Raw genomic sequence first — 57409 nt, forward strand, 5'->3', positions numbered from 1 at the left:
GTTTTGCGTTATTACGTTTGGTCCGGTAGGTACGTTGTCGTATTCGGTTTGTCCGGGAGTTACTTAGGCGTTATTCGTTAGTCCGGGTAGTAGTTAGTCGTATTGTGTCCGGTAAGATTGCTAGTGTTGCGAGTATTGCTATGTTGCGAGTATTGCGTATGTGCGAGTATGTAGTGTGTCGAGTATGTATGTTGCGAGTATGTATGTTGCGAGTATGTTATTGTTGTCCGGAAGTATTGCTATTGTTGCCGGAGGTATTGCTATTGTTGCCGGAAGTATTGCTATTGTTGCCGGAAGTATTGTTATTGTTGCCGGAAGTATTACCGTTATTGCCAGTAGAATCGCCGTTATTCTTCTGGATGCCATTTGATGAACTAGTGATGGATGGAATGTCATTAGGCTGGTTGTTGCTGCATGCTGCCAGGCTCAGGATGATAATAGTTGCTGTGCTTACTTTTTTGAAAGACATAGATATTTCCTTTGCAATGAGTTGATTGATAATTAAAATGTAGATGTATTATCAAATAGTCATTTAAAAATATCAAGTAAATAATTTACAAAAATAATTAATTTGTTAAATTACGAGGCATTTTGTTATTTTTGGCCATTATATAGACGGAGAATTAGGTGTTAATGACAAAAAAAGGTCGTCTGAAAACAGAAATCTCGTTTTCAGACGACCTTTTGCCTTTATCCGTCAAACTGCTGCTGCTTCAGGTTTGACCTTGCTTTTCTTAAACTTCAACACGGCTTCTTCTTTTGCTACATCCCAGTCTATCAGCACAAAGCCACCTTCGGCGAGTTTGCCGAACAGGAGTTCGTCGGCGAGCGGTTTGCGGATTTTTTCCTGAATCAGTCGGTTCATCGGGCGTGCTCCCATTTGCGGGTCGAAACCTTTTTCTGCCAGATAGTTGCGCAATGCCGGTGTGAATTCGGCTTCGACTTTTTTGTCGAGGAGTTGGTGTTCGAGCTGGAGCAGGAATTTGTCCACGACTTTGACGATAATGGGTTCGGACAAGGGTGCAAACGGGATAATTGCGTCCAAGCGGTTGCGGAACTCAGGCGTGAAGAGCTTGTTGATTGCCTGCATTTCATCGCCGCGTTCGCGTTTGGCCGTAAAGCCGAGGCTGGGTCGGCTGAGGCTTTCCGCGCCTGCGTTGGTGGTCATAATCAGGATGACGTTGCGGAAATCGGCGCTCTTGCCGTTGTTGTCGGTCAGTTTGCCTGCGTCCATGACTTGCAGGAGGACGTTGAAAATGTCGGGATGGGCTTTTTCGATTTCGTCCAAGAGCAACACGCAGTGCGGCTGTTTGTTGACGGCTTCGGTTAAAAGGCCGCCTTGTTCAAAGCCGACGTAGCCCGGCGGCGCACCGATAAGGCGCGATACAGCGTGGCGTTCCATGTATTCGGACATATCAAAGCGTTGCAGCGGTACGCCCATCGAGTAGGCAAGCTGTTTGGCGACTTCGGTTTTGCCGACGCCGGTCGGGCCGGAGAAGAGGAAACTGCCTATCGGTTTGTCGGGCAGGGCGAGGCCGGAGCGCGACATTTTGACGGCGGCAACCAGTACATCGATGGCGTTTTCCTGACCGTAAACCATGTTTTTCAAATCGCGGCCGAGGAATTGCAACACTTGTTTGTCGTCGTGCGACACGGTTTTTTCGGGAATCCGCGCGACTTTGGCGATGACGGTTTCGATTTGCGCTTTGCCGATGACTTTTTTCTGTTTGGATTTGGGCAAAATCCGTTGCGCTGCGCCTGCTTCGTCCATCACGTCGATGGCTTTGTCGGGCAGGAAACGCTCGTTGATGTAGCGGGCGGAGAGTTCGGCTGCGGCTTCAAGTGCGCCTTGCGTATAGCGGACTTGGTGGAAATCTTCAAACATCGGTTTCAAGCCGCGCAGGATTTGAACGGTTTCGGAAACGGTAGGTTCGACCACGTCGATTTTTTGGAAGCGGCGGCTTAAGGCGTGGTCTTTGTCGAAAATGGTGCGGTATTCGTCGTAGGTGGTCGCGCCGATGCAGCGCAGCGAACCTTTCGCCAGCGCGGGTTTGAGCAGGTTGGACGCGTCCATCGTGCCGCCGCTGGTGCTGCCCGCGCCGATGATGGTGTGGATTTCGTCGATGAACAAAATGGCGTGCGGGATTTTTTCGAGCTGTTTCAAGACGGATTTGACCCGCGCTTCAAAGTCGCCGCGGTATTTCGTGCCCGCCAAAAGCGAACCCATATCCAGCGCGTACACTTCGGCTTCCTTAAGCGCGTCGGGAATGTCGCCGTTGACGATTTGGTGTGCCAAGCCTTCCGCCAGCGCGGTTTTGCCCACGCCTGCTTCGCCGACTAAAAGCGGATTGTTTTTGCGGCGGCGGCACAGGATTTGCACCAGCCTTTCCATTTCGTGTTTGCGACCAATCAAAGGGTCGATACGACCGACTTTGACTTCGGCGTTGAGGTTGACGGTGTAGTCGGAAAGGGAGCCGGTTTTTTGTTCCGCTTCTTCGCCCTCACGTTCCAGGCCGTCTGAATCATTGCCGTCTTCGTCATCGGGTGAGCCATGGGCAATGCAACGCAAGACTTCAAAGCGCGTAATAGATTGCAATTTGAGGAAATAAACGGCATGGCTTTCGGATTCGCTCATCATGGCAACCAAAATATCCAAAGGCTCTACTGCGGCTTTACCAGCAGACTGGGTATGCACCATCGCCCGTTGGATGACGCGTTGGAAGCCCAATGTCGGTTGGGTTTCGACCGTATCCAGAAGATGATCGGGAATTTGCGGCGTATTTTCGGCAACACTGGCGGCCAGCTGCTCGGACAGGACTTTCAAATCCGCACCACACAGTTTCAAGACGTTCGGCACAGCCGCATCTTCTTCTATCAGCACCAAAAGCAGGTGTTCCAAGCTGATAAACTCATAACGCGCGTTGCGTGCTTCACGGTAGAGCAGTTGCAGGATGTGTTCCAATTCGGGTGAAAGCATGGTTTAAACCTCTTCGACTATACATTTGAGCGGATGCCCTTCGGCTTTGGCGCGTTCCATGACCTGATGCTGCTTGGTTTGCGCAATATCGCGCGTGTAGGTGCCGCACAGGCCTTTGCCTTCGTGGTGCACCAGCAACATGACGGCCACGGCCTGTTCTTGTGCAAGCATAAAGACTTCGGTCAGGATTTCGACGACAAATTCCATGGTGGTGTAATCGTCGTTCAATAAAAATACGCCGTAACGTTTCGGCGGCTGTGTGTTGATATCGCTGAGCAGGGTATCGGATTGGTGGTCGGTATTCGGATGGTTCATAATCTTAGGTTTCAGTTTTCAGACGGCCTGTTTTAGAGTGTAAACCGTTTTCTGTTGTATTTCGGCAATTTTTTTCTATTTTCCCACTTTTTTGAAAACATAGCTTGACGTTTTGTCTTAACAAATGTAAAAAGACGGTTAAGCAGAAGTTGGCACTCGACCGCGTATGCAATACGTGGGAGAAACGCTGAACGTTTTAGTTTGCTGTATGCCTTGTTTTGCTGATTTTGTTAATTTTTAAGTATAGGAAGTTTCTAATGGCAACCGGTATCGTAAAATGGTTTAACGACGCTAAAGGTTTTGGTTTCATCACTCCTGATGAAGGTGGCGAAGATTTGTTCGCTCACTTCTCAGCGATCAACATGGATGGTTTCAAAACCCTGAAAGAAGGTCAACGCGTATCTTTCGACGTAACCACCGGCCCTAAAGGCAAACAAGCTGCTAACATTCAAGCTGCTTAATCAAATGCGCGGCGTAAGCCGTAAAATCATGGCGGGGTTTCCCGCCATTTTTTATGGGCGTTCGGGTCAAAAATTATGAATCAAAATTCATCTTATCAAAATGCTTTAAACCAGTTAGACGAGCTTATCCGTCATTTTCGCAGCGAAGGCGAAGTCAGCTGCGTCGTTGCCGAGCGTGAAGATCAAATCTTGATCCGCCTTGCCGATTTGAAACTGGATTTGCACCCTGAAGATGAAAAAGCCATTGCCGATATAGACCGCTTTTACCGTCGCCATGTTTTAAGCGAATAAACGTTTCAAAACCGTTTGCCGTTTTATTTTTTAAGCATGCCTGATAAAATAGGCCGTCTGAAAAGTTTGTAAAGAATCAGCACAATGAGTATTGCCAATAATAAAAAAGCCTTTCACGATTTCTTTATCGAGGACCAAATCGAAGCCGGTATAGTATTGGAGGGATGGGAAGTTAAAGCCATCCGCGCTGCACGCGTGCAATTAAAAGAAAGCTATATCTACTGGAAAAAAGACGCATTCTATTTGGTGGGCTGCCACATTACCGCATTGCCCACTGCCTCGACACACGTCAAACCCGACCCTGTCCGTCCGCGTAAGTTGTTGTTGAAACAATCGGAAATCAATAAGTTAATCGGCAAAACCGAACGTGCAGGTTATACGATTGTGCCCTTAAACCTGCATTACACCCGCGGTAGAATCAAAGTGGAAATCGGTTTGGCCAAGGGTAAGAAACAGCATGACAAACGCCAAAGCCTGAAAGAAGCGGATTGGAAGCGTGAGAAACAGCGTTTGATGAAAAACGTACGTTGATTTTTTCAGACGGCCTTTGCAGAAAGGCCGTCTGAATATTTATTGTTTGAAATTTTAAAAGGAAAACAGATGAAAACCATGATTTTAGCGGCGGCTTCAGCCGTATTGTTGCTGGGCGCGTGTTCCACTACTGAACAAAGAGTATTGAAACCTGAAGAGCTGACCAGCATCAAACATGTCTGCATCATTCAAAATGCAAAAGTAAGACCGCATGATTTGGATCGTGCTTTGTCTAAAGCTTTGGCAAAACGCGGTATTGGCAGCACTATTGTGACAGCGGACAACCGTGGCAAACTGTATGATTCTTCTTGCCCGTATAACCTGCGTTACAAAACCAAAGGCAATAATGAAATCTTGCGTAAAGGCGTATTTGTGTTGAGAAGCACGAAGTATGCGGTTTCTACTGTCAGCTACTCTTTAAATGATGAAAACCACTTCCGAACCAATCCTGATTTGGTGAAACAGGCTGAAGGTGTTGTGGCCAAATTGTTGGAAAAAAACAGCAAATAAAAGCCAGAATAAAAAACCGGCTTGCCGCGATATGGAGAATATCGGGCAAGCCGGTTTTATTTTCAGACGGCCTTAAATGGATTTGATTTTTTCCCAAAGGGTTTTGACCGTACCTTGATAGTAGGTTTCGGAAGTGCAATAGACTGTTTCTAAAGCGCATTGTCCTTGTGAACCGTATTTTTTGATGCACTGGTTCAAGGCAATTTGATGCACGGTTTTGAAACGTGGGGAGGTAATGGCCACCACGTTTTGAGCAGTCAATTTGCCCATGGCTTTAGGATAGGCAACAGCGATACAGGTGTTGTGCAGAGGGACAACCGTTTTGCAGCCTGTTGCTTGGCCTGCGCTGATACCGGCTAAGGCATCTTGGCCTTTACAGAATGTTTCGAGTTCGGCTGTCGCATCCAGTTGGGTTGCATTTTCTTTAGTGGTTTTGATTTGCAGTGCTTCATTGCTGTCGGCAGGGTTTTGCCACATGGCCAGGTAGCCGTAAGTATCGGCAGCCAGGGCGGCAGGAGTCAATGCGCAAAGGATAAGTGTCATTAGTGTTTTTTTCATGTTCGTTCCCTGTTTGTTGGGTATTTGTCGTTATTATAAAGCAAAAGTATTTATTTGATATAAATTTGCTTTTAAAATGAATATTTAGTGTGGCAGATAGATTATAGGCCGTCTGAAATTTCAGACGGCCTTTTGATTATGTTTTAAAGAATAGGGCGTAGCTTAGAGGTTTATACGCCGTGGCGATCGAGCCAACGTTCGGCATCAAGCGCGGCTTGGCAGCCGGAAGCGGCGCTGGTGATGGCTTGACGGTAGGTATGGTCTTTGACGTCGCCTGCCGCCCATACGCCTTCGATATTGGTTGCGCCGACATTGTCACCGGTACCGCCTTTGGTTTTCAGGTAGCCGGTTTCATCCATATCAAGTTGACCTTTGAAGATGTCGGTGTTGGGTTTGTGGCCGATGGCGATGAAAACGCCTTTGACGGCGATTTCTTCAGTGCTGCTGTCATTGTGTTTCAGGCGTGCACCGGTAACGCCGCTTTCGTCGCCCAAGATTTCATCAACCGAGCTGTTGAGCTTGAGGATGATTTTGCCTTCTTCGACGCGTTGCATCAGTTTGTCCACCATGATTTTCTCGGCGCGGAAGCTGTCTCGGCGGTGAATCAGGGTAACGGTGTTGGCGATATTGGCAAGGTAGAGTGCTTCTCCCACAGCGGTATTGCCACCGCCGACTACGGCAACATCTTGTTTTTTGTAGAAGAAACCATCGCAAGTTGCACAGGCGGAAACGCCTTTGCCGGCAAAGGTTTCTTCGCTTGGCAAACCTAAATATTTGGCGGATGCGCCGGTGGCAACGATGAGCGCATCGCAGGTGTATTCGCCCATATCGCCTTTGAGGGTAAACGGACGGTTTTGCAAATCAACGGTGTGGATTTGGTCGAAAATCATTTCAGTGCCGAAGCGTTCGGCATGGGCTTGGAAACGGGCCATCAGTTCCGGACCTTGTACGCCTTCTGCATCGGCAGGCCAGTTGTCCACTTCGGTGGTGGTCATCAATTGTCCGCCTTGCTCAACGCCGGTAATGATCACAGGGTTGAGGTTGGCGCGGGCGGCATAGACAGCGGCAGTATAGCCGGCAGGGCCGGAGCCGAGGATGATGAGTTTGTGATGGTTGCTCATAATGGTTTCCTTGCTGATGAATGATTGAATTTTGTCGTATCTAAGCTTTCAGACGGCCTGAATTTTACTTGAATCTGTCGCCGTCTGAAATATGTTTCTTGCTTGGGTTTAGTGGCTGTCTTTCCATTGGTAGTATTTTGAGCCGAGGAAAGAGCCGAGTTTGCGTAGGAAAGGCTGGGTAATGATGTTGCTGTGGCGCAGTTGCTCAAAAGGTTTCAGACGGCCGTCATCGCCCATGATGGCTTCAGCAATTGCCAAACCGGCAATGCCGGTAATTGCCATACCGTGTCCGGAATAGCCTTGGGCGTAGAAAACGGTAGGGGCGAGGCGGCCGAAATGTGGGGCGAGGTTGCGTGTGATGTCGCATTCGCCGCCCCAGGAATGCTCGATTCTGACGTCGGCAAGTTGTGGGAAAACTTTCAGCATGTCTTGGCGGACGAGTTCGGTCATGCGGTCAGGATCATCGATAAATTCGTTGTCTTTGCCGCCGAAGAGCAGGCGGCCGTCAGCGCTGAGGCGGTAGTAGTCAAGGACGTGGCGGTTGTCGCAGATGGCCATATTGTTGCGGATCAGGTCTTTGGCACGCTCGCCCAGAGGCTCGGTGGCGATGATAAAGGTGCTGACTGCAATGGCTTTTTGTTCCAATACTTTGAATTTCGGGTGTAAACCGGCATAAGTATTAACGGCATAAACGAGGTTTTTGCACTCAATGCTGCCATTGGGCGTGTGTACCAGCCAGCCGTTATCGCATGGCTCGATACGCGTCATCGGGGATTGCTCAAAAAGTTGTGCGCCTGCATCAGCTGCCGCTTTGGCAATGCCTAGGGTGTAATTGAGCGGGTGTAAGTGGCCGGATAAAGGATCAAATTGCGCACCTTGATACATATCGCTGGCAAGTTGCTGCTTCAGCGTGGCTTTATCCCAAAGCTGGTAATGGCTTGCGCCATAATGTTTTTGAGCGTGTTCGTGCCATTGTTGCAATTCTTCCCAATGCTGAGGACGGACGGCGACGGTAGCGTAGCCGCGTTGCCAATCGCATTGGATGTTGTGTTTTTGAATGCGCGAGTCAACCAGTTCAACGGCTTGCAGGGATTGCTGCCAGAACCATTGGGCCTGTTCCAAACCGACTTGGTTCTCGATTTCTTCCATGCCGCAGGCAAAGTCGCTGATGACTTGTCCGCCGCTTCGGCCTGATGCGCCGAAACCGATACGGGCGGCTTCAAGTACGATGACATCATGGCCGTTTTCGGCAAGCGGTAGGGCGGTGCATAAACCAGACAGGCCGCCGCCGATAACGCAGGTTTCAGTTTTCAGACGGCCTTCAAGCGTCGGATAAGACGGATGGGGATTGGCCGTGCTGACATAGTAGGAAGGAAGGTATTCTTTGAAGCTTGGATTGATCATGATTTGAGCTTTAGGTTGGTTTTCACTTCATTGAAATTGGTTTTCAGACGGCCTGGAATGTGGGTTGGGTTCAGGCCGTCTGAAAGGATAAGATGCAGTTAATAAAACAGGCTGTTCCGATGCTTTATCGGACAGCCTGTCTGCATATTAGGCGGCTTTCTCGGCTGCCAATTTTTCTTGGCGGTAGGCTTCGGCAGCCTCACGTTCCCGTTTGGTTGCCTGACGCATCATCCAGTAGTTAACGACAATAACCAGCGTACCGATGATACCGATCAGGATGGTTGCCAAAACGTTCATCTGAGGGTCAAGGCCGAGTTTGATTTTGGAGAAAATCACTTGCGGCAATGTCGATGAACCCGGGCCTGACAGGAAGGAGGTAATCACCAAGTCGTCCAAAGACAGGGTGATGCCCAAGAGGAAGCCGGAAGCAATCGCAGGGGCAATCAGCGGCAGGGTAATCACGAAGAAAATCTTCAGCGGACGGGCACCCAAGTCCATTGCAGCTTCTTCCAAGGATTGATCCAATTCCACCAAGCGCGAGCGGATAACGACGGTAATGTATGCCATGCAAAGCGTGGTGTGGCCGAGGAAGATGGTGAAGAAACCGCGATCGAAGTAGAGCGATTGCAGCAATTCACTGCCTTGCAGGAACATTTGTACCTGAATAATCAACAGCAGCATGGACAAACCGGTAATCACGTCAGGCATTACCATAGGCGCGGAAATCATACCGGCAAATAGGGTGCTGCCGCGGAAGCGCTTGATACGCGCCATGGCGTAACCTGCCAGTGTGCCGAGTGCCACGGCGGCAAGCGACGAAACGATGGCGATACGCAATGACAGCCAGGCCGCTTCTAAGATGGTGTCGTTTTCCATCAATGCGCCGTACCATTTGGTTGAGAAACCGCCCCAAACGGTAACCAGCTTGGATTCATTGAAAGAATAGATGACCAAAACCACCAGCGGAATATAGAGGAATGCCAGCGAGAGCAGGAGCATCAGTTTCAAGAACCAGGATAATTTGGTTTTCTGCATTATTTGCCTCCTTCTTCCAATTCGCGGTTTTCATAGTGCTGGAATAGGGCAATCGGTATAACCAGCAGGGCAACCATGACGACGGCGACGGCAGAAGCCAGCGGCCAGTTGTTTTGGTCGAAGAATGCCTGCCACAATACTTTACCGATCATCAGGTTTTCAGAGCCGCCCACCAATTCAGGAATCACAAATTCACCGACGGCCGGAACGAAGACCAGCATAGAGCCTGCGATGATGCCTGTTTTGGATAAAGGCAGGGTAATGGTAAAGAACGATTTGATCGGACCTGCGCCCAAGTCGGAAGCGGCTTCGAGCAGGCGGTTGTCCAGTTTTACCAATTGTGTGTACAGCGGCAAAATCATAAACGGCAAATAGGCGTAAACCATCACCAAATTCAGCGAAAAAGCATTGTAGAACAGGTCTAAAGGCTCGCTGATGATTCCGTATTTGATTAAGAAATTGTTGATGATACCGTTGTGTCCCAATAAGCCCATCCATGCGTAAACACGCAAAAGGAAAGAGGTCCAGAAAGGCAGCATGATTGCCAACAGCAGGCCGTTGCGCGCAGCCGGATTAGCGCGTGAAATGGCATAAGCGGTCGGGTAACCAATCAACAGGCAGATGATGGTCGTCGTCAGCGCGGTCTTAATCGAAGACCAGTAGGTCATCAGATAGATATTGCTGTTTTCACTGTCGCCAAACGGATTGAGCGTATTCCAAAAGTTTTGGAAGATGTCGGCGTAGTTCTGATAGCTGATGGCAATGTTCAGACGGCCTAAGTCTTCATCAATCGTTGTCAGCGGCGTAAATGGCGGAATGGCGATTTCTTGTTCGGCAAAGCTGATTTTCAATACGATGGCGAACGGAATCAGAAACAACACCAAGAGCCAGATATACGGCACGGCAATCACTGCACGCTGTCCAGGACGGCGAAACAGTTTCTTTTTCAGTTTTTTAAGGTCCATTGCATTTCCCTCAAATTAACTGTACAGAGGTGTCGGTTGGTTTTCAGGCCAGCTGATATAGACGGTTTCGTCCCAAGTCGGCGGCGTAATGTTGCGCACATACCAATAAGGTGCGGGAACTTGGCTCTTAACAACACGGCCGTTGGCGAGTTTGATATGGTAAATCGCGAAGCTGCCCAAGTAGGCAATTTCTTTGACTGTACCTTGAGCCCAGTTGTGCGCGCCTAAGTGTTCCGGTTTTTCTTTGTGCAAATCAATGTCTTCAGGGCGGATGCTGATCCAGATTTCATGCTCGTTCGGAACGCCCAGGCCGTGGTCGATGCGGACGTGGTTTTCCAAGCCGTCACATTTGACGATAGAGAAATCGGCGCGGTCGTCAATAACGACGCCGTCAAAAATATTGGTTTCGCCGATAAATTCAGCGGTAAAGCGACTGTTAGGGTAGTCGTACACGTCGCTAGGTGTGCCGACTTGGCGCAATTGTCCGTCGGACATAATGGCGATACGGGTAGCCATCGTCATCGCTTCTTCTTGGTCGTGGGTAACCATAATGCAGGTTACGCCGACTTGTTCCAGCGTGTTGACCAATTCCAGTTGGGTTTGTTGGCGCAGTTTTTTATCGAGTGCGCCCAAAGGTTCGTCAAGCAGCAGGATTTTAGGACGTTTCGCCAGGCTGCGCGCCAAAGCGATACGTTGTTGCTGACCGCCGGAGAGTTGGTGCGGCTTGCGTTTGGCAAATTTGGTCATTTGCACCAGGCGTAGCATTTCTTCCACACGGGCGTCAATTTCGCCTTTAGGCATTTTGTCTTGTTTCAGACCGAAAGCGATGTTTTGCTCAACGCTCATGTGCGGGAACAGGGCATAGCTTTGGAACATCATGTTGATTGGGCGCTCGTACGGAGCAAGCTTGGTAATGTCTTGGCCGTCGAGAATGATTTTGCCCTGATTGGGGCTTTCCATGCCTGCCAACATGCGCAGCAGCGTGGATTTGCCACTGCCTGAGCTGCCCAAAAGGGCAAAGATTTCATGTTGATAAATGTCCAAGTCGATGTTATCGACAGCGTAATTGTCACCAAACTTTTTCACCAAGCCTTGGATTTGCAGATAAGGTTTGGCTGAAGACGCAGTGGTTGCGGTCATAATGGCAATACTCCAAAAAGAAAGACGAGTACCGGCAAAACGGATTTTCGAATGGGTGATAAAAAGCTGTTTGATTGCTGGCGGGAGTCGGACGGAGGCCGTCTGAAACTCTTGTAAAGCGCACGGGCAGCGTGGATAGAAAGCAGTTTAAGCCTAAGCTTTTGCTTTCGGCAAACTCAATATTATATTAGCCTAAGCCTCATAGGGGCAATATGAAATTGCTTGTATCGGCTGATTTGAAACAAATATGAAAGGAAAGGCAGGCAGGGGAACAAGATAGTAAAAATGGGTAACGTTGTTTTTCTGCACAAAGGGGTTTAATTATTATTTATATGTCTTAAATAATTATTCAAAATAGAATAAAATACGCAAATTGCATTTATTTGCTAAACCATAATGGATTATGTTTTATATTGGGCGAGGCGGTTTTGCTCAAAATTGAAACTAAATCCGCTATATAAATAAAAGGGAAAACATGAGTATCAAAGAATGGCCCGAAGGGGAGCGGCCGCGCGAGAAGCTCTTGGCGCACGGTGCGGCGGCGTTGAGTGATGCGGAGTTGCTGGCGATTTTGCTGCGTGTCGGAACGCGCGGTATGAGCGCGGTTGATTTAGCGCGTTATTTGTTGAGTGAGTTTGGCAGCTTGGGGAAGCTGATGAGTGCGGATGCCAAAACACTCGCTGCTTATAAGGGCATGGGCTTGGCGAGTTATACTCAATTTGCCGTGGTCAAAGAAATCGGACGGCGGATTTTGGGTGAGGATTTGCAGGAGCAGATTGTTTTGTCAAACCCGAAATCGGTTGCGGATTATCTGCGCCTGCATCTTGGGCATGAAAAAATCGAGGTCAGCGTTGCTTTGCTGCTCAACCGTCAAAATCAATTGATTGCGGTACGGGAATTGTCGCGCGGTACGGTGGCGGAAAATACGGTTTATATTCGTGAAATCGTCAAATTGGCATTGGATGAATATGCCGACAGTTTGATTTTGGCACACAATCATCCGGGCGGTTCGGCAAGGCCGTCTGAATCTGATGTGCAGTTTACAGAGCGTTTGAAACAGGCTTTAAGTTTGGTCGATATTACGCTGTTGGACCATTTTATCGTGACGGCAAAAGAAACCTGTTCTTTGCGCCAACAGGGTATATGTAAGGATGAATGTTCAGACGGCCTCAGTAGGATTAGGTTACCTTACTGAGGCCGTCTGAAGGATTATTGCGTTACTTCGTCGGAGGACTCTTCTTTATAGATGATTTCTTCCGATTTTGGCTTTTCTTTGCTCTTTTCCTTTTCCTTCTCTTTTTCTTTATCCTTGTCTTTTTTACCGTCAGGAATGGCGGCATCAATCACTGCCCCCGTTCCTTTGACAACCAATTTTCCGGCAGTCAGGACGGTTGTAGCAGCCAAATCAACAGCCGCACCTACAACGCAGCAGTTAAGCGTCAAGCAAAGGGCAAGTGCCGGAAGTAGACGTTTTGTGCATCTCAATGATTGCATCCGCAGTGTCCTTCATGATGATGGTCGCATCCGAGTGCTTCTTGCCAAGCATCATCATCGCCGTCAAATTCTTCGACTTCGTCAAATTCACCGTTTTCTACCATGCTTACCAGCTCTTCCAAGCTTTCTGCGCCTTCTACCCAAAAGCAGGGAATATCGGGCGGCGTGTCGGGGGCAAGCAGGGCGGCTTGTTGATCGTGCCAAGCAATCCAATAGCCGTTTTGCGTTTTTACGAATACGGCATCGGGGTGGATGGTTTCATTTTCGGTATTGACCAGCATTCTGTCAGCGATATCTGTTTGAAAAGGTAAGGTTTGCATGATGGTTTGAGAATGTGAGAAAAGAAAGTATTGTAACATGGCAAAAACAAACGCACCGTCTGAGTCAGGCGGTGCGTTTGTGTCTCGGCAACTTGGGTGCGGTCAGTTTAGAAGTGTCAGCCGCACCGGGAATGTCATTCCGTCAAGATTATTTGTCGTCGTTAGCCAAAACGAAGCGGTAAATAGCCGCGCCCACTGCTGCGCCGGCAATAGGAGCCAACCAGAACAACCACAGTTGTTCAACAGCCCAGCCGCCTTGGAACAAGGCAACACCGGTAGAGCGTGCAGGGTTAACGGAAGTATTGGTCACAGGAATGCTGATCAAGTGAATCAGGGTCAGACCCAGGCCGATAGCAATAGGGGCAAAACCGGCCGGAGCCAGTTTGTCGGTAGAACCCATGATGATGATCAGGAAGAATGCGGTCAGTACGAATTCGATCAGCAAAGCAGCCATCATGTCGTAACCGTTAGGAGAGTGTTCGCCGAAACCGTTGCTGGCAAAGCCGGAAGCAACAGCATCAAAACCGGTTTTACCGGAAGCAATCAGATACAGAACGCCTGCTGCGGCAATCGCACCGATGACTTGGGATACGATGTAAGGCAACAAGTCTTTACCGTTGAAACGGCCGCCGATGAAAAGGCCGACGGAAACGGCAGGGTTGAAGTGACCACCGGAAATATGGCCGACGGCGTAAGCCATGGTCAGTACGGTCAAGCCGAATGCCAAGGCGACACCGGCAAAGCCAATGCCGAGTTCAGGGTAGGCTGCTGCCAATACTGCGCTGCCGCAGCCGCCGAATACCAGCCAGAAAGTGCCGAAAAATTCTGCAAAATATTTTTTCATTTGTTTTTCCTCGTAAAGGGTGGGGGTGTTGCCGAAGGCATGAATCATAATAATATTGTTTCTAATCGAAAAATGGATTTACCTGTTTTTTCCGGTCTTGACAAAAGGCCGTCTGAAAATGGTGACAAACGGGTAGAAATATGCATTTTGCAGGTAGAGTTTGGTTGATTGAACTTTGTTTATTTATGAAGCAAATACCGTCAATGTAAAAGCATTTAGATTTGTAAGAAATGTTGTTTATAGATTACTTATTTGCTTGTTTATTTGATTGGAATTGCTGAACCATATCTGATTTAAAAAGGCCGTCTGAAAAGTTTTCAGACGGCCTTAATTTTAAGCAAGGATAAATTAATCCAGATGGTCGCTGCTTTGCGCCAAGATGGTGCGGTTGCCGTTGTTTTCCGCCGGGGAAACAATACCATCGGCTTCCATTTGTTCAATCAGGCGGGCGGCGCGGTTGTAGCCGATGCGCAGTTGGCGTTGGATATTGGAAATGCTGGCCTTACGCGATTTCAAGACAACGGAAACGGCTTCGTCATACATGGGGTCGAGGTCGCTGTCGTTGCTGCGGCTGGTGCCGGTAAAGTCTTCGGTGGAACCGTTGCTCAAAATATCGTCGATATAGTCGGGTGCGCCAAATTGTTTCAGGTATTCCACTACGCGGTGAACTTCATTGTCGGAGGCGAATGCGCCGTGTACACGTTGCGGATAGTTGGTACCGGGTAGCTGGAACAGCATATCGCCTTGGCCGAGCAGGTTTTCCGCGCCCATTTGGTCAAGAATCGTGCGGCTGTCGATTTTGCTGGACACTTGGAAGGCAATGCGTGTCGGAATATTAGCTTTAATCAGGCCGGTAATGACATCCACGCTTGGGCGTTGGGTGGCAAGAATCAAATGGATGCCGGCTGCGCGTGCTTTTTGGGCGAGGCGGGCAATCAGTTCTTCAATTTTCTTACCGGCGGTCATCATCAGGTCGGCAAATTCATCTACGATGACTACGATAAACGGCAGTTTTTCCAATGGCTCAGGGTCTTCAGGCGTGAGGCTGAACGGGCTGCCGATTTTTTCGCCACGAGCGGCGGCTTCGGCAATTTTTTGGTTGAAACCGGCAAGGTTGCGCACGCCCATAAAGCTCATCAGGCGGTAGCGTTTTTCCATTTCGTTGACGCACCAGTTCAGTGCGTTTGCGGCCAGCTTCATATCGGTCACGACGGGGGCGAGCAGGTGCGGAATGCCTTCGTAAATGCTCAACTCCAGCATTTTCGGGTCAATCATAATCATGCGCACGTCTTCAGGCGTTGCTTTGAAGAGCATGGACAGAATCATGGCGTTCACGCCTACGGATTTACCCGAACCTGTCGTACCGGCAACCAGCAGATGCGGCGCTTTGGCCAAGTCGGTAACAACAGGCTGGCCGGTGATGTCTTGTCCGAGCGCAAGGGTCAGTTTGGATTTTGATTCGGTAAACGCAGGCGAATTGAAGATTTCGCTCAGGCGGATCATTTGGCGTTTCGGATTAGGCAATTCCAAGCCCATGCAGGTTTTGCCGGGGATGGTTTCCACCACGCGGATGGAAGCCACGCCAAGCGAGCGCGCCAAGTCTTTTTCAAGGTTCAAAACAGCACTGCCGCGCACGCCGACATCAGGCTCAATCTCGTAGCGCGTAATGACCGGGCCGGAATAGGAGTCCATCACTTTGACTTTAACTTTGAACTCGGCCAGTTTTTCTTCGATGGTAATGCTGTTTTCCAGCAGCTGTTCTTCAGTTTGCGAGGCGCTTGGGTCAAACTGCGGCGGCAGGAGCAGGGCAGTGGTCGGTAGAAGCGCATCGGTCAGGGTTGCCGAAGTTGGAATAGCTATGCTTGGCGTACTCTCTTGAACGCTTGGTTCTACGGTTTGAACAGGCGTTTCAACGACTGTCTGTGTATATTCAGAAGGCCTTGCGATCGTTTCAATAGATTCAATGGGTTCAATGGTTTCAACCGCTTGAATAGCTTCTGCTTCCGCTTGTATAGGCGCTTCCGGCTCAGCATCGAATTCTGTTTCTTCGACGACAGATTCGCTGATTAAATAATCGCGGATACTGCGTTCAGGTTGGTTGCTGACGTGCGCATTGACTTGCGAATCAAAAATCGGCACTTGGATTTTATGTTCAAAAGCAGGTGGCACGGGGATGTCAATCGGCGCAATCGAGTTTTGGAAAACGGGCGGCTCGGGAATATCGGTTTTAGCCATAGGGACAACCGGTACGGCAGGCGGCTCGACTACGGTTGTGTTTGGTGCGGCAGGTCGGGAGATATAAGGGGATTTTTTCACAGGCGCAGTCGGTTTTTGACGGGACGGTGTTGCCGGTGTTGCCGGTTGTGGTGCAACAGCTTCCGTGGCAGCTTGTTTACGCGCCCATCTTTCGGCGGCCGCTTCGGTATGGCGAACTTGACGGCGCAGGCTGGCAGGACGGCTGATTTGTCCTAAGTTGGCCAGAATTTCGTCATTTTCGATGGTGCGCGGAGAGTAGTCGCGCAATGGGGCAACGGCTGCGGCCAGTTTGTGGCGTGCGGCGGTACGGCGGGCAAGGTTGTCGTGAATATCTTCTGCTTGGATTTCAGATGGGAATGCCTGCATGGAAGTATAGGGGAGGATGGCTTCCTTTTCGGCAGTTCTTAAGGCCGTCTGAACGGTTTCGATATGCGGCGCATTGGCTTCTGCCACGCGGACATTATTGGCACGCGCCAAGGCACGTTCGCGTGTGCGGCGCAAGATAGGGTCGTTGTAGTCGATGATTTCCATGCCGGTCATCGGCAGGGATGAAGCACGTAACAATGGGGTTTCAACTTCGTCTTTGTAAATCGGCGCATTTTTTTCGGCCAAATGCTCGTTCCATTCTTCAACCGCAGCTTCATGCAGGGAACGAGTGGCTTCTTCTAATGTTATTTCTTCAAAATTGCTGTTTTGCACCAAAGACGGGCTGTATTCGGGCGTTTCCATTTGTGCAAACGGCGTGATTTTAGGAATACGTTCCGGTTTGGCAGATTTGCGGGTTTTAGGCGCAACTTTGATTTCTTCTTCGGTCGTTGCGATGTGTTCCAGCTCTTCGGCAACTGGCTCTGCTGCGTGCTCTTTGTCTGTTTCAGCGCGTTGCGTTTTATTGTGTTCGAGCGCGGAAAGCAGGCGGATGCGGGCGATTTTATGATTGTCGGCAGTGCGCTTGTTCATGCTGAACAAACGTTTCAGACTGTCAAGTTGGTCGGAAAAACCGACCGATCTGTCTTCTTCGTTTATTTCTTGTTCGTCGCCACTGAGTCGGGCCAATTCTTGGCGCCACTTTTGCTCTTGTTTCTGGCGCCACCAGAACAAGCCGGCTATGACAGCCAGCAGAATTAAAGCCAATATTGTCCAAAGCATGCGTCCATCCCCTTAATTAAACGGCAAAGTCCGTTATTCTAACGCTTTTTTCGGGTAAACAAAACCAGCCGAAACAAGCTTTAACGGCAAAGGCAGACAGGATTGTCAAAGCTGTGGCTTGAGACGCGTATAATAGGCCGTCTGAACATTTTGCGGATGAGATGATGATTTTTCAAAACGGATGGTTTCCCGTTGGTGTCGTGATGGCGGCATGGCCTGTGTTGCTGGTGATTTTTGCTTTGTGTGCAAAGCAGGCATGGGTGTCGGTATCGCAGCATCGTTCCGCATTCTTGGTGGCTGCCGTGATGTTGCCGCTGGCTTGGAGTTTGAATGCCTCCCCGGAAAGCGGACAACTGGCCGGCATGAGCTATCATTTGCTCGCCTTGAACCTGACGGCTTTAATGCTGGGCACCTCTGCCGCATTCTGCCTTGGCGTTTTACTGTTTTTTCCGTATTTGTGGCTTTGGGGCGATTGGCATATGTTCCCCATCAATGCCTTGTCCGTATTGCTTCCGCCTTTGTTGGTGAACTTGGGTTTCCGCCATTGGGTATCGCGATTGCCTGCCAATATCTTTATCTTTATTTTTCTGAATGGTTTTTGGGCTGCGGCGGTCGGTATGGTGTTTACCGGCGTAATTTTGGTCGGTTTGTTGGACTGGGCGGATGTATTTGATACGTCGGTATTGTGGAAAACCGCTTTTCCTGTTTTCTTCTTAATCGCTTGGGCAGAGGCATTTTTGAGCGGTATTTCAACAGCCATTTTTATCGCGCTCAAGCCGCAATGGATTTGTACTTTCGATGACGACAGGTATTTGAAATCCGCGCCTAAGATTTGGCAATAAGATATGAAGGCATCCTTGCTTGGTTTTCAGACGGCCTCATAACCGGATGGCCTGTTTTTTGAATTGAATATTTAACGTGTTATGTTTGCGTATATTTTTCCCATTGTTTGCGGTGCCGCTGTCGGGGCTGTATTGCGTTGGCTGTTTGGCTTGGTGCTGGTGTCTTCTGCGCCTTTTTCTATCGGTACATTGGCGGCAAACTGGTTGGGCGCGCTGCTGATTGGTGTGTTGGCGGAACTTTTAACCGATCCGCAATGGCGTTTGCTTTGGATTACCGGCTTTCTCGGCAGCTTGACCACATTTTCAGGTTTTTCAGTGGAAATGGTGGGTTTGATGCAGGCGCAACGTTGGAGTATGGCTTTGATGGCGACCTGTCTGCATGTTTTCGGTTCGTTTAGTTTGACGGCACTGGGGATTAAATTGGCACAGATTTGGAAGTAAGTTGCTATTTTATCTGAAAAATAAACCGAAGGCCGTCTGAAAATCTGTTTTCAGACGGCCTTCGCCTTTATCAATTAGGGTTGTACATAGCTTTTTGTACGCGCTAAATCGGTAATCAACAGCGGATTGTCTTTGCGCATCATATCGATCAGCTCTTGGCAACGTTTGGTTGTTGGATCTTGCCAGAGCCAGTCAAGCTCGGGCTGGGTAAGGCCGACCATCTGCAGAAATTGAACTTCGCCGTTTGGTGTTTTGATAGCAGGCAGCTTGGGGTCTGGTGCGAAGGCTACGCCGACGATGGCGGTTTCTGTATCCATTCGGATAGGGTCGTTAGTTGAAGTAAAGTGGTAGGCTTCAAACCAGTTACCACTTTCAAAAACGTAACGGCCAAGATTATTCATTAGATTAATTGCCCAGTAAGGCTCGTGTTTGGTGTTGTAGCCAGAATTCGGATCCTGATCGTAAGGGGGAGTACGGAAGGTAAATTCAAATCCCCATTTACTGTAATCTGCACCGGCAAGTTCTGGATTAAAGTAAAGTTCGCTCATGCCGTAGGAAACAATGTGGCGATGGAAGGTTTGCTTTTCGCAATCATAAATACTACTACCGTCTAATGGGTCATCACCACCTAGAATGTATTTGATAATAGAGCCGTAATGACGAGGTTTGATATCACCATAAAGTGCTTTAAGCGCAGTATCGATGGCTTCCCAGCCGACAGCCTGATCTTCTTTAAAAGTTTGGCGGTATTCTTGTTCGTTCATTGTCTGTTTCCGTGTCGTTGATGATTGGCTTGTAAATTAATTCGCGTGTTTTTTTTAGAATGTGTTGTTTCTAAAAATAAAGCGATTTAAATATGACATATTATTTGCTTTTTTAATCAATGCCAATAGGCAAACAGACGGTTTCTTGACAATAGATTTTGCCGGACTCGCTTAAGTGTGCCGGTTTGTAGGCGGCAAAGGTGTAGGTCAGGTCTGCGCGGAATGTGTCGGGATCGGCTTCGGCGGTGTCGCAGTTGAGGCCGGTGGGAATATCGAGGGCGACTTTCAGGCCGTCTGAATGATTGAGTTGGCGGCAGAGAGCGGCGATTTCGGTTGGAAGGGCGCCGCTGAAGCCTGTGCCGAATATGCCTTCGATAATGATGTCGTAACCTTTTTTCAGACGGCCTTCCAGTTCTTGTGCGGATATCAATTCAATATGGGGCAAACCGTTAAGGCGTTCTCGATTGGTTTGAGCCAAGGGGGAGAGGTTTTCCCCGAGTGAAAACAGAATGTCGATGTGCCAACCTTGCGCCTGCATATATCTTGCCATGACTAGGCCGTCACCACCGTTGTTGCCTTTGCCGCAAACGATCAGGGCGCGTCCGGCTTGAGAGTGACGCTGCATGAGGTCTCGGGCGGCTGAGCTGCCGGCATTTTCCATCAGTTGGTCGAAGCTTGTGCCTTTATCGACGGCTGCTTGTTCGCGTTCGCGTATCTGGGCGGCGGTATAGACTTTCATGATCGGCTCTCTTTGCAGGAAGTTATTTTTCGGCGGTATTCATCAGGCGCAAGGCTTTCAGACGGCCTATTTCTTTTTGATATTCCACCAGTCCGATAAATGTGCCGTCTCGGCTGTACACACGGATGGGCTGCTCGGCGGAAATGTCTTCGGTAAACTGGGGGCGCTGGCCGTGTTTGAGCATGGTAACGGCGTAGTCGTTTAACTCAAGTTTGGGGAAATGCTGTACCAAGACATCGCAAGGCAGCAGCAGGGCATCGCGTTCGGCTTCGTCCAATTCTGCCAAGGCTTCGAGCGTGTGGCTTTGGGCAATGGTAAAACCGGCGGTTTCAGTACGGCGCAGGGAGGTCAGGTGGGCGAATGTGCCGATGTGTTTGGCGATGTCTTCGCTGAGGGTGCGGATGTAAGTGCCTTTGCTGCAACGTACGTCTATCACGGCTTTGGGTGCATCAAACTCAGTAATATCAATGGAGTAAATTGTAATATCGCGCGCTTTGCGTTCAATAACAATGCCTTTGCGTGCGTATTCGTACAGCGGTTTGCCTTCGTGTTTGAGGGCGGAAAACATAGGCGGCACTTGGCGGATATCGCCCGTTAAAGCTTGGCAGGCCGTCTGAAATTCGGACAATGAAATATCGGCGCGTGCAGTGGCAACGATTTCTCCTTCTGCATCACCTGTGCTGCTGGCTTCGCCCAGTTTCAGCGTGGCGGTGTAGGCTTTGTCGGCATCAATCAGATATTGGGCGAACTTGGTCGCTTCGCCGAAGCAAACAGGCAAAAGCCCTGTGGCCAAAGGATCGAGTACTCCGGTATGCCCGGCTTTTTCGGCACGGAACAAGCGCCGCGCTTTTTGCAGGGCGGTGTTGCTGGAAAGGCCTTCGGATTTGTCGAGGAGAAGAACGCCGTTGACCGGGCGTTTGGTGGGTTTGGCTGTCATATTAAGTTGGGGGAGTGTTAATGTTTAGGCCGTCTGAAAAGGTTCAGACGGCCTGTGTGTTTTAATCAATCAGTCTTCAACCGGTTTTTCCGCCGCTACTTGGTCGATCAGGCTGGAAATGCTCATGCCGCGTTCGAGCGATTCGTCGTATTTGAAGTGCAGCTCGGGCGTTTTGAAGAGTTTGATGCGTTTGGCCAATTCGCTGCGCAAATGGCCTTTGGCGTGTTCCAAAGCTTCTTCGGTAATGTCGCGCGTGCTGTCGTCGAGGACAGTGTAGAACACGGTTGCGTGGCTGTAATCGCGGGTTACTTCGACTTCGTTAATGGTGATGAAGCCTGCGCGCGGGTCTTTCAGGCCGGTGCGGACGAGTTCGGCAAGCTCGCGCATGATTTGTTCTTTGACACGGTCTTGGCGGGCGTAGCCGCGTTGGGGTTTTCTCATGGTTTTCCTTGATGTATGGCAGGCTGTCGTTTTCAGACGGCCTGCGGTTTAGATTTTGAACAGCTGCCTATTATAACGGAGCAAGGTTTATTGTGCTTGAACCGAGAAAGGCATATCGATTTTTTGCCATTGTGCGCTTTCATAGTCTAACGCATCGGCGATGAGGGGGTGTTGCTCCAGCCATTGGGCGTTGATGCGCAAGATGAAGCTGTGGTTGTTTTCATCGACGCGAAGCTGGGTTTGCGGTGGCAAATCAAGAGGCAGGCGCGAGCGACAGAAGAGGGCGGCCAGGCGCAGGGACAACACGGCACACCACATGATTTCGTTGTTGCCGATAATGTCCGCCATTTTCTTGAGGTCGCCGCGATGGCCGATAACCAGTTGCGCCAAAATGGTTTGCTCTTTGCGTGAGAAGCCCGGCATATCGGCGTTTTCGAGAATGTAGGCGGAGTGTTTGTGATAACCGGTATGGGCAATATCCAAGCCGATTTCATGCAGACGGCCTGCGCGGCTGAGGTATTGGTTCCATAAGGCAAGCTCTTGAACGGTTACGTTTTTGGCGTGGCACAGGCTGTTCATGAAGGCTTGCGCGGTATCGGCAACGCGTTTGGCTTGGTTGAGGCTGACGTGGTAGCGTTTTTGGAACTCGGCCGTTGTCTGTTCGCGCATATCGACATTGAGGCTGCGGCCGATTAAGTCGTAGAACACGCCGTCGCGGAGGGCGGCTTCGGTAACGGTCATTTTAGTTAGCGAGAGTTCTTCAAAAGCCGCCATCATCACGGCCAATCCGCCTGCAAAAACTTCGATGCGTTCGGGTTTGAGGTTTTCAAATTTGGCTTTTTTAACCGAACCGGCTTCGATAATCCTATCGGCAAGATAACGCATGCCTTGGGCAGTAATGTCGGCTTCTTGTGGCAATTCGGCCGCCAAAACGTCGCGTATGGATTTTGCCGAACCGGACGTGCCGATGGCGAAATCCCAACCGGTACGCTTCATCAGTTTGCTGATGCGCTGGATTTCGATACGCGCGGCGGAAACGGCGGCTTGGAAATCTTTTGCAGTCACTTTGTTTTGGAAGAAGCGCATGCTGTACGTTACGCAGCCCAAAGGCAGGCTTTCTGTGGTCAGCGGTTGCAAATCCGAGCCGATGACAAATTCGGTCGAGCCGCCGCCAATGTCGATAACCAGCATTTTGTCGCCTTTGGGCGGCAGGGTATGCACTACGCCGGTGTAAATCAGACGCGCTTCTTCACGGCCGGCGATCACTTCGATGGGGAAACCCAACGCCGCTTCGGCACGAGGCAGGAATTGGGCGATGTTTTTGGCGACGCGGAAAGTATTGGTAGCCACCACGCGCACGTTTTCAGGTTGGAATCCGCGCAGGCGTTCGCCAAATTTTGCCAAGCATTCCAATGCTTGTTCTTGAGAGGCTTCGCTCAGGTTTTTTTGTTCGTCCAAGCCGGCGGCAAAGCGAACCATTTGTTTGAACGAGTCGATGACTTTCAGCTGGCCGTTGTTGTTTTCACAAATTTGCAGGCGGAAACTGTTGGAACCCAAGTCGACGGAGGCTAAAACGTTGGCGGGAGTGGTGGTCATAAAAAATACCGGTTGATTAGAAAAACCTAAATGTTACTTGAGGCGGTATCACTTGACAATAAAAGGTATACAGCTCTTTGATTCTGCTCATAGATGTATTTTATAATGCTGAATTTAAGCAAGTATATCAAAGGCCGTCTGAACTTTTCAGACGGCCTAAAAAGAGAAAACACATGAAATCGGAAAACCAAGATTCCTTATTTTTATCGCGCCGCCGTCTGTTGCAAGTCGGCGGAGCCATGCTTTTGACGCCTGCGACCGCATGGGCGGGGGCGCAACGTGAAGAAACACTGGCCGATGATGTGGCTTCCGTAATGCGCAGTTCGATTAATAGCGCCAGCCCAGCGCGGCTGGTGTTTGCCGATTCGAGGGAAGGGGAGCGTTGGTTGGCGGCGATGTCTTCCCGATTGGCACGTTTCATTCCCGATGAGGGCGAGCGCCGCCGTTTGTTGGTTAATATTCAATACGAAAGCAGTCGTGCTGGACTCAATACTCAAGTGATTCTGGGTTTGATTGAAGTGGAAAGCGCGTTTCGCCAATATGCCATCAGCGGCGTGGGCGCGCGCGGTTTGATGCAGGTGATGCCGTTTTGGAAAAACTATATCGGCAATCCGTCGCACAATCTTTTCGATATCCGCACCAATCTGCGCTATGGCTGCACCATTCTGCGCCATTACAACAATATCGAAAAAGGCAATATTGTCCGCGCTTTGGCAAGGTTTAACGGCAGCTTGGGTAGTAACAAATATCCGAACGCCGTATTAGGCGCGTGGCGAAATAGATGGCAGTGGGGCTGATTCGGGATAAATGGGATAGGGCAGATCTTGCGTGATGTTGGTTTCTGTTAAAACCGTTTTATACCAATGAAGCAGGTTTACGATAAACGGCTTGCGATTTGACCCCATGCAATTCCTTTGAATCCTGTATAATCAGAAAATCTGTTAATTCACACTTTCAGACGGCCTTTCGCAAACTTAAGGCCGTCTGAAACATTATTTATGGCAAGAGATAACCGCATTCAAATGTTTCCGCACGAATGGCGTGCCAGTACCACACTTTCCGGCGTTTATGCACTGCGTATGTTGGGGATGTTTTTGGTGTTGCCTGTTTTGGCGATGTATGCCGCTTCGTTGCCCGGCGCAGAAAACAATAAAGCGCTGGTCGGTATGGCGATGGGTATTTACGGGCTGACACAGGCTTTGCTGCAGCTGCCTTTGGGCATGGCTTCTGATAAGTTCGGCCGTAAAAAAGTGATTTATGCCGGCTTGATTGTGTTTGCGGCAGGTAGTTTTTTGGCCGCAGTTGCCGACAGCCTGCAGATGTTGGTTGCCGCGCGTGCCATTCAAGGCGCGGGTGCCGTCAGCGCAGCGGTAACAGCTTTGCTTGCGGATTTGACCCGTAACGAAGTGCGGACGCGTGCGATGGCGATGATCGGCCTGAGTATCGGCTTGACCTTCTCCGTCAGCCTAGTGCTTGCCCCGATGATTGCCAGCTTTATCGGCGTATCCGGCCTGTTTGCGCTGACCGGTATTCTGACTGTAATTAGTATCGGCGTGGTTGCCTGGATGACGCCTGATCCGGAAGTGTCAAAAATGCACGAAGACACGCAAGCGCAGCCTTCGCGTATGGGCGAGGTATTGAAAAACCGCCAACTGCTCAATCTCGACTTCGGTATTTTTGCCTTGCATGCGGCGCAAATGGCTTTATTTACCGCATTGCCGTTTGCCATGACGCAGCTGGGTTTGGAAAAAATCCATCACTGGCAAGTCTATCTGCCTTCAACCATTACCGGCCTGATTATTATGGTGCCGCTGATTATCGTCGGCGAAACGCGCAACAAACTCAAACAAGTGTTTATCCTTGGTATCGTCTGCATTACCGCGGCGCAAATCGGTTTGCTGTTTGGAATGCACTCGGTATGGTTGATTACCGCTTATCTGATTGTTTACTTTATTGGTTTCAATGTATTGGAAGCCAGCCTGCCGTCTATGGTGTCGAAAATTGCTCCGTCCGATTTGAAAGGCACGGCGATGGGCGTATATAACACCATGCAGTCGGTCGGCTTGTTTGTCGGCGGCGCAACCGGTGGTTTATTGTTCCAAAAATACGGTTTTGCAGGCGTATTTGCCTTTTGTAGCGTATTGATGTTGCTGTGGCTGGTATTGGCAGTTATTTCACCGGCACCGAAACCCGTCAAAAACCTCAGCTATCCGCTTAACGCCGAATGGCAACAAAATCCGGATTTGCTCTACCAAAAATTGACCGAAATTGAAGGCGTTGAAAGCATCAGCTTTAGCGCAGACAAACAAACCATTTATATCAAGGCCTTGCAAAAAGGATTCGACCAAGAGGCCGCCAAAAAAATTATCACAGGAGTGTAAAATGTCATTGAATAAAGTTATCCTCATCGGCCGTCTCGGCCGCGACCCGGAAGTCCGCTATATGCCCAACGGCGAGGCCGTCTGTAACTTCAGCGTTGCCACCAGCGAAACGTGGAACGACCGTAACGGCCAACGCGTAGAACGTACCGAATGGCACAACATCACCATGTACCGCAAACTCGCCGAAATCGCCGGTCAATACCTGCGTAAAGGCAGCCAAGTGTATCTGGAAGGCCGTATCCAAAGCCGTAAATACCAAGGCAAAGACGGCATCGAGCGCACCGCTTACGACATCATCGCCAACGAAATGAAAATGCTTGGCGGCCGCAACGACAACAGCGGCGGCGCACCATATGATGACGGCTACAACCAAGGCGGCCATTCAAGCCAAGGCAGTTACCAACAAGCGCCACAGCAGCAATACCAATCTGCTCCGGCTCAAGAACTCCCAGCAGCCCCAGCCCGTCGTCCCGCTCCGGCACAACCGACCGCTCCGGTTGATGATATCGACGATGATATTCCCTTCTAATTATTGAGTAATATAGAAGGCCGTCTGAAAAATATATTTTCAGACGGCCTTTTATTTGAATATGTCTACGTTTTTAAGATTTTTCGGCTTTATCTCCGATTTTACTTTCTTTGCCTTGAATCAGGTTTTGAATATTGCTTTTATGGCGGTACAACACCAATGCGGCAATGAATACGGTTGCCCATGCCCAAGAGGCGTGTGGCATCATGAAGAAGGCGAAGATGGGGGCGCAGACGGTGGCGACCAGTGCGGCGAGGGAAGATACTTTGAAACCGAATGCCATGATCAGCCAAATCAAGGCGCAGAGCAGGGCGGTTGCGGGGGAGAGGGCGAGCAAGACGCCTAATGCGGTGGCTACGCCTTTGCCGCCTTTAAAATTGAAAAATATTGGCCACATATGGCCGACCAATGCGGCGATGGCGACCAGGGCGATCGTTGCATCAGACAAATTTAAAGCATCTTGCAGACAGCGTGCTAAGATGACGGCAACCAAGCCTTTTACTGCATCGCCGAGCAGGGTCAGTGCGGCTGCTTTTTTCTTACCGCTGCGCAAGACGTTGGTGGCACCGGGGTTGCCGGAGCCGTAAGTACGCGGATCGTCCATGCCGTAATATTTTGATACGATGACGGCAAAAGACAGGGAGCCGATAAGATAGGCGGCAATAATGGCGAGTACATTGAACATTTTGGGTGCTTTACTTAAAATGGGAACGGTTATTTTATCAAAAAAAACGGACAGGCAAATGGATAAAATCTTTTTATACGGCATGAAGGCCGATACTTTAATCGGCGTATATGATTGGGAACGCGAGCGTAAACAGACTTTGATTTTGGATTTGGAAATCAGTGTTCCCGAGCGTACTGGCACGAGCGACGATATCGGCGACACCATCCATTATGGCGAAGTATGCGAAGTCGTACGCCGCAGCCTTGCCGAACAGGATTTTTTACTGCTGGAAACTTTGGCGGAACATATCGCCCAATTGATTTTAAATGATTTTGGTGCGGCCAAAGTGCGCGTCCGTATTGTGAAACCGGGTATCTTGCCCGATGTGGCGCAGGTCGGTATTGAAATTGAACGCGCTCGGGAATAAGGCTTATCTATGCCGTCTGAAAAAGGATTTCAGACGGCCTTTAATATTTTAATAATTTGGAAATGAGGTAAAAAATGGATTTGAAAGAAACTAAATTAAGCAGTGAGCCAATCTACGAAGGTTCTTTTGTTACCATCAGCCGCGATCGGGTGCGCCTGCCCAACGGCAACGAAAGCCAACGGGTTGTGATCCGCCATCCGGGTGCTGCGTGTGTATTGGCGGAAACGGAAGACGGCAAAGTTGTTTTGGTGCGCCAATGGCGTTATGCAGCCGATCAGGCGACGTTGGAATTGCCGGCGGGTAAATTGGATGTGGCGGACGAAGATCCTGCCGAATGCGCTTTGCGTGAGTTGGCGGAAGAAACGCCATATGTCGCCGACAGCGTCAAACTGCTGTACTCCTTTTATACTGCAGTCGGTTTTTGTGATGAAAAAATGTATCTCTACCAAGCGCAAGGCGTGCGTTTGGGCAGCGAGTTGAGCAATGATGAGGATGAAATTACAGAAACCGTCTTGATGAGTAAGGACGAGGTGCGCGCTGCATTGGCAAACGATGAAATCAAAGATGGTAAGACTTTGATTGGTTTGCAGTATTGGTTGACTCAGAATTGAGATGTTAAGTAGAAAATCCTTGATGGTTTTTCAATACTTGAGCCTGATATTTAGATAATAAGGTTTCATACAAACAAGGCCGTCTGAAAAAGCTTTCAGACGGCCTTGTTTTATTTTGTAGCCGGATTTTAACCTAATAAAGCCGGTGCGAACCGTGTGATCGTATCGCGCAAAACGATGAGTTTGCCGTGGAAGAAGTGGGACGAACCGGCAATGGTTACAACAGGCAGGCCTTGGGGTTCTGCCCATGTCAGGGCTTTGTTGATTTCGACGACTTCGTCTTCCGCGCCATGAATCATCAATGTTTTGGCGACATCAGGAACGTTGGATGGTTCCGGGCGGTCGGTGTAGTGATGGACGGCGGCACCCATCAACAGCAGCAAATCAGGTGTACGCGCTTGTGCGGCAAAGGTGGAAACGTAGCCGCCGAATGAGAAACCTGCCAGGACGAATTGCGGTGCGTCTGGATGTTGCGCACGGGCGTAATCGATAACAGCAATGCAGTCTTGCGTTTCGCCACGGCCGTAGTCGTGTTCGCCTTCGCTATTGCCTACGCCGCGCAAATTGGGCAGGTAGCAATGGAAGCCGAGTTGGCTGAGGGCTTTGGCGGCGGTTTGGATGACTTTGTTGGTGTTGGTGCCGCCTTGCAGGGGATTGGGGTGGTTGATGACGGCAACGCCGCGGGCGGATTCTTGTGTGCTTGGCAGGTAGATGGTTTCCAGCAAACCGGCCGGACCGGGGATTTGAATGATGTCGGGTTTGAGCATGAGTGTGTCCTTGTTTGTTTTTTCAGACGGCCTGAAACGGTTTACAGATAAAAATTCTTGCCGTTGTTTTGATTGTTGGCTTTCAAATCAGCAAGCATCCGTTTGAAGTCCAAGCCGTATTTTTCGCTTAATTTTTCGGCGCGTTTTTTTAAGTTGTCAATATTTTGTTCTTTAGGGCTGCTTTGGAACGCCATGACGGCTACGTTGCCGTGGCTTTCGGCAGGCAGCTCGAGCACGCGGCCGTCAAAGACGTTGAGCAGGCGTTCGACAAAGCGTTGGTAACGCTGGTCGCCGCTCCACCAGTTGGTGACAAATACGCCGTCTGGAGAGAGGGCGTTGCGGCAGTCTTGGAAGAAGGGCTCTTCCACCAAAGCATCGATAATCTGTTCGCCGTCAAAACCATCTACTAAAATCACGTCGGTATTGTGGCGGAACACTTTAATATATTCCGCACCATCCGCCTCGATAATTTCAAAATTTTCGCCTTCGTGCGGCAATTCAAACAGGCTGCGCGCTACGGCGATGACTTGCGGATTGATGTCAATGGCGGTTTGCTTGGTATCGGGCAGGTAGCTGTCTATCCAACGGGCAAACGAGCCGCCGCCCAAGCCAATTTGGGTGATGTGTTTGGGCGGGGTTTCTGCAAACAGCAGCCAACCCATCATGGCGCGGCTGTACGACAACACAAGCTCGGACGGATGATCGACATTCATGGAGCTTTGAATGGTGTCGCTGCCCAAGTGCAGGGAACGGATATTGCCTTCTTCGGAAATGCCGACTTCGGGCAGATGGGATTTGGCAGGACGTAGGCGGCGGTAAGGATGGCGGGGCGGCATGTGTGCAGACGAAAGATGTAAAAGGCGTTATTTTAACAGAAACCATGATGTTTTGCGCTGGGGCGGTTTTCAGACGGCCTTTGAGCGTGTTGAATTGAAAGGTAAGGTATTTATTTAATTTTCTTTAAAATCATTGGTTTTTATAATTTCGTGAGTAACTTTGTTTTAAAATGCTTGCCAAGATGGGAACTTATCGGCATAATGCCGACTTCCTTGCCGGTATAGCTCAGTTGGTAGAGCACCTGACTTGTAATCAGGGGGTCCCGAGTTCGACTCTTGGTGCCGGCACCAGTTAAAGACTGATGGTGCCGCAAGGCATTTCAGTAAGCCGGTATAGCTCAGTTGGTAGAGCACCTGACTTGTAATCAGGGGGTCCCGAGTTCGACTCTTGGTGCCGGCACCAATTAAAAGCCCGATTGTGAAAGCAGTCGGGCTTTTTGCTTATGCTTTGATATTTTAAAAGCAGACCTTATAATACCGCGTTTCCATTACAACAAAGGGCTGCCCGTCGGGCGGAACACACAAAACACCATGATTACCGTAAACACTTTGCAAAAAATGAAAGCAGAGGGCGAGAAAATCGCCATGCTGACCGCTTATGAATCCAGCTTTGCCGCGCTGATGGACAATGCCGGCGTGGATGTATTGCTGGTCGGCGATTCTTTGGGTATGGCGGTGCAAGGTCGTCAGTCCACTTTGCCGGTGAGCTTGCAGGATATGTGCTACCACACTGAATGTGTGGCTCGCGGCACTAAAAATGCCATGATTGTCAGCGATTTGCCGTTTGGCGCATATCAGCAGAGCAAAGAGCAGGCATTTGCGGCGGCGGCTGAGTTGATGGCGGCCGGCGCGCATATGGTCAAGCTCGAAGGCGGTGTCTGGATGGCGGAGACCACTGAATTTCTGCAAATGCGCGGTATCCCTGTTTGCGCCCACATCGGCCTGACCCCGCAATCCGTGTTTGCATTCGGCGGCTATAAAGTTCAAGGCCGAGGCGACAAGGCGGAAGCGTTGCTCAACGACGCTAAAGCGCATGATGCGGCAGGTGCGGCAATCGTATTGATGGAATGCGTTCCTGCGGAATTGGCGAAAAAAGTGACCGAAACCGTTACTTGCCCGACCATCGGTATTGGCGCAGGCGTGGATTGCGACGGTCAGGTTTTGGTGATGCACGATATGCTCGGCATTTTCCCCGGTAAAACGCCAAATTCGTGAAGAACTTTATGCAGGGTAAAGACAGCGTTCAAGCTGCGGTCAAAGCCTATGTGGACGAAGTCAAAGCAAAAACGTTCCCATCTGTCGAACATACATTTGCCGGATAAAATAAAAACCAGGCCGTCTGAAACTTATTTCAGACGGCCTTTTTAATGAATAAAAGCGTATAATCTGCGCGTGATTTCCGTTGATAAAACGGCGGAAAAGATAAAGGATTTTTCAAACCATGCAAATCATTCATACGATTAAAGAATTGCGCGAGTGGCGCAAAACTGCCGGAAAAGTGGCATTTGTACCGACTATGGGCAATCTGCACGAGGGCCATCTTGCGCTGGTGCGCGAAGCAAAAAAACGTGCCGATAACGTTGTAGTCAGTATTTTTGTCAACCGCCTGCAATTCGGACAAGGCGAAGATTTCGACAAATATCCGCGCACTTTGCAACAAGATGCCGACAAATTGACAGGCGAGGGCGTTGCCGTCGTGTTCGCGCCTGATGAAAAAGAGCTGTATCCGAATGTGGAACAGCGTTTCAATGTCGAGCCTCCGCACCTGCAAAACGAATTGTGCGGCAAATTCCGTCCGGGCCATTTCCGCGGCGTTGCGACCGTTGTGACTAAGTTGTTCAACATTGTTCAACCCGATACCGCCTGTTTCGGCAAAAAAGACTATCAGCAGTTGGCGATTATCAAAGGCTTTGTCGAAGACTTGAACTTCAATATCGAAATCGTCCCGGTCGACACCGGCCGCGCTTCAGACGGCCTGGCGCTTTCCAGCCGCAACCAATATTTGAGCGAAGCAGAACGCGCAGCAGCGCCCAGCCTCTATCAAGAATTGCAAAACATTGCCGCTGCCCTGAAAAACGGCAATCTGGATTACGCCCAGCTTGAGGCCGAATGTATCCGCCGTTTGACCGATGCCGGCTGGGTGGTTGATTATGTTGAAATCCGCCATGCACACAGCTTGGCAGTGGCTCATGTCGGCGATAAAGAATTGGTGGTGCTTGCCGCCGCCCGTTTGGGTACCACGCGCCTGATTGATAATTTGGAAGTGGCTTTGGCTTAAAACCAAGCTGCTGTTAAAGGCCGTCTGAAACCTGTTTTTCAGACGGCCTGTTTCAAAGGGGTTAAATCATGAAACAAAAAGCTTTAATCTTACTCCTTCTGCTGACTGGGGCTGCTCATGCCAATGACAGTATGGGTACGGTCAGCACAAGCGGCATCAAATATCTGAAAAATCCGCATATCGATATGCAGAGCGAAGATTTGCACATCAGCGAAAAGCAAATCCGCGTACATTACAAGTTTAAAAATACTACAGCGCAAGACATTACCGAGACGGTTCTTTTTCCTTTGCCCATCGTTCCTGCGTTCACAGTTTCCGACTTTGCCGACACCAAGGGCTTGGTGGACAGCTTCCGCATTTACGTCAACGGCAAATCTGTCCGCCCGCAAGCCCACGTCCGCGCCTATTTTGAACGGCGTAACGGCTCGCTGGTGGACGTGACCGCCGATTTGAAAAAATGTGGTTTGAGCGATCAGGAGTTGATGCACCCGTGGACACAAAACAAAGATGCCGAAAAGCTTAATAAGAAAATTCGTACTTGCAGCTCGCCTAAAATCAAATCCTTGCTTCCAGCCAGCGAATCAAACATAGTGGGCTGGACATCTTGGTCGTCGCAGATTATTTACAGCTGGAAGCAAACCTTTAAAGCCAACGCTGTAACCGAAATCAAACACCAATACACCCCGCTGGTCGGCGGCAGCTTCCTACCTTCGCTCAAAGCCAAAGACAGCAAAGCATTCATAGATGAGTACTGCATGGATGAAAACTTCCTTAAAAACTTTAAAACTGTGGAAGGAGGTTCAAAGGTTTATCACTATTTGGGCTATGTCTTGACCACAGGTGCCAACTGGGCAAAACCCATCGGTAAATTCACGTTGACCATAGACCGCGAGCCTAATACCGTGATTTCGCTTTGTTGGGACAAATCCTTACGCAAAGTAGGGCCGAACCGCTTCCAAGCAGTCAAAGAAAATTTCCTGCCGAAGAAAGACTTGGACATTATTTTCGTTTATGACTAATCTTATTCGGCATATATAAAAGGTCGTCTGAAAGCTTATTTAGGTTTTCAGACGGCCTTTTGTTACAATAAGGCTTTTGCGTTTCTAAGGTTTTTCCATGTCCAAACCCACTGTTTCCCCGATGATGCAGCAGTATCTCGACATCAAATCGCAACACGCCGACAAGCTGGTGTTTTACCGCATGGGTGATTTTTACGAGCTGTTTTTGGATGACGCGGTGGAAGCGGCGAAGCTGTTGGACATCACCCTGACCACGCGCGGGCAGATGGACGGCGTGCCGATTAAGATGGCGGGCGTGCCGTTTCACGCGGCGGAGCAGTATCTGGCGCGACTGGTGAAGATGGGCAAAAGCGTGGCGGTGTGCGAGCAGGTGGGCGAAGTCGGTGCGGGCAAAGGGCCGGTGGAGCGCAAAGTCGTGCGCATTGTGACGCCCGGCACGCTGACCGACGCGGCGTTTTTGGAAGACAAGGAAACCAACCGCATCGCGGCGGTGAACGCAGACAAGAAAAACGTTGCCATCGCATGGGCTTCTTTGCAAAGCGGCGAATTCAAAACCAAGCTGACGACGGTGGACAAACTCGCTGACGAGCTGGCGCGTTTGCAGGCGGCGGAAATTCTGTTGCCCGAAGGCAAAAGCCTGTCTGATGGTTTTCAGGCAACCTCTGCCAACATCACGCGCCTGAACTCATGGCAGTTTGCCGCCGACGCGGGCGCGAAATTGTTGACCGAATACTTCGGCTGCCAAGACCTGCACGGCTTCGGTTTGGACGGCAAAGAACACGAAGCCGCCGTCGGCGCGGCAGGCGCGCTGTTGAACTACATCCGCCTGACGCAAAACCTGATGCCGCAACACCTCGACGGCATTTCGCTCGAAACCGACAGCCAATATATCGGCATGGACGCCGCCACGCGCCGCAATCTCGAAATCACGCAAACCCTCTCCGGCAAAAAATCGCCGACCCTGTTTTCCATACTCGACGGCTGTGCTACCCACATGGGCAGCCGCCTCCTGGCACTCTGGCTGCACCACCCCTTACGCAGCCGCGCCCACATCCGCGCCCGCCAAGAAGCCGTTGCCGCGTTGGGTTCGCAATACGAAACCCTGCAAGGTCGTCTGAAAAACATCGCAGACATCGAACGCATCGCCGCCCGTATCGCCGTCGGCAACGCCCGCCCGCGCGACCTCGCCGCCCTGCGAGACAGCCTGTTTGCCCTGTCTGAAATCGAATTGTCCGCTTCAGGCAGCAGCCTTTTGGAAACCCTCAAAGCCGTTTTCCCCGAAACCCTGCCCGTCGCCGAAACCCTCAAAGCCGCTGTGATGCCCGAACCTGCCGTTTGGCTCAAAGACGGCGGCGTCATCAACCAAGGCTATTCGGCAGAACTCGACGAGTTGCGCCACATCCAAAACCACGGCGACGAATTCCTGCTCGAGCTTGAAGCGCGCGAACGTGAACGCACCGGTCTTTCCACCCTCAAAGTCGAGTTCAACCGCGTCCACGGCTTCTACATCGAGTTATCCAAAGTCCAAGCCGAACAAGCCCCCGCCGACTACCAACGCCGCCAGACCCTCAAAAACGCCGAACGCTTCATCACCCCCGAACTCAAAACCTTCGAAGATAAAGTCCTGACCGCGCAAGAGCAGGCATTGGCATTGGAAAAACGTCTGTTTGAAACCCTCCTCAGAGACATTCAGACGACCCTACCCCAGCTTCAAAAAGCCGCCAAAGCCGCCGCTGCGCTGGACGTACTCTCCACCTTCGCCGCCACCGCCGCCGAACGCGGCTTCGTCTGCCCAAAGTTCGCCGATTACCCAGTTATTAATATCGAAAACGGCCGCCATCCCGTCGTCGAGCAACAAGTGCGCCACTTCACCGCCAACCACACCCGCCTCGACCACAAACACCGCCTCATGCTCCTGACCGGCCCCAATATGGGCGGCAAATCCACCTACATGCGCCAAGTTGCCCACATCGTTCTCATGGCGCACACCGGCAGCTTCGTCCCCGCCGATACCGCCCAAATCGGACCCATCGACCAAATCTTCACCCGCATCGGCGCATCGGATGATTTAGCCTCCAACCGCTCTACCTTCATGGTCGAAATGAGCGAAACCGCCTACATCCTCCACCACGCCACCGACCAATCCCTCGTCCTCATGGACGAAGTCGGACGCGGCACCTCCACCTTTGACGGCCTCGCCCTCGCGCACGCCATCGCCGAACACCTGCTGCAAAAAACAAATCCTTCAGCCTTTTCGCCACCCACTATTTCGAGCTGACCAAACTGCCTGAAGCCCATGCAACCGCAGTCAATATGCACCTCTCCGCGCTTGAGCAAGGCCAAGACATCGTCTTCCTCCACCACATCGAGCCAGGCCCTGCCAGCAAAAGCTACGGTATCGCCGTCGCCAAACTCGCCGGCCTGCCCAACCGAGCTTTGAAGGCGGCTCAAAAGCATTTAAACGATTTGGAAAACCAAGCCGCCGCCAACCGTCCGCAGTTGGATATTTTCAGCGCCATGCCGTCTGAAAATAGGGAAGATGAGGAAGGGAAAACACAAGAAATTGAACCTGTTGATAATTTGCAGACCAATGAATTGGCTGAGGCGTTAGCGCAAATTCAGCCCGACAACCTCACGCCGCGCGAAGCCTTGGATGCCTTGTATCGTTTGAAAGAAATGTGTACCAAGGTTTAAAGAGCGTGAGTTTTAGGCCGTCTGAAAACATCAAGGAAATACATCATTAAGACGTTTGATGAACAGAAAACGTGAATAGGATTTGCAAGAGCAGGCCTATTCGTTTGCGTGATGAAACGGAATAAAAAGGCCGTCTGAACTTTCAGACGGCCTTTTTTAATGGCTGTTAATGTTGATGATGGTGGGCATGGCGTGCAGCCGCGCGTTTGGTGCCGACAGGCACAATCAGCGTTGCGTAAGTATTGTCTTTCTGACATACGCTTTTATCGCCGTAATCGGTCTCGTTCACGACTTTGATTTTCCACAAACCGTCAATCAGCGTAATCACATTGACCACGCCGTTTTTATCGGTTTTACCGGAGAAGCCTTGAGGTTCGCGGTGGTCATGGGTTGATTCCAAGTCCATTTCCGCCAAAGTGTCCGAGCTGGCGGTAACGGTGGCTTTAACCAAAGGCTCGCCTTTGTACAGGACTTTGACCGGTAAAATGCCGCCGGCTTTGACTTCGTTCGGATTTTTCAGCGGAACCAGTTCCAGCTCTTGGCCGATAGGGCGGGTCAATACCGCTTCATCGACTGCGCCGTTGCCCACTTGGACAAAGCTCTTTCCGAACATTTGCGATTGTTCACAATAGGTGGCTCCGGCCAGCTGTTTCAAGGTTTGCTGTTTCCAGCCGTCTTGGTTTTTCGACCAGAAAGTCGGTTGGTAGGTCGCGCTGACCCAGTAGGAGCCTGCGGGCAGGGCGGCTTTGGAAACGTATTGATAGTTTTCGCCTTTATTTACCAAATCAACGGTTTTCTTTGAGCTACCGGTCAATTGCAGCGGTTTGAAAATATGTATGCGGTCGTCGGCGATTTTTTCGACATTGGGGAAGTCATGGCTGTAACCCAAATCCGCATGCAGGATTTGGCCGGCAGGCTGATGTGTCGGTGCGGCCACCCAAACATCGTGCGCCTGTGCCACTGCGCCCAATCCCAGCAATCCTAAAAGCATCCATTGTTTCATCGTTTCTACACTCCATTTTTCGATTATTGAACAAAACGCCTAATGATTCGGCGAATACGAACGGTACTCTTTTTTATTAACTTTGTAAATAATATGGTTTAGATTTTATAGTTATAAATAATTATTTTTTGATTTCTAGACGGCCTCGGTTTATATAACCAAAACTGATAAACCCAAAAGCAAACATTATTTCCCGTTTGCCTCCGATCCCGATAAAGTATCGCCATACTTTTAATAGGAGCCGACCATGAATATCCGTACCCTTTCTTTTGCCGCATTGACCGCCGCGCTGGCGTTGAGTGCCTGCTCTCCCAAAAACGAACAATCTGCCGACAATGCAGCTTCCGCAGGCAAGGGCGGTAATGTGAAGCTGTTGAACGTCTCTTATGATGTCGCACGAGATTTTTATAAAGAATACAATCCTTTGTTTGTCAAAGAATATGCTGCGAAAAACGGCGGTGCAACGGTTGAAGTCCAACAGTCGCACGGAGGCTCCAGCAAGCAGGCTTTGGCTGTCGCCAACGGTTTGGCTGCCGATGTGGTGACCATGAACCAGACTTCCGATATCGAGCTTTTGGTGAAAAAAGGTTTGGTCAAAGCCGATTGGAACACCCGTCTACCGGACAATGCCGTGCCTTATACCAGCAACGTCGTTTTCTTGGTACGCAAAGGCAATCCAAAACACATTCAGGACTGGGGCGATTTGGCCAAAGACGGCGTGCAAATCGTTTTGGCCAACCCGAAAACCACCGGCAACGGCCGCTACGCCTTTTTGGGTGCGTATGGTTATGGTTTGAAAGTCAATAACGGCGATGAAGGCAAAACCAAAGATTTTGTGGCTGCATTGCTGAAAAACACGCCTGTGTTTGAAAACGGCGGCCGCGCGGCAACGACGACCTTCAGCCAACGCCATATCGGTGATGTTTTGGTTACCTTTGAAAATGAGGCCAACTACGTCAGCAAAAAGCTGACTCAAGACCAATTTGAAATCGTCTATCCGAGCTACACTATTCTTTCCGAAGCGCCGGTTGCCGTCGTGGACAGCGTAGTCGATAAAAAAGGCACACGCGCCGCTGCCGAAGCCTATCTGCAAAACCTCTGGAGCGAACCGGCTCAAGAGTTGGCCGCCAATCTTTACCTGCGTCCGCGCAATGCCGAAGTATTGGCGAAACACAAAGCCGATTTCCCTGAGATTGAAACGTTTAATCCGAATGAGAAATTTGGCCCGTGGGAAGAAATCATGAAAAAATTCTTTGCCGACGGCGGATTGTTTGACCAGCTTTCCAGTAAAAAATAAGGCTTAAACATAGAGGCCGTCTGAAACTTCAGACGGCCTTTTGTTACAATAAGCCTTTTTCTTATCCATCTTTTCCCATGTCTCAACGCAAAATCATCCATATCGATATGGACGCATTCTACGCTTCGGTAGAACTGCGCGAGCAGCCGCACCTGAAAGGGCTGCCTGTCGTTGTGGCGTGGGACGGTACGCGGTCGGTCATTTGTGCCGCTTCTTATGAGGCGCGCAAATTCGGTTTGCACTCGGCCATGTCGGTGGCGACGGCGAAAAGGCTGTGTCCGCAGGCGGTGTTTGTGCCGCCGCATTTTGATTTGTACCGCCAGGTATCGGCGCAGATTCATGCCGTGTTTCGGCGTTATACCGATTTGATCGAGCCTTTGTCTTTGGACGAGGCCTATTTGGATGTTACCCGAAATTTTGAAAATATTCCGTACGCCAGCGAGGTGGCTAAACGCATTCGTGCCGAAATTTTTGAAGAAACCGGTTTGACCGCCTCCGCAGGCATCGCGCCCAATAAGTTTTTGGCCAAAATCGCGTCCGACTGGCGCAAACCGAACGGGCAGTTTGTGCTGCCGCCACAAAAAATCATGGCGTTTTTGGAGAGCCTGCCGTTGGGTAAGATTCCCGGTGTCGGCAAAGTCACGCTGAAAAAGATGAATGCCCTCGGTATGCAGACTGCCGGCGATTTGCGCCGTTTTGAGCGCGGCGAACTTTTAAACCATTTCGGCCGCTACGGCTACCGTCTTTATGATTTGGCACGCGGTATCGATGAGCGGCCGGTCAAAGCCGAACGCGAACGCCTGCAAATCTCAACCGAAATCACTTTGCCAGAAGATTTATCTTTGGCGCAGGCTTCAAGCCATTTGCCGCACCTCGCCGAAGACCTCTGGCGGCAGATCGAACGCAAAAACGTCGAAGCCAAAGGCGTTACCCTCAAACTCAAAACCCACGATTTTCGCATTATCACGCGTTCGCTGACGTATTCTTCCGTCCTTCCCGACAGCGCCTCGCTGCTTCAGGCGGCGCATACTTTGCTGCAACGCATACCGCCGCAACGCGAAGACGCCTTCCGCCTGATCGGTATCGGCGTGAGCCATTTGCTGCCGAAAAACCAGCAGCAGACGCTTTGGTTATAAAGAAATAGAAAAGCATTCTTTCCGTTTGAAGATAGGGCGCAGGACAATATCGTTCCATAACCATATCGACAGCCGTTTCAACAGGCCGTCTGAAAATTATTAGGAACAACCAGCCATGTCTTTATTCCGCCCACAATTCTGGAAAATCCCCGAAATCAGCGATGACGAACGCCGCCGCCTGCCTGAGTTGACGGCCGCTTTGGAGCGCCGTTTGAAAGACATTGCCGCTCGTTATCCGCAAGCCGTGTTCGCATCCAGCCTTGCGGTTGAAGATATGGTCATTACCGATGCCGTGTGCCGTCTGAAACTGCCCATACGCATCATCACGCTCAATACGGGCAAACTCAATCCCGAAACCGCCGCGCTAATTGCCGAAACCAATGCGCGTTATCAAACCGAATTGGAAGTATTTTATCCCAACCAGCAAACCACCGATGAATTTGAAGCGGAGTTTGGTACAACCGCGATGTACGACAGCGTCGAGTTGCGCCGCCGTTGCTGCTATATCCGCAAAATCGAACCGCTCAACCGCGCTTTGCACAACGCCCCCGCATGGCTGACCGGACAACGCCGTAGCCAGTCTGAAACACGCAGCGAATTGAATTTTGAAGAGCTGGATACGGGTCGCAACATCGCCAAATTCAATCCTATTTTTGATTGGGAAGAGCAGGATGTTTGGGCATATGCACACGAGCACCAAGTTCCGCTCAATGCGCTGTATCATCAGGGCTATCCCAGCATTGGGTGCGAACCCTGTACGCGTCCGGTCAAGCTGGGCGAAAATATCCGCGCCGGGCGATGGTGGTGGGAAAGCAAAGACAGTAAGGAATGCGGTTTGCACAAATAATCAAAGGCCGTCTGAAAACGTTTCAGACGGCCTTTTTGACTGCTTAATAAAATGATTTATCAAGAATATGTTTTCCGCTCAACGAAAGTAGAGAGCAGGGCAGTATCGATGTCCCATTTCCAAATGCCTTGATCCGAGCCGTCCATGCCGCGCAGGAAGAGGTAGCGGATGGCGATTTTAGGCAAGGGCTTGCCGCGCAGGGCATAGTAGCGCGCGATGGCAACGGCGTAGATCAGGGCTTGCAGGTAGTAGTGATGATGCGCCACGGCTTCGTTCATCGCCTGTTGCGTGTACGCGCTTGCATCGTTGCCCAAATGGTTGGATTTATAGTCGATTAAAACGACATGGCCGTCTGAATCTTGGCAAACCATATCGATAAAGCCGTTTAAATAGCCTTGCAGATCATGGAAATCAAGTAGTTGCGCGGCTTGGACGCATTCGGGCGGCAGGTTTGCTTCGCTTGAGGCAAACCAACGGCGCAAGTCGTCCAGTTTGAAATCGTCCATGTACAGGGTGAATCCCATTTCGGGCAGGCGTCGGGTCGGCGGAATCTGCGACAGGCTCTCGCCGATTAAAGGCGTCAGGCGGCAGGTATCGAGCATGGTGCTTACCGTCGGCAGCCATTTGTCTTCAAAGCTGTGGCGTTGCAGAACTTCGGCAATCATTTCGGATTGGCTCTCGGCAGAGGCGGCGAAGTCGAGTTTTTCCAACATTTCATGCAAACATACGCCGGCATTGGTACCGCGGGGGAAATGGTGGATATCGAGGCCGTCTGAAAGTGGGGACGGCAGGTTTTCAGACGGCATGGCACGGTCTGCGCTTTCTGCCGGGTCGATGGCAGGTTGCAAAGGCTCGTGTTGTTCGTCGGTTGACTTGGTGTGCCTGCTCAAACCGGTAAAGCTGGTGTGGCGGATAAAGTCAAAATCGCGGCGTTTAATGCTATGAGCGCTAAAAGCTTGGTCTTGCTGGCGGCTGTATCGATAGACGGTTTCCAGCGGGGCTTCTTCCGTGAAGGTAAACTCCGTATTTTCAGGCGTGTTTGTGATAAAGCGTTGCCAGTTGGTTTTGAGCATTTCTACAACATCTGTCGCGCTTTTATAGCTTTGGCTGACGCTTTCGCGGCCGGTATCCGGCAAACCTTCGAGCAGATAGGCAAAAGGATTGTTTGGCGTACAGTTTTTGTTGGCGGCGGCGTAGATGTTGAGCTGTTCTTCGGCGCGGGTAAGGGCAACATAGAGCAGACGCAAATCTTCTGCCGTCTTTTCGTCGGCAAGATGGCTTAGTTCTGCTTCCGAGGTTTGAGATTTGGCCAGCAGCTCGGTTTCGTGGTTTTCAGTATGCAGGATTTTCCAGTTTTCTTTGGAATTGTCTTTGGTGTCCCACGCGAAGGGGCAGTAAACCAAAGGATATTGCAAACCTTTCGAGGCGTGCATGGTAACGATTTTGACCAATTTTTCGTCGCTTTCAAGACGGATGGTTTGCGCGTCTGACGGGAAATGGCCGCTGCGCGCACGGCTGATTTGTTCGTTCAGCCATTTATGCAGGGCGGCAGGGTTGCGGCTTTGGCTGTCTTCTTCGGCCAAAAGCTCCAGAATTTGATAGTAGTTGGTCAGGCTGCGTTCGTTGCCGCCTTTGAGCAGGCGTGTTTCGATGTCATGTAGGGCGGCAAACTGCTGCACGGCGGCAAAAATGCCGCCTTTCCGCCATTTTTCCATGGCTTGGGCAGATGACTCCAGCCATTTCAGCAGCTGGTGTTCGTTATGGTTGAGTTCGTAAATCTCTTTGGCGGTATAGCCGAATAAAACGCCGGTCAAGACAAAGCGCAGCCAGTCGGTTTGCCTTGGGTTGAGCCAAAAGCCGATCAGCGCGGACAGTGAGTCGGCCTCGGCGGAATCGAAAACGGACTGGCGCGACAGCAACACGCTTTGGATACGGCGCTGTTTCAGTTTCCCTGCAATCATCGCCGCTTCGTTGTTGGTGCGCACCAAGACGGCAATATCGCCGGATTCCAACGCGCGGCCTTTGAAATTCAGACGGCCTTCGGCTGCTTCATTGAGCGCAAAGGCAATTTCATCGGCGCAATATTCGGCGGCACGGCCTCGCAAAATTTCTTTGCCGGTTTGGTCGTCCGTATTGAGCCAGCGCACTTGGATGGCGGGGCGGTGTGGCGACAGCCGGCTTTCGGCGCGGCTAGCGGAGACATCGCTGTAATCAATGTTTTCCAACACGAAGGGGTGTTTTTTTTGTTTGAACAAGGCGCTGATGCCGTTAATCAGCTTGGCATGGCTGCGGTAGTTGACAGCGAGGGTGTAATGCCTGTCCGCATCTTGCGCCGCTTGCAGATAGGCGTAAATGTCCGCACCGCGAAAGCTGTAAATCGCCTGCTTGGGGTCGCCAACGAGAAACAGCGGGCAGCCTTGTTCGATAAAAATTTGGCGGAAAATTTCGTATTGCAGCGGGTCGGTATCTTGGAATTCGTCAATCAGCGCGATTTCCCAGTTTGCCGCCGCAGCTTTTGCCAACGTATTGCCGTGTTCATTGGTGGTCAATGCCTGATGGACATCCAGCAGCAAATCGTCAAACACGCGCTCGCGGCGTGATTTTTTTGTTCGGCAATGGACTGATTGATGTGGGAAAGGAGGTCGAGTTGCAGGCAGATGAAGACTGCTTCTTCCGCGCTTTCCATTGCCTGTAAATCACGACCGAGATTGGCTAAGGCTTGCAGCTGAATAATTTCCGGTGCATCGGCATCGGCTTTATATTCTTTTTTCAGTTTGCTGTTGAGTGTGTCGATACTGAAGAGGCTTAATTTTTCTAGCGTTTGTTTGCTCAGGCGGGGCAGACGGTTGGATTCGGCGTTTGTTTTTAAATCAGTAAAAACATTTTCAAAGGTATTTCTTCTGTAGGTCTGGCCGTTAAGTTTGGGAAAGATTACCAAAAACGCTTTTTCCAAGTCTTCCAACTGGCCGCAAACTTTTTGCCATGTTTCTTGAAGGTTGGCTTGAGCTTCTTTCAAATCGCCTTCAGGCCGTCTGAATTTCAGATAGGGACGGCCGGTATAGCTTTTGATTTCGGCAAGCATTTCTTCGGGCGTGCATTTCCGGTCAAAAACCAATTGTGCCAATGTGGCATCGGTTGCCACTCTCTGCCGCCAAAAGTCTTGCGCAGGAATCAGCAGCCTCTCGCGCGAGTCGTCCGACAGCTCGACATCCAAAGGCGCGCCGCACAAAAACGCGTAATCGCGCAAGACGCGCTGACAGAAGCCGTGGATGGTGTAAATCGATGCGTTGTCAAACTGGCTCAGGGCGGCTTTTAGGCGGAGAATCAGGCGATGGCAGCTTTCTTGTCCGTCTTGCTCGCCTAAAGCCAAAGGAATCAAGCGATTGAGAAAGTCATCGGGAGATTTTTTCTCTTTTTCGTAATATTTGTTCAGGCCGTCTGAAATATGTTCCGGCTCGCCGCCCAAAGTTTGGATTTCGTTCAAAACCTGCAACACTTCGTCCAAACGCGCGCGCAAACGGGTTTTCAGTTCTGCCGTCGCCGCCTTGGTAAAGGTAACGACCAGAATTTTCTCGATGTCTTTTTTTCTAAAACAATCAGTTGGGTAAAGAGCGCGGCGATGCCGTAGGTTTTACCCGTACCGGCAGAAGCTTCGATGAGGTTGGTGCCGTCGATGGAAAGTGTGAGCGCGTCAAAAGGAAGGGCGGAAGACATGGTTGGAACGGAATAATATTAGCGAGGCATTATCATAACAGAGATAGTGTGTCGTTTTGCATTGATGATAAAAATGCCGTCTGAAAACTTTCTGTTTTCAGACGGCATGTCTTAATGGCTATTAAATGACTTCAATAGTGCATCTTAGTAGCGCAAACGGCGTTTGGCGTAGCTTGGTTGGCGAGGACGGTAGGTATAACGGTTCGCCGCAGGAGCTTTACTGTCGTCATAGTAGTACGCAACATTATTACCGTTGATGGTCGTATTGTTAACGCTCAAACCGGTTGGAGAGCCGGTAGTAATAACAACATTGTCGCTTTGGATGACGTTTGCCGTATTGGTTACGCTGGCGTCGTTTTTACCTTTGGCGTTGATGCCGCCGTTTGGTTTGCCTGAAGCGTAGCTACCGTTGACATTGACGGTCAGATTTTTTTCGTTAACGCTGCTGATTGCGCCGGAAGTATTGACTTTGTTGCCTTCTACTTCAACGGAGTTGTTGGATACCAGGTTGGTACCGTGCAGGTTGACGTCGCCGTTGTTGGCATTGATTTTAATATCGTTGCCGGCCGCTACATTCGCGCCTGCGGCGGTAGAAGAAGCGTTATCGGTTTTGTTGACGCCGACAGAGCCATTGACGTGAGGAACGGCAACACCGGTTTCAACATTGATTGTCGCACCAGCGCCGATACCGACATTAACGGCTGTACCTTGGTTGGAGGCAGTATTGGCTGACTCGGTGAAGGTTACGCCGTTTCCTGCGGTAATGTTGACGTTGTTGTTGGCAGTAATGTTGGATGCGATTTCAGCAGAGTCTTTGGCGTTGATGACAACATTGGTAGCATTCATATCGCCTTTGACAGCGGTAGATTCTTTTTGTTTTCATCAGCGTAGTTGACGTTCAGGTTGGCATTCACATCAACGTTTGAACCGTCTTTGGTGTATGCGCCGACAGTCAAAGAAACACCGCCTTGTTTGCTGCTGCTGTTGCTGGTGTTGTGGGCAGCAGTGTTGTGGTATGAACCTGCATCAATGTTGATCGCACCGGTCACATCGTATTTTGTACCTTCATCAGACACTTTGTCATTTGCCAAAACGATGGCATTGCCTGCGTTGATGGTGGTGACGGTTGCAGTGGATTCATTGTGGGTCGAAGAGTTGCCTTGACCTTGCGCAGTGATTTCACCGCCGATGCCTTTGTTGGTGCTGATGCCGGCAGAAACGACCAAACCGCCGCCGTTTTGTTTCACATCGGATTTCGCGCCGCTGTGTGCCGCCGCATGGGTAACGTTTTTGGCAGACTCAATCACATTGCCGGTCGCATTAATCACGGTACCTTCTTGATTAATATTGCCGTTGGCAGTGATGGTAGTATTGCCGCCGGTGTTGATGTTGGATACATGGGATGTATTCGTTACGGTAGTTGCATCTGTTTTGGTGCTGGTAATGCCGACAGACACGCCGACGCCTGCAACGTTATTTTTTTCGTATGCAGTAGCAGATACGCCCAAATCAGTTACGCGTCCGGATTCGGTTACAGTGTTGCTGCCTTTGGATGCAACAACATTGACGTCATTGGCTGCGGAAATGTTGACGGATTCTTCGCCGTTGACTTGGCTACCGCTGACGGTAACGTTTGAGTTGGAAGACAACTGGGTGTTTTTACCGGTCAAAATGCTGCCGTTCAGGCCGACAGAATGGGTGTCGGTGTGTGTATCGGTGAATTTGATACCGGCTTTGGCAGTCATGCTGCCGTTTTCTTTATTGGTTTCGGTGCCAGAGTAGCCTTTGATGGAATACTCGTTGACCTGTTTGTTTTCTACCGCTTTGGCAGCATCAATGGTCAAATCGCCTGCGGAAGACAGTTGCAGTTTTTGTGCCGCAAACAATGCAGAGCCGATCACATTAATGTCTTTGTTGGAAACAACGGTCAGGTCGGCATTGGAAACCAGGGTAGAACCGGTTACTTTTTCAATGCTGCTATTGCTGCTGGTTTTAGAGGTCGTGATATTGAAAATCGTACCTTTACGCGCGCTTTGTGCGGAAGTATCGGTGCTGGTGGCGTTTTTAATATCAACATTGCCTGCTTTGGAGCTGACGAATGTACCGGCTTGGCCTTCAACGGTACTGCCGTAAACGTTGACGCCGGTTTTTGCACCCAAAACTACGTTTGAGTTGGCAGTAATGCTGCTGCCGTGCAGGTTTTCGGTACGGTTGTTTTGAACTTGGCTTTCACCGCCGAACAGGCCACCCCAGTATTTTTTCTGGTCGTCGAGGCTGTTGGTGTTGATGGTGGTTTGAGTACCCAAGTTGATGTTGTTGACATCGGTAACCACATTACCGTTTGCCGCGATGCTTGCGCCGTAAGTGCTCAAATCGCCTTCGGAAATCAAACCGATATCACCGGCTGCGGAGATTTTGGTTTGATGGGCGGTAGAGTTTTTGGAAGATTTTGTAGCGATACCGGTTTTCAGAGCGGCAGTTTCATTTTTGAAGCTGACATAAGTCGAGCTGCTGTCGGTTTCGCTGTTGCTGCTCAATACGATTCCTTGTTGGGCGGCAATGCGAGCATCAGCAGCCGAGTTCAGTTCGGTCGCATCCAATTGGACTTTGCCTGTGGTGGCAATATTGACAGAACCGGCATTGATTTTGGTTTGATGCAGGCTTTCGTCAGTAGAGGAGCTCAGGTTGTTGTTGTACCACAGGCCTTTGCTTTGAGTGTGGTCGGATTCTGTACGGTTGGTTGTTTTTACCGCGTTAGAATTGATGTTGCCCGTGGCAGAAGCAGTCAGCGCGCCGGCATTGATGTTGGCCGCGCTCAGGTTGAGGCTGCCGCTATTGTTCAAAGTCAATGACTCGGATGCATTGATATTGCTGGCGGTAAAGGTTTCCGTTTTGTTGCGGTCTGAACGGAAGTGCTGAACATTTTGCGCTTCTTTGCCGCTGGAAGATTTATTGGCGGAATGGCTGGTAACCGTGCCTTTGATATCGGTATCACGGGCAAACAATTCCATTTGTGCGCCGGTCAGATTGGCTGACTGGATGCTCAGGTTGCCTTTGCTGTCGATATTCAGGTAGCGGGTGCCGGTAATGGCGGCATTTTGAATGTTTTGTTTGGCGCGTTTATCGGTCGCGTGGATGCGGATGGTACCGGCACGCATACTGCCGAAGATATGACCGTCAAGCACCGGCACATTTGAAGCAGCGTCCAATGCTTCGATTTGTGCGGTTTTGTAGTCGAAGTTGCTTTTGCCTGAAGAAACGTTGATGGCATCGGCGGCATTAACGTTGGCTGATTTGCCGACTACAACTTGCGGCGCGAGCAGGTCAACCACGCGGTTGCCGCTCAAATTGCCGTTTACTTGCAGTTGTTTGCCATTGTCGCTGATGTTGAAAGATTTCAACGCGCCGTCTGAAACGGTTGGCGTACCGACAACCAAGGATGCGCGGTTGGCATTCAGGATGCTGCCGCCGTTGTGGGTAATGCCGTTAGGGTTTGCCAAAACATAGTCTGCGGCAATACCGAAGATCTCTTGCTGACCCAAGATCAGGGAAGGGTTTTTGCTGACCACTTCATTCAAGATCACAGATGCGGCCTGACCTTGGAAGTTTTTATTGGCAGACAGGTTTCCAGCCAGTTGGGATTTACCGGCAGACAGGGCGTTATTCAAAACGGCACCGTGTTGGGAAACGTTGTACTTGTTGTATTGGTTGTGAGAAAGACCTTGGGCCGTCGGTGCGGCAATGTTGACGACGTCAACATTGTGCTGCTGCTGTACCGAAGTTTGGCCGATGGCTTCGATATTGGCCGCTACCGCTGCATTTCCCAGGAATGCAAAGCACACGGCGACAGTTACTTTGCCGGAAGCTGAGAGCTTAGGCTGATATAAAGTGTCGATTTTCATGGATTTTAATCCTTATTTATCGTGATGGAGATTGAATCAGAAATCCCATATCGAGTATTGGATTTCTGTTGAGGAAATTTTTGAATGTATTAACATTGTTATGAAATTTTTTACAATCATACCACCAGTATGGCCTTGTGTGCACTATTTCAAATGCAAATAAAAACCGCTCATCTTATTGATATTAATAGAAAATTAATAACGTTAAGATGGGCGGTTTATATATTGGATAAAAGGATATATATTTACATAACTTTAAAATGGAATGCGCAAAGAAACAGTCACATGATCCTGTATTTCGCTGTTTGATTGGTTGGGTATGCGTGCAAAACCTTTGCCATAGTCGGCAGAAAGTTGCCATTTGTCCGCCTTGCCCAAATTCAAACCTGCAACCACACCCATGGCGCGTTGCGAACCTTCGTTATTGTTTTTGGCAACGCCGATGTCCGCACCTAGATAAGGCTCGATATAGATGCCGTGAGGCGTATTGCGGCGGAAATAAACGGTATTGCTTAACAGGACTGCGCTGTTTGCGCTCAAAGAAGTCGAACGGAAACCGCGTACATTTTGATAGCCGACGATGTCCATTTCTTTGGCGGCAAACAAATCATGAGGGCTATATTGGGCATCGATTTGGTGATGGTTGCGCACGATCCATTTGCCCAATGGACGGTTTTGAATCAAATTGCTTTGCAAGGATACAGAGGTATAGCGCTTGTCGAATGGTGTATGTTCGGTATTTTTCGCAAATCCTTGTTCCACGCCGATATTGTTGAGCCAAATACCGTTTGGCAGGATGGCTGTATGCGACAGGCCGACTTGTGCCGAATAGATTTCCGGGCTTTGCAATTCCAGTTTGCTGTCGGCAAATTTTGCAGTCTGTTTTACATAATCGATGCCGGCATAGGCGGAGGTAATGTGTTTTTGACTGCGTGAGAATACGCGGTCTGCTTTGATTCCTGCCGCTTTGGATTGGGAGCGGTAGGCGTAGCGCGTTACGCTGGGCGTTAAGATGCTTTGCGATTGCGACGCGGCAGCGTAAGTGCTGAATGTCCATGTGCCATAAGGAACTTGGTAGAACAGGCTGCCGCCGCGACTGTAATAGCTGTCGTGGTTGTTTAGATTGGTATAGCCGTTTAGATAGAGGGAGTCGCTCAATCCCAACGGGCTGCCGATATTCAGGCTGCCGCGCAGCGTCGTGGTATTGGGTTTGCTGCCTTTATTGTCGATGGTAATGCTGCCGCCCCAATGTTTTTGGGCATCGTTGTTGAGTTGGATGGAGGCAGTGCCGTCATCATGTGGATAAACATCGATGCTGACGTTGTTGCCGGCAACATGGTTTGCCTGTTCGATACCTTGGTCGAGGTATTGGATGTTTAGCGGTTTGCCTTGATGATTGGGGAAGAGGGTATCGACGTTGACCGTACGGGAGCCGCCAGTAATCTCACGGATTTTGCCTTCGATGACGGCCAATTTCAAAATACGCTCGGGCGTGGTTTCAAATTTGATTTGCGTGTGCGGATAGCCTTGAGCGATATATTCGGCAACGATATCCCGGTTCAGTTGGTTGATGCTGTTTTGATTGATGCATTTGGGTAACTTGGCTTCAATCTTTTTGGAATCGATGAGGGTAATACCGGAAAGCTCGATACCGGTGTAATCCAAGCATTTGGTATTGTTTTCAGACGGCACCTCTTGTGCAACCGCGTCATTATCTTGCTTTTTCTGCAAATCCCATGCTGACTGCTCGCGTTTTTGGATTTCGACCGAATGAATCTGGTCGAGATTGTCGCGGAAGTCTTTGTCGAATTGGTTGGGTACGTTTTTATCGATTTGATCAAGCGAATTCGGCGTATTGGCCGCATGGGCGTTTAGCGCGGAGAGAATCAATACGGGCAGGGGAAGAAGGCGGGATTTATACATGGTGTCGTAATTTTATAAGGATAATTATTGGGTTTATTTTATCGAAAATAGCTGCTTGGGCGTATCGGTTTTTATCGTTGTCTGTAATATTGGTTTATTAAGCAATGATAGGATAAATTTCTATGATGATACCATAGAAAGATTAAGGGAATTTAAATAACAAAAACCTGCCTTTGAAAAGGCAGGTTTTTTCAGACGGCCTTTGAGCCGTTAAAGATTTTGCAAACGCTCGACAGAAGGCGCGTAGTAGTAGGCGCCTGATACGGCTTTAGACAAATATTTCAGCAGTAAGTCGGTTTTGCCGTCTGCATCGCCGAACATATTGAGCAGTTGAACTTCGATATTGTGCAGCGTGTTGCAATAGGAAGTGAACATCAAACCATGTTCGCCGCTAATTTTGCCGAAGGGCAGGCTGCGGCGGACGATTTTCAAACCAACGCCGTTTTCTTTGACATTGACGCGGCCGAGATGTGAGTCGGGCAGGCGCACGTCTTTGCTGAATTCGTCATTGGCTTCTTTGCTGCGGCCAACGCTGGCTTCTTGTTCGGCAGTAGGAACGGCATCCCATTTTTTCAAATCATGCAGGTATTTTTGCAGCAAAACATAGCTGCCGCCGGCATCCGGCTTGCCTTCGGGAATAATGGCGACATTGCGTACATTGTCATCGCCCTGCGGATTTTCCGTACCGTCGACAAAACCGTCCAAGCCGCGGTCTTCATACAGGCGCAGGCCGTGTTCTTCAGTGGCTACGCGGATGCTGTCGCCGAATGCGCTTAATACGGATTGAGCTAAGGCATAGGCGGCTTTTTGCTCGGTGGCTTGGATGTGGATATAGAGGTCGTGTTGGGTGGAAGGAGCGAGGCCGTTGCCCAATTCTGGGAAAGGTTTGATTTCACTGCCTTCGTCAGTATGGCCGAACGATTGCCATGCGCGGCTGCCGAAGGCAATGGTCAAACCTAAAATATCATTTGGAAAACGGGTTTTCAGTTTGGCCAAGGATTCCAAAGAAAGGCGGCAGGCAGATTTGATGTCTTCGTTGCGGCCGTCTGAAATATCTGCTTCGATAAAAATACCGGCTTGTGCGTGATCAGGAATAATAGCTGATTGAGGGTGGCTCATGATGATTCCTTTCAAAATATTATGGGTTTTTACGCGGGGGATTATACACTGAAAGTTTCAGACGGCCTAAAATCTGCCTTTTGATTTTTTTAGGGCAGAAAGGCATGTTTGGCAAGATGTTTTTTGTGAGCGTCATTCTGTTGCAAGTGTTTACATTCGGGCTTGGGCGTTCGCTGCAATGGCTGTTTGCGCCTTGGATCGGCAAAGTCGGCAGGCGTTGGCTGATGGGTATTTCCTATTTCATTACAAACGGCTTATTGGTTGGCTTGCTGCTGGAGTTGGGGCATATGATGTTCCGCGTGGTGGCGTTTTGGATGGTAATCTTGCTGTTTGTGATGTATGCCGCGCTGGCGACCTTTATCCTGTATCTTTTGCTGCGCCGTTTTGTGGCACGCCAACCGCTTTCTCGAAGCCTGAGGCTGTTTGCGCCTTTGTTTGTGATCGGTTTGCTCGGTTTGGGGATGTATAACGCCTATACGCCCGTGGTCCGCCATCAGACTGTATTCATCAATAAGAAAATGGATAAGCCGCTGCGTATCGGTGTGGCCAGCGATTTGCACTTGGGGATTTTGTTCGGCGCGCGTCAATTGGACAAGCTGACGGACATCATGAAGCGGGAACAAGTCGACATGGTGTTGCTGCCAGGGGATTTGATGGACGATACCGTCGATGCCTACCTTAAAGAAAACATGAAACCGCATTTGCAGAAACTGACTGCGCCAATGGGCGTTTACGCCACTTTGGGCAATCATGATTGGTTCCGTGATCAGAAGCGCATCAAACATGAATTGGAAGCGGCAGGTTTGACGGTTTTGGCCAATCAGGTTTTGGAAGTGAATGGTGTGTTGCTGGTAGGGCGGAGCGATGATTTGGATCACAAACGCCCCAGTGCGGAGCAGCTCTTAGAAGGTCAAAATACCCAATTACCGGTTTTACTGATGGACCACCGTCCTACTTCAATCGAAACCCATGCCCGGCTGCCGATTGATGTGCAGGTTTCCGGCCATGTCCACAACGGCCAAGTCGCACCCGCCAACCTTATCGTCCGTACGCTTTATCGTCTTGCTTACGGCTATGAGGCAATCGGCAACGGCCATTTCTTCACCACTTCGGGTTATGGCTTCTGGGGCATTCCCCTTCGTTTGGGTTCGCAATCAGAAGTGTGGGTGATTGACATCAAGTCAAAGCGTTGAAATATAAATATAAACTTCAGGCCGTCTGAATTTCAGACGGCCTTTTTTATGAAAATTGGGAAAAAATATTGAAATTGGATTATAATCGATGTTAATAAAATCAGCCACCGATATGAGTGGCATCATAACTAGGGAACTCACTATGGGCATTATCAGTCTTGCACTTATCTTCGTATCAATCGCCGCCGTCTTATTGTATTTCAAACAACAGTTGAAAGACCGCAAAAAAGACTGTCGCGAATCCTTTGTCTCTTTGCGCATTGCGCTCGACTGCCGACATCATGCCGTCCGTCATGTATTGGATGCATACAGCAAACACCTGCAAGAGCAGGGCATTGCATCGGATCAAAACGTTCAGCAGATGTGTGCCGAAGTTGAAACCGCATTGGCACAAACTGCCAAAACATTTTCCGAATCCAAGATCAAACATCTGTGCGAAACCGAAACAGCATTGAATCATGCGCTGAAAAAATTACAAACCGCCGTCAACAGCCTTTTGAAACAACATCCTGATGAAAAATTGGCCGGTTTGATGGAAATGCTGGGTGCCGCAGAAGCAGAAGTCGCATCGGCACGCCGCACTTACAACCGTAGAGCCGGAAGCTACAACCACCATTTAAACAAATTGCCCAACCGCCTTGTCGCCAAGCCATTAGGCTTTGACAAGCAGGCAAGTTTGGTTCGTTTTACGGAAAACCAAACGCAACGAATGAGCAGCAATATGTTGGCTTAAAAATAAAGCAGTTTATTGAATAAGCCATAAACAAAAGGCCGTCTGAAATATGAATTTCAGGCGGCCTTTTGTGTGCTGTTAATGAAAAGCACTTAGGCTTTTGTCAATTTATTGGGCAAAGCGGATCAGGCTATCGGCAAGCTTATCGGCTGCAGTTTCATAGCCTTGTGCAGAAAAGTGAACGCCGTCTTTGGCTGCCAAGCCTTGCGCCATCCAGCTTTTCATGCTGCATGCCCCGCCCATCGCATCCTGCCAAGACCAGAACATGATTTTTTCATCACGGGCAACGCGTTGCTGCATTTGTTGTACTTCGCTGAGCAAGACAGGACGGTTGCCGCAGCTGCCGTAGGCGGTTTTCAAAGATTCTGGAGCGCCGAGGATCAGGATACCTGCGTTGGGCAGAGTATTTTTGATTTGACGGATGTAATTGCGCCATGTCCGCTCGGTAGAGGAAATATCGAGATTGCCGGAAAAGGCTTCATTGGTACCGTAGGCAAGGATGATTAAATCGGCTTTGGTTTGTGCCAAATCTTCCCACATGCCCGGCCGCCATTTTGACCATTGGGATAACTGCGCGCCGTTGATGCCCATGGCGGAAACGGTTACGCCGCGTCCGGGGCGTTCGATATTAATGAAACCGATTTGCCAAGGCATGCTGCTGCTGAGGGTCATCGGCAGGGAGGCATTGGTATGCATCAGTTGCCAACCGTTTTGTGTGGCAGGGATTTCGCGGCCGTTGACGGTCAGGGTTTGCTCTGACCAAACCGGTTTGCCGAAAATGGAGATTTGTTGCATATCCATGCTGCCGTCGGCTGCGCTTAAGGTAACGCTGCCGCCATCGGCGCGTGCTTCAATCCCGCCGAAAGAAAAATCGCTGTGTGATTTGCGGCTGCTGATGGTGTTCCAACCGCTGCCGTTGTAACGGACGGCTGCCATGCGCTGGCCTTTGACAGTGTTGGGATAAACCCAACCAATGCCGCCGTTGCCCCATTGTTGTTGCAAACGGCGACGCAGGCGGTCGGTGAAATAGTCGCCGGCGGTGTGGGAGTCGCCGACTTGGATAATGCGGAACTTACCGTCTGAAGTGTTGTTGAGCTGTTGGAGTTTGTTCAGCCAGGCAGGGCGGTTGGAGTCGTAGTTGCTTAATAGGCCGTCATTGGTTGCGCAGGCGGTAATAGGGAGTGCGAGAAGCGTGAGGAGTAAGGTTTTATTAAATTTCATGGTTGTGTATCGTGTGTAAAATTAATTTTTCCATAATTTTTCCGGCCAATAGCTTTTGGCCTTCTGCGGAAAAGTGAATGCCGTCCTTGCTGCGGTAACGGATGATTTTTCCATCTACTTTGACAGAGTCGGCATATTCTTCTGCGCCGTTGCTCAACAGTTTGTCGGTCGGCAGCCAAATGGCTTGAGGCGACACCGTACCCGACAGGATTTTGTCGAGGTAGCGCATCTGTTCGTTGAGCTTGGCTTTTTTCATGTAAGGAATGCCCAACCAAATGACTTGGACATCATGTGCGGAGGCTGCATTAAGAATACGGCGGACGCGGTTGAGGTATTCTGCCTCCCATTCAGGGGAGGCGAACTTCAGGTATTTTTTACCCATCGGGAAATCCCAAGGGTCGTTAGGGCCTAAGAATACAACCAAAACGCGGATGTCGGGTTCTTTTTGCAAAGTTTGTTCGATGGTTTTTGGCCAGTCGAAGAAGTTGGGGTAGGACAAACCGGTGCTTTGCTTGCTAAGGTTGACCGATTGTACGCCATATTCTTGCTTGAGGTGTTTTTGTACGAAAGGTGCAACGCCCTGCATCAGCGAGTCGCCGGCAAAGAAAACTTTATTGCCTTTTTTCAACACGACCTGTGTTGCCGACTGATCATCCTGATTGCTTGGCTCGCTGGCTGTAGTATCTGTATTGTTAGCCACATCAGAAGCAGCAGAGTCTTTTTGATTGTCGGATACTTCAATGTTTTCCGTATTTTCAGACGGCCTTGTTGTTTCAATGCCAGAGTCTTCCGAAACCAAAGCGTCTTCTGCTTCCAGCGAAGCTTTCAGGCCGTCTGAAAATTCGTAGGCATTTTGTTGCCAATCCGCACCGATACGCCACCAAGCGTATTCGGATAAAGGCTCAAGCGGACTGTTCTCATGATAGGTCTGCTGCCAATAGGCATTGATGGAGTTTTGGGCAAACCACGTCAGCGCAACTGCACTGAGCAGAATCGAAACAAACAGGGAGATAAAGCGTTTCATGTTCTGCTCCTTAGAAGTTGGCGTAAATAAAGCCGGGAATGCCGGACGGGGCGAAGACGATAATCAGGGCGAGGATAAGCGTGATGGGGATAAACCACAGCCATGCAGGCAGTTTGTCCAAGCCTTTTACCGATGCTTCAAATAAGCGAAGCAAATACGGGTACAGCAAAAGCATCATCGCAAATGCACCCAGCAACATGAGGTCGGTCGGCAGAGGCGCGTTCCAACCTTTGTCATTGGCAAATAATGCGCTGAACAGCATTTTCGTATCGGCAAGCGTTGCGCTGTTGAACACGACAAAAGCGAAACAAACGAAATGGAAGGTAAACAGCCAGGCAAGCGGTTTACCGATTTTCAGACGGCCTAAGGCATTGCGGCCAACGATTTTGTCGCCGCAGTTAAGGAGCACCAAAGCCGCACCGTGCAGCGCGCCCCAAATCAAAAAGCTCCAGCCGTAGCCATGCCAAATGCCGGAAAGCAACATGGCAATCATCAGATTGAGCTGGGTGCGTCCGAAGCCTTTTTTGCTGCCGCCCAAAGGGATATAGATATAGTCGCGAATCCAAGTGGACAGGCTGATATGCCATCTGTCCCAGAAGTCGCGGATATTGATGGCGCGAAGCGGCGCGGCAAAGTTTTTCGGCAGCTGGAAGCCGAGCAGCATGGCCAAGCCGATGACCAAATCCGAGTAGCCGGAAAAGTCGAAAAAGAGTTGGAAGGTGTAGCCATAAATCGCAGACAACACGCCCCAGCCGTCGAACTGGGCCGGATTTTCAAAAACAGGCGATACCCAGCCTTCCGCCAATACGCCGGCAAGCCACCACTTTTTGGCAATACCCAACACAATCAGGCCGACCGCCAAAGCCGGATAAATCAGCTGTCGTGCCTGTTTGGTGCGGATTTGCACCAATGCCCCTGCTTGTTCGCCGTCTATGCTTTTAAAAGCGGCCGCACGGATAATCGGGCCGGATGTGATGGTGGGGAAGAAGCTCAGATGAAGCAGGAGCTCGTGCCATTCAAAACGGTCTCCTTTAGGCTCGCGGTAGCAATACACCAAGTAAGCCAGCGATTGAAAGGTATAATAAGACAAACCCAAAGGCAAAAGGATGTCGATGACAGTGCTTTGCCCCGTATATTGCTGAATAATCGGGCGGAAAAAGTCGAAATATTTGAAGAAACACAAAACAGTCAATGCCGCCGAAATACCGCAACCCAGCCAAAATTTGCGGATATTCTCGTTTTCAGAAAACATCAGCACGCTGACCAGGTAAACCACAGACGAGTAAACCAAAATCAGCGCGGAAAAGATAGGGTCGATACGGTAAAGCCAGCCCAGTCCGGCAACCAAAGTAAAACATTTTGAACTTGCGGCAAACGTGCAAATGCCCAGTACAACGGCAAAAATATGATAAAAAATACCGCAAATTCAATAGACAGCAACGGCATGACAATTCCTTGATGTGTTTAAACTTTCAAACTTTTCGATTGATTGTTATTTTTTGGCGTTAAGTTTGGCACGGATGACTTCGACTACCGCGGGTAAAATCGAAATCACGATGATTGCCGCCATGACTAAGCCCAAATTGTTTTTGACGACGGGGATATTGGCAAAGAAGTAGCCTGCATAGGAAAACGACAATACCCACAACACCGCGCCGATAATGTTGTAACGGATAAATGTTCCGTAGTGCATATCGCCCATGCCTGCGACAAATGGCGCAAACGTCCGCACAATCGGCACAAAGCGGGCAATGATGATGGTTTTCCCGCCGTGTTTTTCATAAAACGCATGGGTTTTTTCTAAATACGAACGGCGGAAAATTTTGGAATCCGGATTGGCAAACAGTTTTTGTCCAAAATACTTGCCGATCATGAAATTGGCCGCATCGCCTAAAATGGCGGCCGCTAAGAGCAGCAATACCATGACGTGGATGTTCATGCCGCCGATGGCCGCAATACCGCCGGCAGCAAACAGCAGCGAGTCGCCGGGCAAAAATGGCGTTACGACCAAACCGGTTTCGCAGAAAATCACAACAAACAAAATCGCGTAAATCCACGGGCCGTATTGGGCGGAAAGGTGGACAAGGTGTTGGTCGATATGGAGGATGAAATCAATAAGGGTAGAAATCACTAAGGTTCCCCAAATAAAAAGGCCGTCTGAAAAAGAACAGACAAATGTTTCGGCGAGAAGTTCGACATTGTAAAACCAAAGCGGAATAAAACCAATGCCGTAAGCGCGTCAAGATATGTTTAGAAGTGCAGATATGTTGCAGGTATAGGCTTCAGACGGCCTTTATCCTTGATGGTGGACGGCAAAACAACGTAAAATAAAGCCGATTTCAACCTAACCGGTGCGCCTTTGTGAACCAGCTCATCTTCGATTTTGCCAGCCATGATTATCCCGGCTTCGACAAATTTCTGGGAACAGAAAATGCCGAGCTGGTGTATGTGTTGCAGCACAAACATGGGCAATTTATCTATGTTTGGGGCGAAGAGGGCGCAGGCAAAAGCCATCTTTTGCAGGCATGGGTCGCACAGGCGCTCGATGCCGGACGAAATGCCCTCTATATTGATGCCGCCGCCACGCCGCTGACAGAAGCCGCGCTGGATGCGGAATATCTTGCCATTGACCAAATCGAAAAGCTTAATAATGAAGAACAGGCTTTACTGTTTGCCATCTTCAACCGCTTCCGCAACAGCGGCAAAGGCTTTTTGCTTTTGAGTTCCGAATATACGCCGCAGCAGCTCGTTATCCGTGAAGACCTGCGTACACGCATGGCGTATTGCTTGGTTTACGAAGTCAAACCGCTGACCGACCGGGAAAAAATCGATGCGCTCGTCAGCATGGCGGCCGCCCGTCAGGTAACCATCGATCCGGAAATCTTTGAATACCTGATGAACCATTGGCGGCGCGATATGGACAGCCTGATGCAAATGCTCGATACCCTCGACAACTACGC

At 50.0% G+C, this 57409-nt stretch carries 49 protein-coding genes, 2 tRNA genes and 4 pseudogenes (1 of these 55 cut by a window edge); 24 read left to right on the forward strand and 31 right to left on the reverse strand.

The window, feature by feature from the left end:
• Positions 1–217: 217 nt before the first annotated feature.
• The 3 genes from TW89_RS05100 to clpS form a co-directional block, all read right to left on the reverse strand.
• Positions 218–469: a hypothetical protein gene (locus TW89_RS05100; RefSeq protein WP_128580748.1), complete on the reverse strand. Its 252-nt coding sequence runs from the start codon at positions 467–469 to the stop codon at positions 218–220.
• 228 nt (positions 470–697) lie between these two features.
• Entirely contained in the window at positions 698–2977 is a 2280-nt protein-coding gene (gene clpA / locus TW89_RS05105) for an ATP-dependent Clp protease ATP-binding subunit ClpA (protein WP_128580749.1), read from the reverse strand.
• Positions 2978–2980: 3 nt separating this feature from the next.
• On the reverse strand, positions 2981–3292 hold the full coding sequence (clpS, locus tag TW89_RS05110) for an ATP-dependent Clp protease adapter ClpS (RefSeq protein WP_003679561.1): 312 nt from the start codon (positions 3290–3292) through the stop codon (positions 2981–2983).
• Positions 3293–3549: 257 nt separating this feature from the next.
• Between clpS and TW89_RS05115 the strand changes: the two genes are divergently transcribed.
• The 4 genes from TW89_RS05115 to TW89_RS05130 all read left to right on the forward strand — a co-directional run bounded on the left by TW89_RS05115 (position 3550) and on the right by TW89_RS05130 (position 5085).
• Positions 3550–3753 carry a cold-shock protein gene (locus TW89_RS05115; protein ID WP_003682902.1) on the forward strand — a complete coding sequence of 68 codons (204 nt, stop codon included), beginning with the start codon at positions 3550–3552 and terminating at the stop codon, positions 3751–3753.
• 75 nt (positions 3754–3828) lie between these two features.
• Positions 3829–4044: a branched-chain amino acid ABC transporter gene (locus tag TW89_RS05120; RefSeq protein ID WP_128580750.1), complete on the forward strand. Its 216-nt coding sequence runs from the start codon at positions 3829–3831 to the stop codon at positions 4042–4044.
• Between the two features lie 84 nt (positions 4045–4128).
• Complete coding sequence (smpB, locus tag TW89_RS05125) at positions 4129–4575, forward strand: SsrA-binding protein SmpB (RefSeq protein WP_003679566.1); 447 nt, start codon at positions 4129–4131, stop codon at positions 4573–4575.
• A gap of 69 nt (positions 4576–4644) precedes the next feature.
• Positions 4645–5085 carry a hypothetical protein gene (locus TW89_RS05130; protein WP_003682952.1) on the forward strand — a complete coding sequence of 147 codons (441 nt, stop codon included), beginning with the start codon at positions 4645–4647 and terminating at the stop codon, positions 5083–5085.
• A gap of 72 nt (positions 5086–5157) precedes the next feature.
• Here the strand turns inward: TW89_RS05130 and TW89_RS05135 are convergent, their stop codons facing one another.
• From TW89_RS05135 to TW89_RS05160, 6 genes are all read right to left on the reverse strand, one after another.
• Entirely contained in the window at positions 5158–5643 is a 486-nt protein-coding gene (locus tag TW89_RS05135) for a DUF4189 domain-containing protein (RefSeq protein ID WP_063067886.1), read from the reverse strand.
• 170 nt (positions 5644–5813) lie between these two features.
• Positions 5814–6764, reverse strand: a complete 951-nt coding sequence (gene trxB, locus TW89_RS05140) for a thioredoxin-disulfide reductase (RefSeq protein WP_128580751.1) — start codon at positions 6762–6764, stop codon at positions 5814–5816.
• A gap of 108 nt (positions 6765–6872) precedes the next feature.
• On the reverse strand, positions 6873–8168 hold the full coding sequence (locus tag TW89_RS05145; RefSeq protein ID WP_128580752.1) for an NAD(P)/FAD-dependent oxidoreductase: 1296 nt from the start codon (positions 8166–8168) through the stop codon (positions 6873–6875).
• A 147-nt stretch (positions 8169–8315) separates the two neighbouring features.
• Complete coding sequence (locus tag TW89_RS05150) at positions 8316–9203, reverse strand: ABC transporter permease subunit (protein ID WP_003679574.1); 888 nt, start codon at positions 9201–9203, stop codon at positions 8316–8318.
• Positions 9203–10168, reverse strand: a complete 966-nt coding sequence (locus TW89_RS05155; RefSeq protein ID WP_128580753.1) for an ABC transporter permease subunit — start codon at positions 10166–10168, stop codon at positions 9203–9205. The genes TW89_RS05150 and TW89_RS05155 overlap by 1 nt, the downstream gene beginning before the upstream one ends.
• 15 nt (positions 10169–10183) lie before the next feature.
• Entirely contained in the window at positions 10184–11308 is a 1125-nt protein-coding gene (locus TW89_RS05160) for an ABC transporter ATP-binding protein (protein WP_128580754.1), read from the reverse strand.
• Positions 11309–11783: 475 nt separating this feature from the next.
• On the opposite strand from TW89_RS05160, the gene radC reads away from it, so the two are divergent.
• On the forward strand, positions 11784–12503 hold the full coding sequence (gene radC, locus TW89_RS05165) for a RadC family protein (protein WP_128580755.1): 720 nt from the start codon (positions 11784–11786) through the stop codon (positions 12501–12503).
• 14 nt (positions 12504–12517) lie between these two features.
• On the opposite strand, the gene TW89_RS05170 is transcribed toward radC, so the two are convergent.
• The 4 genes from TW89_RS05170 to TW89_RS05185 form a co-directional block, all read right to left on the reverse strand.
• Positions 12518–12802: an NF038104 family lipoprotein gene (locus TW89_RS05170; protein WP_128580756.1), complete on the reverse strand. Its 285-nt coding sequence runs from the start codon at positions 12800–12802 to the stop codon at positions 12518–12520.
• A complete protein-coding gene (locus TW89_RS05175) occupies positions 12790–13122 on the reverse strand; it encodes a general secretion pathway protein GspG (RefSeq protein ID WP_128580757.1) in 333 nt (110 codons plus the stop codon). Before TW89_RS05175 ends, TW89_RS05170 begins: the two co-directional genes overlap by 13 nt.
• A 148-nt stretch (positions 13123–13270) precedes the next feature.
• Positions 13271–13966 (reverse strand): aquaporin Z, encoded by a 696-nt coding sequence (gene aqpZ, locus TW89_RS05180; RefSeq protein WP_063067881.1) that lies wholly within the window; start codon positions 13964–13966, stop codon positions 13271–13273.
• 348 nt (positions 13967–14314) lie between these two features.
• Positions 14315–17368 carry a DNA translocase FtsK gene (locus tag TW89_RS05185; protein WP_128580758.1) on the reverse strand — a complete coding sequence of 1018 codons (3054 nt, stop codon included), beginning with the start codon at positions 17366–17368 and terminating at the stop codon, positions 14315–14317.
• Positions 17369–17532: 164 nt separating this feature from the next.
• Here TW89_RS05185 and TW89_RS05190 point away from each other — a divergent pair, with 164 nt between their 5' ends.
• Together TW89_RS05190 and TW89_RS05195 are read left to right on the forward strand one after the other, a co-directional pair.
• On the forward strand, positions 17533–18210 hold the full coding sequence (locus tag TW89_RS05190; protein WP_049332692.1) for an energy-coupling factor ABC transporter permease: 678 nt from the start codon (positions 17533–17535) through the stop codon (positions 18208–18210).
• 81 nt (positions 18211–18291) lie between these two features.
• The gene (locus tag TW89_RS05195; RefSeq protein ID WP_128580759.1) at positions 18292–18651 is read left to right on the forward strand and encodes a CrcB family protein; all 360 of its coding nucleotides are present in this window, start codon (positions 18292–18294) and stop codon (positions 18649–18651) included.
• 74 nt (positions 18652–18725) lie between these two features.
• Here the strand turns inward: TW89_RS05195 and TW89_RS05200 are convergent, their stop codons facing one another.
• The 5 genes from TW89_RS05200 to ppx all read right to left on the reverse strand — a co-directional run bounded on the left by TW89_RS05200 (position 18726) and on the right by ppx (position 23128).
• Entirely contained in the window at positions 18726–19415 is a 690-nt protein-coding gene (locus TW89_RS05200; protein ID WP_128580760.1) for a suppressor of fused domain protein, read from the reverse strand.
• A 112-nt stretch (positions 19416–19527) separates the two neighbouring features.
• The gene (locus tag TW89_RS05205; RefSeq protein ID WP_128580761.1) at positions 19528–20154 is read right to left on the reverse strand and encodes an NAD(P)H-hydrate epimerase; all 627 of its coding nucleotides are present in this window, start codon (positions 20152–20154) and stop codon (positions 19528–19530) included.
• A gap of 22 nt (positions 20155–20176) precedes the next feature.
• Entirely contained in the window at positions 20177–21091 is a 915-nt protein-coding gene (gene truB / locus TW89_RS05210; RefSeq protein WP_128580762.1) for a tRNA pseudouridine(55) synthase TruB, read from the reverse strand.
• A gap of 69 nt (positions 21092–21160) precedes the next feature.
• Positions 21161–21532, reverse strand: coding sequence for a 30S ribosome-binding factor RbfA (gene rbfA, locus TW89_RS05215; protein WP_003685554.1), 372 nt, complete (start codon positions 21530–21532; stop codon positions 21161–21163).
• An 87-nt stretch (positions 21533–21619) separates the two neighbouring features.
• A complete protein-coding gene (gene ppx, locus TW89_RS05220; protein WP_070749621.1) occupies positions 21620–23128 on the reverse strand; it encodes an exopolyphosphatase in 1509 nt (502 codons plus the stop codon).
• A 173-nt stretch (positions 23129–23301) separates the two neighbouring features.
• Here ppx and TW89_RS05225 point away from each other — a divergent pair, with 173 nt between their 5' ends.
• The 3 genes from TW89_RS05225 (at position 23302) to TW89_RS05235 (ending at position 26038) form a co-directional block, all read left to right on the forward strand.
• The gene (locus TW89_RS05225) at positions 23302–23925 is read left to right on the forward strand and encodes a lytic transglycosylase domain-containing protein (RefSeq protein WP_039863563.1); all 624 of its coding nucleotides are present in this window, start codon (positions 23302–23304) and stop codon (positions 23923–23925) included.
• Between the two features lie 201 nt (positions 23926–24126).
• Positions 24127–25509, forward strand: a complete 1383-nt coding sequence (locus TW89_RS05230) for an MFS transporter (protein WP_128580763.1) — start codon at positions 24127–24129, stop codon at positions 25507–25509.
• A gap of 1 nt (position 25510) precedes the next feature.
• Positions 25511–26038, forward strand: coding sequence for a single-stranded DNA-binding protein (locus tag TW89_RS05235; protein WP_101755602.1), 528 nt, complete (start codon positions 25511–25513; stop codon positions 26036–26038).
• Positions 26039–26111: 73 nt separating this feature from the next.
• Here TW89_RS05235 and plsY read toward each other — a convergent pair whose 3' ends face one another.
• Entirely contained in the window at positions 26112–26723 is a 612-nt protein-coding gene (gene plsY, locus TW89_RS05240; protein WP_128580764.1) for a glycerol-3-phosphate 1-O-acyltransferase PlsY, read from the reverse strand.
• A 58-nt stretch (positions 26724–26781) separates the two neighbouring features.
• Here plsY and folB point away from each other — a divergent pair, with 58 nt between their 5' ends.
• Together folB and TW89_RS05250 are read left to right on the forward strand one after the other, a co-directional pair.
• On the forward strand, positions 26782–27132 hold the full coding sequence (gene folB / locus TW89_RS05245) for a dihydroneopterin aldolase (RefSeq protein ID WP_107737583.1): 351 nt from the start codon (positions 26782–26784) through the stop codon (positions 27130–27132).
• 74 nt (positions 27133–27206) lie between these two features.
• A complete protein-coding gene (locus tag TW89_RS05250) occupies positions 27207–27743 on the forward strand; it encodes an NUDIX hydrolase (protein WP_128580765.1) in 537 nt (178 codons plus the stop codon).
• Positions 27744–27871: 128 nt separating this feature from the next.
• Here the strand turns inward: TW89_RS05250 and TW89_RS05255 are convergent, their stop codons facing one another.
• Together TW89_RS05255 and TW89_RS05260 are read right to left on the reverse strand one after the other, a co-directional pair.
• The gene (locus tag TW89_RS05255; RefSeq protein ID WP_003747207.1) at positions 27872–28510 is read right to left on the reverse strand and encodes an alpha/beta hydrolase; all 639 of its coding nucleotides are present in this window, start codon (positions 28508–28510) and stop codon (positions 27872–27874) included.
• Between the two features lie 41 nt (positions 28511–28551).
• Positions 28552–29346 (reverse strand): polyamine aminopropyltransferase, encoded by a 795-nt coding sequence (locus tag TW89_RS05260; RefSeq protein ID WP_128580766.1) that lies wholly within the window; start codon positions 29344–29346, stop codon positions 28552–28554.
• A gap of 215 nt (positions 29347–29561) precedes the next feature.
• On the opposite strand from TW89_RS05260, the gene TW89_RS05265 reads away from it, so the two are divergent.
• From TW89_RS05265 to mutS, 6 genes and pseudogenes are all read left to right on the forward strand, one after another.
• Positions 29562–29637: transfer RNA gene (locus TW89_RS05265), tRNA-Thr, on the forward strand.
• Positions 29638–29673: 36 nt separating this feature from the next.
• A tRNA-Thr gene (locus tag TW89_RS05270) sits at positions 29674–29749 on the forward strand.
• Positions 29750–29877: 128 nt separating this feature from the next.
• A pseudogene (gene panB / locus TW89_RS05275) lies at positions 29878–30668 on the forward strand (3-methyl-2-oxobutanoate hydroxymethyltransferase).
• A gap of 119 nt (positions 30669–30787) precedes the next feature.
• Positions 30788–31624, forward strand: a complete 837-nt coding sequence (gene panC / locus TW89_RS05280; RefSeq protein WP_128580767.1) for a pantoate--beta-alanine ligase — start codon at positions 30788–30790, stop codon at positions 31622–31624.
• A gap of 68 nt (positions 31625–31692) precedes the next feature.
• Entirely contained in the window at positions 31693–32643 is a 951-nt protein-coding gene (locus TW89_RS05285) for a DUF4424 family protein (protein WP_128580768.1), read from the forward strand.
• A gap of 97 nt (positions 32644–32740) precedes the next feature.
• Positions 32741–35337: pseudogene (gene mutS / locus TW89_RS05290) on the forward strand (DNA mismatch repair protein MutS).
• Between the two features lie 166 nt (positions 35338–35503).
• Here the strand turns inward: mutS and TW89_RS05295 are convergent.
• Positions 35504–36340: a DUF4198 domain-containing protein gene (locus tag TW89_RS05295; RefSeq protein WP_128580769.1), complete on the reverse strand. Its 837-nt coding sequence runs from the start codon at positions 36338–36340 to the stop codon at positions 35504–35506.
• A 253-nt stretch (positions 36341–36593) separates the two neighbouring features.
• Between TW89_RS05295 and TW89_RS05300 the strand changes: the two genes are divergently transcribed.
• The 3 genes from TW89_RS05300 to TW89_RS05310 all read left to right on the forward strand — a co-directional run bounded on the left by TW89_RS05300 (position 36594) and on the right by TW89_RS05310 (position 39620).
• A complete protein-coding gene (locus TW89_RS05300) occupies positions 36594–37637 on the forward strand; it encodes a sulfate ABC transporter substrate-binding protein (RefSeq protein ID WP_225522184.1) in 1044 nt (347 codons plus the stop codon).
• 77 nt (positions 37638–37714) lie between these two features.
• Positions 37715–38773: a DNA polymerase IV gene (gene dinB, locus TW89_RS05305; RefSeq protein ID WP_004464167.1), complete on the forward strand. Its 1059-nt coding sequence runs from the start codon at positions 37715–37717 to the stop codon at positions 38771–38773.
• Between the two features lie 115 nt (positions 38774–38888).
• Positions 38889–39620, forward strand: coding sequence for a phosphoadenylyl-sulfate reductase (locus tag TW89_RS05310; protein WP_128580771.1), 732 nt, complete (start codon positions 38889–38891; stop codon positions 39618–39620).
• A 59-nt stretch (positions 39621–39679) separates the two neighbouring features.
• Here the strand turns inward: TW89_RS05310 and recB are convergent.
• The 5 genes and pseudogenes from recB to TW89_RS05345 all read right to left on the reverse strand — a co-directional run bounded on the left by recB (position 39680) and on the right by TW89_RS05345 (position 50278).
• Positions 39680–43334: pseudogene (recB, locus tag TW89_RS05315) on the reverse strand (exodeoxyribonuclease V subunit beta).
• Between the two features lie 144 nt (positions 43335–43478).
• The gene (locus TW89_RS05330; protein ID WP_128580774.1) at positions 43479–44180 is read right to left on the reverse strand and encodes a hemagglutinin repeat-containing protein; all 702 of its coding nucleotides are present in this window, start codon (positions 44178–44180) and stop codon (positions 43479–43481) included.
• The gene (locus tag TW89_RS05335; RefSeq protein ID WP_128580775.1) at positions 44177–47236 is read right to left on the reverse strand and encodes a hemagglutinin repeat-containing protein; all 3060 of its coding nucleotides are present in this window, start codon (positions 47234–47236) and stop codon (positions 44177–44179) included. The genes TW89_RS05330 and TW89_RS05335 overlap by 4 nt, the downstream gene beginning before the upstream one ends.
• A 255-nt stretch (positions 47237–47491) precedes the next feature.
• The gene (locus tag TW89_RS05340) at positions 47492–49159 is read right to left on the reverse strand and encodes a ShlB/FhaC/HecB family hemolysin secretion/activation protein (RefSeq protein WP_128580776.1); all 1668 of its coding nucleotides are present in this window, start codon (positions 49157–49159) and stop codon (positions 47492–47494) included.
• 210 nt (positions 49160–49369) lie between these two features.
• The gene (locus TW89_RS05345) at positions 49370–50278 is read right to left on the reverse strand and encodes a Dyp-type peroxidase (protein ID WP_070837614.1); all 909 of its coding nucleotides are present in this window, start codon (positions 50276–50278) and stop codon (positions 49370–49372) included.
• Between the two features lie 104 nt (positions 50279–50382).
• Here TW89_RS05345 and TW89_RS05350 point away from each other — a divergent pair, with 104 nt between their 5' ends.
• Positions 50383–51471, forward strand: coding sequence for a metallophosphoesterase (locus tag TW89_RS05350; RefSeq protein WP_128580777.1), 1089 nt, complete (start codon positions 50383–50385; stop codon positions 51469–51471).
• 142 nt (positions 51472–51613) lie between these two features.
• The gene (locus tag TW89_RS05355; RefSeq protein ID WP_128580778.1) at positions 51614–52204 is read left to right on the forward strand and encodes a LemA family protein; all 591 of its coding nucleotides are present in this window, start codon (positions 51614–51616) and stop codon (positions 52202–52204) included.
• A 108-nt stretch (positions 52205–52312) separates the two neighbouring features.
• Here the strand turns inward: TW89_RS05355 and TW89_RS05360 are convergent, their stop codons facing one another.
• The 4 genes and pseudogenes from TW89_RS05360 to TW89_RS05375 form a co-directional block, all read right to left on the reverse strand.
• On the reverse strand, positions 52313–53425 hold the full coding sequence (locus TW89_RS05360; protein ID WP_128580779.1) for an SGNH/GDSL hydrolase family protein: 1113 nt from the start codon (positions 53423–53425) through the stop codon (positions 52313–52315).
• Complete coding sequence (gene patB, locus TW89_RS05365; RefSeq protein ID WP_128580780.1) at positions 53415–54449, reverse strand: peptidoglycan O-acetyltransferase PatB; 1035 nt, start codon at positions 54447–54449, stop codon at positions 53415–53417. The genes TW89_RS05360 and patB overlap by 11 nt, the downstream gene beginning before the upstream one ends.
• Positions 54450–54459: 10 nt before the next feature.
• Positions 54460–55895, reverse strand: a pseudogene (locus TW89_RS05370) (MBOAT family O-acyltransferase).
• A 46-nt stretch (positions 55896–55941) separates the two neighbouring features.
• On the reverse strand, positions 55942–56580 hold the full coding sequence (locus tag TW89_RS05375) for a DedA family protein (RefSeq protein WP_070592086.1): 639 nt from the start codon (positions 56578–56580) through the stop codon (positions 55942–55944).
• Between the two features lie 230 nt (positions 56581–56810).
• Here TW89_RS05375 and hda point away from each other — a divergent pair, with 230 nt between their 5' ends.
• A protein-coding gene (gene hda / locus TW89_RS05380) for a DnaA regulatory inactivator Hda (protein WP_036490522.1) crosses the window boundary here: on the forward strand, positions 56811–57409 show its 5' portion. 70 nt of this gene lie beyond the right edge of the window; 599 of the gene's 669 nt are visible here — the first part of the coding sequence; it begins with the start codon at positions 56811–56813; its stop codon lies off the right edge, out of view.

The sequence above is a fragment of the Neisseria flavescens genome (assembly GCF_001618065.1).
In the GTDB taxonomy this organism is placed as follows: domain Bacteria; phylum Pseudomonadota; class Gammaproteobacteria; order Burkholderiales; family Neisseriaceae; genus Neisseria; species Neisseria flavescens_A.

Excerpts from the sequence above, each read along its gene's own strand:
- TW89_RS05100 (WP_128580748.1), bottom strand. The coding sequence starts at position 469 with ATGTCTTTCAAAAAAGTAAGCACAGCAACTATTATCATCCTGAGCCTG.
- clpA (WP_128580749.1), bottom strand. The coding sequence starts at position 2,977 with ATGCTTTCACCCGAATTGGAACACATCCTGCAACTGCTCTACCGTGAA.
- clpS (WP_003679561.1), bottom strand. The coding sequence starts at position 3,292 with ATGAACCATCCGAATACCGACCACCAATCCGATACCCTGCTCAGCGAT.
- TW89_RS05115 (WP_003682902.1), top strand. The coding sequence starts at position 3,550 with ATGGCAACCGGTATCGTAAAATGGTTTAACGACGCTAAAGGTTTTGGT.
- TW89_RS05120 (WP_128580750.1), top strand. The coding sequence starts at position 3,829 with ATGAATCAAAATTCATCTTATCAAAATGCTTTAAACCAGTTAGACGAG.
- smpB (WP_003679566.1), top strand. The coding sequence starts at position 4,129 with ATGAGTATTGCCAATAATAAAAAAGCCTTTCACGATTTCTTTATCGAG.
- TW89_RS05130 (WP_003682952.1), top strand. The coding sequence starts at position 4,645 with ATGAAAACCATGATTTTAGCGGCGGCTTCAGCCGTATTGTTGCTGGGC.
- TW89_RS05135 (WP_063067886.1), bottom strand. The coding sequence starts at position 5,643 with ATGAAAAAAACACTAATGACACTTATCCTTTGCGCATTGACTCCTGCC.
- trxB (WP_128580751.1), bottom strand. The coding sequence starts at position 6,764 with ATGAGCAACCATCACAAACTCATCATCCTCGGCTCCGGCCCTGCCGGC.
- TW89_RS05145 (WP_128580752.1), bottom strand. The coding sequence starts at position 8,168 with ATGATCAATCCAAGCTTCAAAGAATACCTTCCTTCCTACTATGTCAGC.
- TW89_RS05150 (WP_003679574.1), bottom strand. The coding sequence starts at position 9,203 with ATGCAGAAAACCAAATTATCCTGGTTCTTGAAACTGATGCTCCTGCTC.
- TW89_RS05155 (WP_128580753.1), bottom strand. The coding sequence starts at position 10,168 with ATGGACCTTAAAAAACTGAAAAAGAAACTGTTTCGCCGTCCTGGACAG.
- TW89_RS05160 (WP_128580754.1), bottom strand. The coding sequence starts at position 11,308 with ATGACCGCAACCACTGCGTCTTCAGCCAAACCTTATCTGCAAATCCAA.
- radC (WP_128580755.1), top strand. The coding sequence starts at position 11,784 with ATGAGTATCAAAGAATGGCCCGAAGGGGAGCGGCCGCGCGAGAAGCTC.
- TW89_RS05170 (WP_128580756.1), bottom strand. The coding sequence starts at position 12,802 with ATGCAATCATTGAGATGCACAAAACGTCTACTTCCGGCACTTGCCCTT.
- TW89_RS05175 (WP_128580757.1), bottom strand. The coding sequence starts at position 13,122 with ATGCAAACCTTACCTTTTCAAACAGATATCGCTGACAGAATGCTGGTC.
- aqpZ (WP_063067881.1), bottom strand. The coding sequence starts at position 13,966 with ATGAAAAAATATTTTGCAGAATTTTTCGGCACTTTCTGGCTGGTATTC.
- TW89_RS05185 (WP_128580758.1), bottom strand. The coding sequence starts at position 17,368 with ATGCTTTGGACAATATTGGCTTTAATTCTGCTGGCTGTCATAGCCGGC.
- TW89_RS05190 (WP_049332692.1), top strand. The coding sequence starts at position 17,533 with ATGATTTTTCAAAACGGATGGTTTCCCGTTGGTGTCGTGATGGCGGCA.
- TW89_RS05195 (WP_128580759.1), top strand. The coding sequence starts at position 18,292 with ATGTTTGCGTATATTTTTCCCATTGTTTGCGGTGCCGCTGTCGGGGCT.
- TW89_RS05200 (WP_128580760.1), bottom strand. The coding sequence starts at position 19,415 with ATGAACGAACAAGAATACCGCCAAACTTTTAAAGAAGATCAGGCTGTC.
- TW89_RS05205 (WP_128580761.1), bottom strand. The coding sequence starts at position 20,154 with ATGAAAGTCTATACCGCCGCCCAGATACGCGAACGCGAACAAGCAGCC.
- truB (WP_128580762.1), bottom strand. The coding sequence starts at position 21,091 with ATGACAGCCAAACCCACCAAACGCCCGGTCAACGGCGTTCTTCTCCTC.
- rbfA (WP_003685554.1), bottom strand. The coding sequence starts at position 21,532 with ATGAGAAAACCCCAACGCGGCTACGCCCGCCAAGACCGTGTCAAAGAA.
- ppx (WP_070749621.1), bottom strand. The coding sequence starts at position 23,128 with ATGACCACCACTCCCGCCAACGTTTTAGCCTCCGTCGACTTGGGTTCC.
- TW89_RS05225 (WP_039863563.1), top strand. The coding sequence starts at position 23,302 with ATGAAATCGGAAAACCAAGATTCCTTATTTTTATCGCGCCGCCGTCTG.
- TW89_RS05230 (WP_128580763.1), top strand. The coding sequence starts at position 24,127 with ATGGCAAGAGATAACCGCATTCAAATGTTTCCGCACGAATGGCGTGCC.
- TW89_RS05235 (WP_101755602.1), top strand. The coding sequence starts at position 25,511 with ATGTCATTGAATAAAGTTATCCTCATCGGCCGTCTCGGCCGCGACCCG.
- plsY (WP_128580764.1), bottom strand. The coding sequence starts at position 26,723 with ATGTTCAATGTACTCGCCATTATTGCCGCCTATCTTATCGGCTCCCTG.
- folB (WP_107737583.1), top strand. The coding sequence starts at position 26,782 with ATGGATAAAATCTTTTTATACGGCATGAAGGCCGATACTTTAATCGGC.
- TW89_RS05250 (WP_128580765.1), top strand. The coding sequence starts at position 27,207 with ATGGATTTGAAAGAAACTAAATTAAGCAGTGAGCCAATCTACGAAGGT.
- TW89_RS05255 (WP_003747207.1), bottom strand. The coding sequence starts at position 28,510 with ATGCTCAAACCCGACATCATTCAAATCCCCGGTCCGGCCGGTTTGCTG.
- TW89_RS05260 (WP_128580766.1), bottom strand. The coding sequence starts at position 29,346 with ATGCCGCCCCGCCATCCTTACCGCCGCCTACGTCCTGCCAAATCCCAT.
- panC (WP_128580767.1), top strand. The coding sequence starts at position 30,788 with ATGCAAATCATTCATACGATTAAAGAATTGCGCGAGTGGCGCAAAACT.
- TW89_RS05285 (WP_128580768.1), top strand. The coding sequence starts at position 31,693 with ATGAAACAAAAAGCTTTAATCTTACTCCTTCTGCTGACTGGGGCTGCT.
- TW89_RS05295 (WP_128580769.1), bottom strand. The coding sequence starts at position 36,340 with ATGAAACAATGGATGCTTTTAGGATTGCTGGGATTGGGCGCAGTGGCA.
- dinB (WP_004464167.1), top strand. The coding sequence starts at position 37,715 with ATGTCTCAACGCAAAATCATCCATATCGATATGGACGCATTCTACGCT.
- TW89_RS05310 (WP_128580771.1), top strand. The coding sequence starts at position 38,889 with ATGTCTTTATTCCGCCCACAATTCTGGAAAATCCCCGAAATCAGCGAT.
- TW89_RS05330 (WP_128580774.1), bottom strand. The coding sequence starts at position 44,180 with ATGAATGCTACCAATGTTGTCATCAACGCCAAAGACTCTGCTGAAATC.
- TW89_RS05335 (WP_128580775.1), bottom strand. The coding sequence starts at position 47,236 with ATGAAAATCGACACTTTATATCAGCCTAAGCTCTCAGCTTCCGGCAAA.
- TW89_RS05340 (WP_128580776.1), bottom strand. The coding sequence starts at position 49,159 with ATGTATAAATCCCGCCTTCTTCCCCTGCCCGTATTGATTCTCTCCGCG.
- TW89_RS05345 (WP_070837614.1), bottom strand. The coding sequence starts at position 50,278 with ATGAGCCACCCTCAATCAGCTATTATTCCTGATCACGCACAAGCCGGT.
- TW89_RS05350 (WP_128580777.1), top strand. The coding sequence starts at position 50,383 with ATGTTTGGCAAGATGTTTTTTGTGAGCGTCATTCTGTTGCAAGTGTTT.
- TW89_RS05355 (WP_128580778.1), top strand. The coding sequence starts at position 51,614 with ATGGGCATTATCAGTCTTGCACTTATCTTCGTATCAATCGCCGCCGTC.
- TW89_RS05360 (WP_128580779.1), bottom strand. The coding sequence starts at position 53,425 with ATGAAATTTAATAAAACCTTACTCCTCACGCTTCTCGCACTCCCTATT.
- patB (WP_128580780.1), bottom strand. The coding sequence starts at position 54,449 with ATGAAACGCTTTATCTCCCTGTTTGTTTCGATTCTGCTCAGTGCAGTT.